The organism is Mycobacterium sp. 3519A (assembly GCF_900240945.1).
Taxonomy (GTDB): domain Bacteria; phylum Actinomycetota; class Actinomycetes; order Mycobacteriales; family Mycobacteriaceae; genus Mycobacterium.
On record NZ_OESG01000013.1, the window covers coordinates 1028653 to 1084439 of the forward strand.

Annotated in this window: 57 protein-coding genes; 33 read left to right on the forward strand and 24 right to left on the reverse strand. The window is 66.8% G+C overall.

From position 1 onward, the window contains the following. The first annotated feature begins 51 nt into the window (after positions 1-51). A complete protein-coding gene (mtrB, locus tag C1A30_RS12835; RefSeq protein WP_101948676.1) occupies positions 52-1698 on the forward strand; it encodes an MtrAB system histidine kinase MtrB in 1647 nt (548 codons plus the stop codon). Positions 1699-1706: 8 nt separating this feature from the next. After that, positions 1707-3452, forward strand: coding sequence for an MtrAB system accessory lipoprotein LpqB (gene lpqB / locus C1A30_RS12840; protein WP_235010058.1), 1746 nt, complete (start codon positions 1707-1709; stop codon positions 3450-3452). Here lpqB and C1A30_RS12845 read toward each other — a convergent pair. Then, positions 3449-3736 carry a hypothetical protein gene (locus tag C1A30_RS12845; protein ID WP_101948678.1) on the reverse strand — a complete coding sequence of 96 codons (288 nt, stop codon included), beginning with the start codon at positions 3734-3736 and terminating at the stop codon, positions 3449-3451. The genes lpqB and C1A30_RS12845 overlap by 4 nt on opposite strands. 153 nt (positions 3737-3889) lie before the next feature. Between C1A30_RS12845 and C1A30_RS12850 the strand changes: the two genes are divergently transcribed. Genes C1A30_RS12850 through C1A30_RS12860 form a run of 3 tightly spaced genes read left to right on the forward strand, consistent with a single transcriptional unit; the run spans position 3890 to position 5568 of the window. Further along, entirely contained in the window at positions 3890-4540 is a 651-nt protein-coding gene (locus C1A30_RS12850) for a hypothetical protein (RefSeq protein ID WP_101950164.1), read from the forward strand. Continuing rightward, positions 4533-5102 (forward strand): DUF6529 family protein, encoded by a 570-nt coding sequence (locus C1A30_RS12855; RefSeq protein WP_101948679.1) that lies wholly within the window; start codon positions 4533-4535, stop codon positions 5100-5102. Before C1A30_RS12850 ends, C1A30_RS12855 begins: the two co-directional genes overlap by 8 nt. A gap of 13 nt (positions 5103-5115) precedes the next feature. Then, a complete protein-coding gene (locus tag C1A30_RS12860; RefSeq protein ID WP_101948680.1) occupies positions 5116-5568 on the forward strand; it encodes a ubiquinol-cytochrome c reductase iron-sulfur subunit in 453 nt (150 codons plus the stop codon). 3 nt (positions 5569-5571) lie between these two features. Here C1A30_RS12860 and C1A30_RS12865 read toward each other — a convergent pair whose 3' ends face one another. From C1A30_RS12865 to C1A30_RS12875, 3 genes are read right to left on the reverse strand one after another with little or no spacing between them, the layout of a single operon-like run. Continuing rightward, a complete protein-coding gene (locus tag C1A30_RS12865) occupies positions 5572-6885 on the reverse strand; it encodes a DUF2252 domain-containing protein (protein ID WP_101948681.1) in 1314 nt (437 codons plus the stop codon). 40 nt (positions 6886-6925) lie between these two features. Continuing rightward, entirely contained in the window at positions 6926-9040 is a 2115-nt protein-coding gene (locus C1A30_RS12870) for a molybdopterin cofactor-binding domain-containing protein (RefSeq protein ID WP_101948682.1), read from the reverse strand. After that, positions 9037-9501: a (2Fe-2S)-binding protein gene (locus C1A30_RS12875; RefSeq protein ID WP_101948683.1), complete on the reverse strand. Its 465-nt coding sequence runs from the start codon at positions 9499-9501 to the stop codon at positions 9037-9039. Before C1A30_RS12875 ends, C1A30_RS12870 begins: the two co-directional genes overlap by 4 nt. Positions 9502-9679: 178 nt before the next feature. Between C1A30_RS12875 and C1A30_RS12880 the strand changes: the two genes are divergently transcribed. The 5 genes from C1A30_RS12880 to secA all read left to right on the forward strand — a co-directional run bounded on the left by C1A30_RS12880 (position 9680) and on the right by secA (position 15183). Continuing rightward, positions 9680-10048, forward strand: a complete 369-nt coding sequence (locus C1A30_RS12880; protein WP_101948684.1) for an STAS domain-containing protein — start codon at positions 9680-9682, stop codon at positions 10046-10048. Positions 10049-10057: 9 nt separating this feature from the next. After that, positions 10058-10525, forward strand: a complete 468-nt coding sequence (locus tag C1A30_RS12885; protein ID WP_235009858.1) for an ATP-binding protein — start codon at positions 10058-10060, stop codon at positions 10523-10525. A gap of 28 nt (positions 10526-10553) precedes the next feature. Further along, complete coding sequence (locus C1A30_RS12890; protein WP_101948685.1) at positions 10554-11183, forward strand: ComF family protein; 630 nt, start codon at positions 10554-10556, stop codon at positions 11181-11183. A gap of 340 nt (positions 11184-11523) precedes the next feature. Further along, the gene (gene hpf / locus C1A30_RS12895) at positions 11524-12162 is read left to right on the forward strand and encodes a ribosome hibernation-promoting factor, HPF/YfiA family (protein WP_200828346.1); all 639 of its coding nucleotides are present in this window, start codon (positions 11524-11526) and stop codon (positions 12160-12162) included. Positions 12163-12351: 189 nt separating this feature from the next. Further along, entirely contained in the window at positions 12352-15183 is a 2832-nt protein-coding gene (secA, locus tag C1A30_RS12900) for a preprotein translocase subunit SecA (RefSeq protein WP_101948687.1), read from the forward strand. On the opposite strand, the gene C1A30_RS12905 is transcribed toward secA, so the two are convergent. Then, positions 15180-15659: an Rv3235 family protein gene (locus C1A30_RS12905; RefSeq protein ID WP_101948688.1), complete on the reverse strand. Its 480-nt coding sequence runs from the start codon at positions 15657-15659 to the stop codon at positions 15180-15182. The two genes, secA and C1A30_RS12905, sit on opposite strands and share 4 nt — an antisense overlap. Positions 15660-15846: 187 nt before the next feature. Here C1A30_RS12905 and C1A30_RS12910 point away from each other — a divergent pair, with 187 nt between their 5' ends. The 4 genes from C1A30_RS12910 (at position 15847) to C1A30_RS12925 (ending at position 20336) form a co-directional block, all read left to right on the forward strand. Next, positions 15847-17256, forward strand: coding sequence for a wax ester/triacylglycerol synthase family O-acyltransferase (locus C1A30_RS12910; RefSeq protein ID WP_101948689.1), 1410 nt, complete (start codon positions 15847-15849; stop codon positions 17254-17256). Positions 17257-17302: 46 nt separating this feature from the next. Next, the gene (locus C1A30_RS12915) at positions 17303-17770 is read left to right on the forward strand and encodes a hypothetical protein (RefSeq protein ID WP_200828347.1); all 468 of its coding nucleotides are present in this window, start codon (positions 17303-17305) and stop codon (positions 17768-17770) included. A 98-nt stretch (positions 17771-17868) separates the two neighbouring features. Next, positions 17869-19041 carry a ferredoxin reductase gene (locus tag C1A30_RS12920; protein ID WP_200828249.1) on the forward strand — a complete coding sequence of 391 codons (1173 nt, stop codon included), beginning with the start codon at positions 17869-17871 and terminating at the stop codon, positions 19039-19041. Between the two features lie 68 nt (positions 19042-19109). Continuing rightward, complete coding sequence (locus tag C1A30_RS12925; protein WP_101948692.1) at positions 19110-20336, forward strand: fatty acid desaturase; 1227 nt, start codon at positions 19110-19112, stop codon at positions 20334-20336. Positions 20337-20391: 55 nt separating this feature from the next. Here the strand turns inward: C1A30_RS12925 and C1A30_RS12930 are convergent, their stop codons facing one another. Both C1A30_RS12930 and C1A30_RS12935 read right to left on the reverse strand, forming a co-directional pair. Then, the gene (locus C1A30_RS12930; RefSeq protein WP_101948693.1) at positions 20392-21036 is read right to left on the reverse strand and encodes a class I SAM-dependent methyltransferase; all 645 of its coding nucleotides are present in this window, start codon (positions 21034-21036) and stop codon (positions 20392-20394) included. A gap of 22 nt (positions 21037-21058) precedes the next feature. Continuing rightward, complete coding sequence (locus tag C1A30_RS12935; protein WP_101948694.1) at positions 21059-21907, reverse strand: aldo/keto reductase; 849 nt, start codon at positions 21905-21907, stop codon at positions 21059-21061. A 160-nt stretch (positions 21908-22067) separates the two neighbouring features. Here C1A30_RS12935 and C1A30_RS12940 point away from each other — a divergent pair, with 160 nt between their 5' ends. After that, positions 22068-22307 carry a hypothetical protein gene (locus C1A30_RS12940; RefSeq protein WP_101948695.1) on the forward strand — a complete coding sequence of 80 codons (240 nt, stop codon included), beginning with the start codon at positions 22068-22070 and terminating at the stop codon, positions 22305-22307. On the opposite strand, the gene C1A30_RS12945 is transcribed toward C1A30_RS12940, so the two are convergent. From C1A30_RS12945 to aroA, 3 genes are all read right to left on the reverse strand, one after another. Beyond that, on the reverse strand, positions 22295-23167 hold the full coding sequence (locus tag C1A30_RS12945; RefSeq protein ID WP_101950166.1) for an SAM-dependent methyltransferase: 873 nt from the start codon (positions 23165-23167) through the stop codon (positions 22295-22297). The two genes, C1A30_RS12940 and C1A30_RS12945, sit on opposite strands and share 13 nt — an antisense overlap. 130 nt (positions 23168-23297) lie before the next feature. Beyond that, positions 23298-24278: a ribosome small subunit-dependent GTPase A gene (gene rsgA, locus C1A30_RS12950; protein WP_101948696.1), complete on the reverse strand. Its 981-nt coding sequence runs from the start codon at positions 24276-24278 to the stop codon at positions 23298-23300. 7 nt (positions 24279-24285) lie between these two features. Continuing rightward, positions 24286-25581 (reverse strand): 3-phosphoshikimate 1-carboxyvinyltransferase, encoded by a 1296-nt coding sequence (gene aroA / locus C1A30_RS12955; RefSeq protein ID WP_101948697.1) that lies wholly within the window; start codon positions 25579-25581, stop codon positions 24286-24288. A gap of 45 nt (positions 25582-25626) precedes the next feature. On the opposite strand from aroA, the gene C1A30_RS12960 reads away from it, so the two are divergent. The 8 genes from C1A30_RS12960 to C1A30_RS12995 all read left to right on the forward strand — a co-directional run bounded on the left by C1A30_RS12960 (position 25627) and on the right by C1A30_RS12995 (position 32016). After that, positions 25627-26376, forward strand: coding sequence for an SOS response-associated peptidase (locus tag C1A30_RS12960; RefSeq protein WP_101948698.1), 750 nt, complete (start codon positions 25627-25629; stop codon positions 26374-26376). Positions 26377-26415: 39 nt separating this feature from the next. Continuing rightward, positions 26416-27000 carry a TetR/AcrR family transcriptional regulator gene (locus C1A30_RS12965; RefSeq protein ID WP_101948699.1) on the forward strand — a complete coding sequence of 195 codons (585 nt, stop codon included), beginning with the start codon at positions 26416-26418 and terminating at the stop codon, positions 26998-27000. Positions 27001-27005: 5 nt separating this feature from the next. After that, positions 27006-27830, forward strand: a complete 825-nt coding sequence (locus tag C1A30_RS12970; RefSeq protein ID WP_101948700.1) for an enoyl-CoA hydratase/isomerase family protein — start codon at positions 27006-27008, stop codon at positions 27828-27830. 89 nt (positions 27831-27919) lie between these two features. After that, positions 27920-28102 (forward strand): hypothetical protein, encoded by a 183-nt coding sequence (locus C1A30_RS12975; protein ID WP_101948701.1) that lies wholly within the window; start codon positions 27920-27922, stop codon positions 28100-28102. Continuing rightward, positions 28099-28965, forward strand: a complete 867-nt coding sequence (locus C1A30_RS12980) for an oxygenase MpaB family protein (RefSeq protein WP_369974155.1) — start codon at positions 28099-28101, stop codon at positions 28963-28965. Before C1A30_RS12975 ends, C1A30_RS12980 begins: the two co-directional genes overlap by 4 nt. Positions 28966-28969: 4 nt before the next feature. Beyond that, positions 28970-29212 (forward strand): hypothetical protein, encoded by a 243-nt coding sequence (locus C1A30_RS12985; protein ID WP_101948702.1) that lies wholly within the window; start codon positions 28970-28972, stop codon positions 29210-29212. Between the two features lie 99 nt (positions 29213-29311). Continuing rightward, positions 29312-30859, forward strand: coding sequence for an aldehyde dehydrogenase family protein (locus C1A30_RS12990; RefSeq protein ID WP_101950168.1), 1548 nt, complete (start codon positions 29312-29314; stop codon positions 30857-30859). Continuing rightward, entirely contained in the window at positions 30856-32016 is a 1161-nt protein-coding gene (locus C1A30_RS12995) for an NDMA-dependent alcohol dehydrogenase (protein ID WP_101948703.1), read from the forward strand. The genes C1A30_RS12990 and C1A30_RS12995 overlap by 4 nt, the downstream gene beginning before the upstream one ends. On the opposite strand, the gene C1A30_RS13000 is transcribed toward C1A30_RS12995, so the two are convergent. After that, positions 32013-32861, reverse strand: a complete 849-nt coding sequence (locus tag C1A30_RS13000) for an NAD(P)-dependent oxidoreductase (RefSeq protein ID WP_101948704.1) — start codon at positions 32859-32861, stop codon at positions 32013-32015. The genes C1A30_RS12995 and C1A30_RS13000 overlap by 4 nt on opposite strands. A gap of 94 nt (positions 32862-32955) precedes the next feature. Further along, entirely contained in the window at positions 32956-33444 is a 489-nt protein-coding gene (gene ybaK, locus C1A30_RS13005; protein ID WP_101950169.1) for a Cys-tRNA(Pro) deacylase, read from the reverse strand. A 198-nt stretch (positions 33445-33642) separates the two neighbouring features. Between ybaK and C1A30_RS13010 the strand changes: the two genes are divergently transcribed. Both C1A30_RS13010 and rsrA read left to right on the forward strand, forming a co-directional pair. Continuing rightward, on the forward strand, positions 33643-34305 hold the full coding sequence (locus C1A30_RS13010) for a sigma-70 family RNA polymerase sigma factor (protein WP_232004935.1): 663 nt from the start codon (positions 33643-33645) through the stop codon (positions 34303-34305). Further along, positions 34302-34607: a mycothiol system anti-sigma-R factor gene (gene rsrA, locus C1A30_RS13015; RefSeq protein ID WP_101948705.1), complete on the forward strand. Its 306-nt coding sequence runs from the start codon at positions 34302-34304 to the stop codon at positions 34605-34607. The genes C1A30_RS13010 and rsrA overlap by 4 nt, the downstream gene beginning before the upstream one ends. A 6-nt stretch (positions 34608-34613) precedes the next feature. Here the strand turns inward: rsrA and C1A30_RS36510 are convergent, their stop codons facing one another. After that, the gene (locus C1A30_RS36510) at positions 34614-34706 is read right to left on the reverse strand and encodes a 50S ribosomal protein bL37 (protein ID WP_003882799.1); all 93 of its coding nucleotides are present in this window, start codon (positions 34704-34706) and stop codon (positions 34614-34616) included. Positions 34707-34821: 115 nt separating this feature from the next. Here C1A30_RS36510 and C1A30_RS13025 point away from each other — a divergent pair, with 115 nt between their 5' ends. Together C1A30_RS13025 and C1A30_RS13030 are read left to right on the forward strand one after the other, a co-directional pair. After that, a complete protein-coding gene (locus tag C1A30_RS13025; RefSeq protein WP_006245864.1) occupies positions 34822-35037 on the forward strand; it encodes a biotin/lipoyl-binding carrier protein in 216 nt (71 codons plus the stop codon). A gap of 7 nt (positions 35038-35044) precedes the next feature. Beyond that, entirely contained in the window at positions 35045-36562 is a 1518-nt protein-coding gene (locus C1A30_RS13030) for a sensor histidine kinase (RefSeq protein WP_101948706.1), read from the forward strand. A gap of 126 nt (positions 36563-36688) precedes the next feature. On the opposite strand, the gene C1A30_RS13035 is transcribed toward C1A30_RS13030, so the two are convergent. Together C1A30_RS13035 and C1A30_RS13040 are read right to left on the reverse strand one after the other, a co-directional pair. Continuing rightward, complete coding sequence (locus C1A30_RS13035) at positions 36689-36943, reverse strand: WhiB family transcriptional regulator (RefSeq protein WP_101948707.1); 255 nt, start codon at positions 36941-36943, stop codon at positions 36689-36691. Positions 36944-37177: 234 nt separating this feature from the next. Next, positions 37178-38146 carry a diacylglycerol kinase family protein gene (locus tag C1A30_RS13040; RefSeq protein ID WP_101948708.1) on the reverse strand — a complete coding sequence of 323 codons (969 nt, stop codon included), beginning with the start codon at positions 38144-38146 and terminating at the stop codon, positions 37178-37180. Between the two features lie 38 nt (positions 38147-38184). Here C1A30_RS13040 and C1A30_RS13045 point away from each other — a divergent pair, with 38 nt between their 5' ends. Continuing rightward, a complete protein-coding gene (locus C1A30_RS13045; RefSeq protein ID WP_101948709.1) occupies positions 38185-38595 on the forward strand; it encodes a hypothetical protein in 411 nt (136 codons plus the stop codon). A gap of 20 nt (positions 38596-38615) precedes the next feature. Here the strand turns inward: C1A30_RS13045 and C1A30_RS13050 are convergent, their stop codons facing one another. After that, positions 38616-39830 (reverse strand): hypothetical protein, encoded by a 1215-nt coding sequence (locus C1A30_RS13050; protein ID WP_142392597.1) that lies wholly within the window; start codon positions 39828-39830, stop codon positions 38616-38618. A gap of 243 nt (positions 39831-40073) precedes the next feature. Between C1A30_RS13050 and C1A30_RS35785 the strand changes: the two genes are divergently transcribed. From C1A30_RS35785 to C1A30_RS13065, 3 genes are all read left to right on the forward strand, one after another. Next, positions 40074-42047 (forward strand): hypothetical protein, encoded by a 1974-nt coding sequence (locus C1A30_RS35785; protein WP_200828250.1) that lies wholly within the window; start codon positions 40074-40076, stop codon positions 42045-42047. A gap of 87 nt (positions 42048-42134) precedes the next feature. Further along, on the forward strand, positions 42135-42428 hold the full coding sequence (locus C1A30_RS13060; RefSeq protein WP_101948711.1) for a WXG100 family type VII secretion target: 294 nt from the start codon (positions 42135-42137) through the stop codon (positions 42426-42428). A 166-nt stretch (positions 42429-42594) separates the two neighbouring features. Then, complete coding sequence (locus tag C1A30_RS13065; protein WP_200828251.1) at positions 42595-46905, forward strand: FtsK/SpoIIIE domain-containing protein; 4311 nt, start codon at positions 42595-42597, stop codon at positions 46903-46905. A gap of 34 nt (positions 46906-46939) precedes the next feature. Here C1A30_RS13065 and C1A30_RS13070 read toward each other — a convergent pair whose 3' ends face one another. Continuing rightward, a complete protein-coding gene (locus C1A30_RS13070) occupies positions 46940-47563 on the reverse strand; it encodes a hypothetical protein (RefSeq protein ID WP_101948712.1) in 624 nt (207 codons plus the stop codon). Beyond that, positions 47560-47877, reverse strand: coding sequence for a hypothetical protein (locus C1A30_RS13075; RefSeq protein ID WP_101948713.1), 318 nt, complete (start codon positions 47875-47877; stop codon positions 47560-47562). The genes C1A30_RS13070 and C1A30_RS13075 overlap by 4 nt, the downstream gene beginning before the upstream one ends. A gap of 126 nt (positions 47878-48003) precedes the next feature. Between C1A30_RS13075 and C1A30_RS13080 the strand changes: the two genes are divergently transcribed. Beyond that, positions 48004-48783 (forward strand): hypothetical protein, encoded by a 780-nt coding sequence (locus tag C1A30_RS13080; protein WP_101950171.1) that lies wholly within the window; start codon positions 48004-48006, stop codon positions 48781-48783. Between the two features lie 19 nt (positions 48784-48802). Here C1A30_RS13080 and C1A30_RS13085 read toward each other — a convergent pair whose 3' ends face one another. From C1A30_RS13085 to C1A30_RS13095, 3 genes are read right to left on the reverse strand one after another with little or no spacing between them, the layout of a single operon-like run. After that, positions 48803-49282 carry a GNAT family N-acetyltransferase gene (locus C1A30_RS13085; RefSeq protein WP_101948714.1) on the reverse strand — a complete coding sequence of 160 codons (480 nt, stop codon included), beginning with the start codon at positions 49280-49282 and terminating at the stop codon, positions 48803-48805. Next, the gene (locus C1A30_RS13090) at positions 49279-50376 is read right to left on the reverse strand and encodes an isochorismate synthase MenF (protein WP_101948715.1); all 1098 of its coding nucleotides are present in this window, start codon (positions 50374-50376) and stop codon (positions 49279-49281) included. Before C1A30_RS13090 ends, C1A30_RS13085 begins: the two co-directional genes overlap by 4 nt. Beyond that, positions 50373-50984, reverse strand: coding sequence for an acid phosphatase (locus tag C1A30_RS13095; protein ID WP_101948716.1), 612 nt, complete (start codon positions 50982-50984; stop codon positions 50373-50375). Before C1A30_RS13095 ends, C1A30_RS13090 begins: the two co-directional genes overlap by 4 nt. Positions 50985-51034: 50 nt before the next feature. Between C1A30_RS13095 and C1A30_RS13100 the strand changes: the two genes are divergently transcribed. After that, on the forward strand, positions 51035-51838 hold the full coding sequence (locus tag C1A30_RS13100; RefSeq protein ID WP_200828252.1) for a ParA family protein: 804 nt from the start codon (positions 51035-51037) through the stop codon (positions 51836-51838). A gap of 82 nt (positions 51839-51920) precedes the next feature. Here C1A30_RS13100 and C1A30_RS13105 read toward each other — a convergent pair whose 3' ends face one another. From C1A30_RS13105 to C1A30_RS13115, 3 genes are all read right to left on the reverse strand, one after another. Further along, a complete protein-coding gene (locus C1A30_RS13105) occupies positions 51921-52913 on the reverse strand; it encodes an IS481 family transposase (protein WP_101946856.1) in 993 nt (330 codons plus the stop codon). A 106-nt stretch (positions 52914-53019) separates the two neighbouring features. Beyond that, entirely contained in the window at positions 53020-54231 is a 1212-nt protein-coding gene (locus C1A30_RS13110) for a PQQ-binding-like beta-propeller repeat protein (protein WP_101948717.1), read from the reverse strand. Between the two features lie 22 nt (positions 54232-54253). Then, positions 54254-55705, reverse strand: a complete 1452-nt coding sequence (locus tag C1A30_RS13115; protein ID WP_101948718.1) for a DEAD/DEAH box helicase — start codon at positions 55703-55705, stop codon at positions 54254-54256. Between the last annotated feature and the right edge of the window lie 82 nt (positions 55706-55787).

Genomic DNA, 55787 nt, shown 5'->3' on the forward strand with positions numbered 1-55787 from the left:
CGTGATCGGACGACTCGCCGTCGCTGTGACACCGACCGCTCGGCGGTCGCCGTGATCTTCAGCTCGCGGCGGCGCATCCACCGGCGTTCGGCACCACTTTTACGCGGATTCGCTGCGCTGAGTCGAGCGATGGGTCTGGCGTGGAAGCGCTCCCTGCAGTTGCGGGTGGTGGTGTTGACGCTGGGGCTGTCGCTCGCCGTCATTTTGGTGCTCGGCTTCGTGCTGACCAGTCAGATCACCGACCGCATCCTCGAGGTGAAGGTGCGCGCGGCCACCGAGGAGATCGAGCGCGCCCGCAACACCGTCAGCGGCATCGTCGGCGGTGAGGAAACCCGCTCGCTCGACAGCAGCCTGCAGTTGGCGCGCAACACCCTGATCGACCGCAAGGCCGACACCGGCGCCGGACTCGCCGGCGCCTTCGACGCCGTTCTCGTCGTCCCCGGCGACGGCCCCCGCGCCGCGACGGCGGCAGGGCCGGTGCAACAGGTGCCCAACGCGCTGCGCGACTTCGTCAAGGCCGGCCAGGTCAGCTACCAGTACGCGACCGTGCACACCGACGGGTTCTCCGGCCCGGCGTTGGTCATCGGCAGCCCGACGTCCTCGCCCGTCACGAATCTCGAGCTGTACCTGATCTTTCCGCTCAACAACGAGGAATCCACCATCGCCCTGGTGCGGGGCACCATGCTGACCGGTGGCGTGGTGCTGCTCGGCCTGCTGGCCGCGATCGCCCTACTGGTGGCGCGCCAGATCGTGCTGCCCGTGCGGTCGGCGTCGCGCATCGCCGAACGCTTCGCCGAAGGCCATCTCACCGAGCGCATGCCCGTGCGCGGCGAAGACGACATGGCGCGGCTGGCGGTGTCGTTCAACGACATGGCCGAGAGCCTGCACCGGCAGATCACCCAACTCGAAGAGTTCGGCAACCTGCAGCGCCGGTTCACCTCCGACGTCAGCCACGAGCTGCGCACCCCGCTGACGACGGTGCGGATGGCCGCCGACCTGATCTACGACCACAGCGAGGACCTCGACCCCGCGCTGCGCCGCTCGACCGAGCTGATGGTCAACGAGCTGGACCGGTTCGAGACGCTGCTCAACGACCTGCTGGAGATCTCGCGCCACGACGCAGGCGTCGCCGAACTGTCGGTGGAGTCGGTGGACCTGCGGTCGACGGTGCAGAGCGCGCTGGACAACGTCGGGCACCTCGCGGCCGACGCCGACATCGAACTGATCGTCGACATGCCCGCCGAAGGAGTGATCGCCGAGGTCGACCCGCGCCGGGTGGAACGCATCCTGCGCAACCTGATCGCCAACGCCATCGACCACGCCGAGCACAAACCGGTGCGGATCCGGATGGCCGCCGACGAGGACACCGTCGCGGTGACCGTCCGCGACTACGGCGTCGGGTTGCGGCCCGGCGAGGAGAAGCTGGTGTTCAGCCGGTTCTGGCGCTCGGACCCGTCGCGGGTGCGGCGCTCCGGCGGCACCGGCCTGGGCCTGGCGATCAGCATCGAGGACGCCCGCCTGCACCAGGGCAGGCTGGAGGCGTGGGGCGAACCCGGCAAGGGCGCCTGCTTCCGGCTCACCCTGCCGCTGGTCCGCGGGCACAAGGTGACCACAAGTCCGCTGCCCATGAAACCCATTGGGCGCGAACGGCCCCCGCGCCGGTCCCGCGACCGCGAACCCGCAACGGAGAACGTGTGAAACGGCTTCTGGCAGTCGTGTGGCTGCTGGCGGTCGTGCTCGCGGGTTGCGCCGGCGTGCCGAGTTCGTCTGCGCCGCAAGCCATCGGCACCGTGGACCGGCCCGCGCCACCCAGTCTGCCCAAACCGACGCCCGGCATGGATCCCGACGTCCTGCTGCGCGAGTTCCTCAAGGCGACAGCCGATCCCGCGAACCGGCACCTGGCCGCGCGGCAGTTCCTCACCGAATCCGCTTCCCGCGCATGGGACGACGCGGGTAGCGCGCTGCTGATCGACAACGTGGTCTTCGTCGAGACGCGTGGGCCGGATCGGGTGTCGGTCAGCATGCGCGCCGACATTTTGGGTTCACTGTCGGACGTCGGGGTCTTCGAGACGGGGGAGGGCGCCCTGCCCGACCCCGGTCCCATCGAACTGATCAAGACTCCTGGCGGGTGGCGCATCGACCGCCTGCCCAACGGCGTTTTCCTTGACTGGCAACAGTTTCAGTCCACCTACAAGCGCAACACGCTGTACTTCGCCGACCCGACCGGGCACACCGTCGTACCCGATCCCCGCTACGTCGCGGTGTCCGACGCCGATCAACTGGCCACCGAACTGGTCAGCAAGCTCATCGCGGGCCCGCGTCCGGAGATGACGAACACGGTGCGCAACCTGCTCGGTCCGCCGCTCAAGCTCCGCGGCCCGGTGACACGCGCCGACGGCGGCAAGACGGGCGTTGGCCGCGGCTACGGCGGCGCCCGCGTCGACCTGGAGAACCTGTCCACCACCGACCCGCACAGCAGGCAACTGCTTGCCGCACAGATCATTTGGACGCTGTCGCGGGCGGGGATCAACGGCCCGTACGTGATCAACGCCGACGGCGCCGCGCTCGACGATCGGTTCGCCGACGGCTGGAACACCTCCGATGTCGCGGCCACCGACCCCGGCGCGGCCGACGGCGCCGCCGCCGGTCTGCACGCGCTGGTGGGCGGAACGCTGATGTCGTTGGACGGTCAACGGGCGACCAGGGTCGCAGGTCAATTCGGCCAAATGCCGGGCCAGACCGCCGCCGCGGTGTCGCGCACCGGCCAGGAGGTCGCGTCGATCGTCACGCTGCGGCCCGGCGCCCCCGACATGGCCTCGTCGCTGTGGGTCGGACCGCTGAATGGCAATGCGACACAAGCGATGGAGGGGCGCACGCTGTCGCGGCCGAGTTGGGCGCTCGACGACGCGATCTGGGTGGTGGTCGACGGCATCAACGTGGTGCGCGCCATCCAGGACGCCTCGGGGCAGCCGGCCCGCATCCCGGTCGACTCCGGCGTCGTGTCGGCGCGCTACCCGGGTGCCATCACCGAACTCCAATTGTCCCGCGACGGCACCCGCGCAGCGATGGTCATCGAGGGCCAGGTCATCCTCGCCGGCGTCGAGCAGACCGCCGGTGGCGGTTACGCGCTGACTTATCCGCGGCGGCTGGGCTTCGGCCTCGGCAACACGGCCGTATCACTGTCCTGGCGTACCGGCGACGACATCGTCGTCAGCCGCACCGACCCGCAGCACCCGGTGTCCTACGTCAACCTCGACGGGGTGAACTCCGACGGCCCCAGCCGCAACCTGCTGATGCCGGTCACCACCGTCGCCGCGAACCCGTCCACGGTGTACGTCGCCGACGCGCGCGGGGTACTGCAGCTGTCCGGTTCGGCGGCCGACAACGACCCGGCGTGGACCGAGGTGCGGCCGTTGATGGTCGCCGACGCGCTACCCGTGCTGCCCGGCTAGTCGATGTGCGTCGGCGGGTCGGCGAACGCGAAATCCCACGCGGGTTGGCCGGGGCCCATCATGTCGCAGCGCTTGACCGGCACCAGATAGGAACTGGCGCCCCGCGGAACCACCTGCGGCACCGCCGTACACCGCTGCCAGGTGCCGTCGGGCTGCACGGGGCCATCGCACTTGCTGATGAACGGTCCTCCGTACACGCACCCGGCGGCGGCAGGCGGTGCCAGGACGATCATCGCGGCGGCCGTCAGGGCCGCGGCCGATCCTGCGGCGATGCAGCGCTTCATAGAGGTCTCCCGTCCCTGGCAACGAATGACGGTACCGCCTGTGGAGCCGGCATTCGGGGGGTTTGAAGTTCGCGCTGAACCTTCCCCCCGCATCGCCCGTTGTGCAGACAAAACCTCGTCAGGGGTGTTTTCCTCGATTCCCAGGAGGGGATGATGAAGATCCGCGGTCCGATACTGACCCTCGTCGCTGTCGCGGTGCTCGGGGTGGCCATCTTGCTGGTCAACATCTCCAAGGAAGAGCCGCCGCCGCCGGAGCAGCCGGCCGCGCAGACCACCACCGCTACCGTGGTCGCTGCGCCACCGTCACCGGCCACTCCGCCACCGCCCGCGTTCCCCGCCAAGGCTGATTACGTCGGGAAGGTACCCACCGCCAACGGGACCATCACCGTCGACATCACCGTCGACGGCGACAAGGCCATCGCCTATGCCTGCGACGGCAACACCGTCGAGTCGTGGCTGCGCGGCAGCGCGGTCAACGGCGCGGTCAGCCTGGTGAACAAGGACAAGACAAGCCGGCTCGACGGTCGCCTCCAGGGCGACGCCATCGTCGGCACGCTGTCCATCGGCGCGAAGAAGTGGGACTTCACCGCTCCGCTCGGGCGGCCGCCCGCCGGTCTCTACGTCTACGAGAACGCGGGTGTGCGCAACAGCTGGATCGTCGACGGCGACGGGAAGGTGACGGGTGTGCAGCGGCGCGAAGACGGTTCGACTGTGCCCGCGCCGACGTTGACCACCGAGGGCATCGCCGATATCGACGGCATCGAGGTCAGGGCGATCCGGGTCGAAGGAGACAGCGATGTATGACCCTGCCGCCACCCAGCGAATCAGTACCGCCAAGGGCGACGCCGCGGTGCTCGGTGCGGTCGCGCTCGGCGCACTCGTCGCGGTCGGTCTTGGTGTGTTCGGGAAACTGCATGAGCCGCAGTTCTTTTCGATCAGCGTCGCGGGATTCTCCAGCGGCACCGCGGTGAAGGCGTGGCTGGCGACCATCGCCGTGGCACTGGCGCTGTTCCAACTGGTGTCCGCGTTCGCGATGTACCGACTGATCCCGGGCGGCAAGGCGCCGGCATGGATGCGCCCCGCGCACGTGTGGTCGGGCCGACTGGCCGTGTTGGTCAGCGTCCCGGTCGCGGTGCACTGCCTGTACGCACTGGGCTTCGAGTCCTACGACAACCGGGTGTTGTTCCATTCGCTGTTCGGGTGCTTCTTCTACGGCGCGTTCGTGACGAAGATGGTGCTGCTCACCCGCAAAGGCCTTCGGGCATGGGTGATTCCGGTGGCGGGCGGACTGGTGTTTTTCGGCTTAGTCTACGTCTGGCTGACGTCGGCGCTCTGGTTCTTCGACACAAACGGCATCACGTTCTAACTGAAAGGAATCCATGAACATCTCCGAATTCCCCATCTCACGGCAGAAGGTTCTCCTCGGCGCAGGGCTGGGGTTGGTGACCGCCGTCGTCGCCGCGTGCAGTACCTACGGCAAAAAGGACGACGCGGCAAGCGAATCGAGCACCACCAGCGCCGCGCCGACCTCACCCGGTGGCGCAGAGCCCGCGGCCAAGGCCCTGGCCAAGACGGCCGACGTGCCTGTCGGTTCGGGTGTGATCGTCGGCGAGGTCGTGGTGACCCAACCCACCGCGGGGGTGTTCAAGGGGTTCTCGGCGAAGTGCACCCACAAGGGCTGCCTGGTCGACAAGGTGGCCGACGGCACCATCGATTGTCCTTGCCACGGCAGCAAATTCAACCTCGACGGCACGGTGGCCCACGGCCCGGCCGACAAGCCGCTGCAAGCCGAGAACGTCACCGTACAGGGCGATTCGATCGTCCTGGGGTGAGGTCTAGGTGGAGCTGACTCCGGGAATGCGGCCCTCCCGGAACGCTTCAACGAAGTGGCGGTGATCGTCGCGCACGGTGGGGGCGTACTCCATTCCGAACGTGACGACGTCGGCGACGAAAACCTCGATGTCGTCGCCGATCACGTCGACGATCGCGTCTTCGGTCTGGAAGTCGACCAGCGTCTGATCGCTGTCGGTGTCGCTGACGCAGTGCACCTTGGCCACCGCCTGCCCGAGTTGTTCGATGACTTCGGCGAGCTCATCGGGTTCGGTGAGCTCGCTGTAGTCCAAATCGGCTTCGTATGGCGATATTTCGCTGACCACGTAGCCCACGCCGTCGATGTCGGTGTAGCCGAGCAGCGGGTCGGCGTGCGCCTGCAGGGCACGCTGAGAGACGGCGGTGCGGTGGCCGTGGTGCTTGAAGTACCGGTGCACATCCGGGTCGTCGACCACCCGACTCGGTGCGGCCACGTTGCCCTGCTTCATCGACAGCACCACGTCGTTGTCCAGCGCCTGGTTGAAACCTTCGATCAACACCGTGTACGCGGGCAGGCCTGCGCTGCCGATGCCCATACCGGTCTTGCCGATCACGTCCTTGATGTCATAGGCGATGCCGTGGAAGCGCTTCGTCTCCGGAATGGTCTTCAGGTAGCGGTCGAACGCGTCGCTGACCTTCTCGCGTTCGGCGTCGTCGAGGTGTCGCACGCCGGGCAGGTCGCGGAACCGCCGATCCGATTCGTCGACGTGCGTCATCCGCTCGAGCAGCTGCGATCGGGTCGACAGCCGCGCCGCCTGCAGCGCCGCCAACACCGCGCCGCGGGCGGTCTGCAGGTTCAGTGAGAACGACGAATCGTCCTCGACGTCGACGAACCACCGCACCTGGTCGACGTATGCGCGCACGAATGTCTCGATCAGGCAGGCGATCTCCTCATCCGACAACGCCTTCTGCCAGCACATCAGTGCGACGCTGGCCGCGAATCGTTGCAGATCCCAAGTGAAATGCCCGACGAACGCCTCGTCGAAATCGTTGACGTCGAAAATCAACACACCGGAGCCGTCCATGTAGGTGCCGAAGTTCTCCGCATGCAGATCGCCCTGTATCCACACCCGCGCGGTCCGGTCGTCGGCCCACCGGTCGTCGCGATCGGCCAGGTCGGCGTAGAACACGCAGGCGCTGCCCCGGTAGAAAGCGAACGGATCGGCGGCCATCTTGCGGAACTTGGTCCGGAAGGCGTCAGGGTCGGCCTTCATCAGATCGGCGAATGCCTTCACCAGGCAGTCGACGATGAAGGACTCGCGCGCCTCGCTGTCGGCCATCCGATCGGATACCCGTCCGGACCGCCGGATATGCCGCCGCTCAGACCTCCGGCAGCGCGGCCACGATCTGCTCGGGTGTCAGCGGCAGCGAGCGCACCCGGACACCGAGCGCGTCGGCCACCGCGTTGGCGATCGCGGCCGCCGTCGGGCCCTGCGCGCATTCCCCGACACCGAGTGAGGGATGCCCCGCCCCGGGCAACAGGTCGACGTCGACCGCGGGCACCTCGGAGAACCGCAGGATCGGGTAGCTGTCCCAGGTGTCGCTGGTGACGGTGAACCGGTCGAACCGCACCCGTTCCTTCACCGTCCAACTGGTGGCCTGAACCGCACCGCCCTCGATCTGGTTCGCCGCGCCGTCCGGGTTGATCACCAGTCCGGCGTCGACGGCTATGGTCAAGCGGCGCACCCGGACTTCGGTGACGGCCTCGACCTCGGCGACCACCGCGCAGTAGGCGCTCGAGTTCTTGTATCGGGCATATCCGATGCCGTGCCCGACCGCGTCGCCGGCCTGCCACGACGCCCAATCCGACTGGTGGGCAACATGTTCGAGTACCGCCCTGGCCCTCGGGTCGGACAGGTGCGCCAGCCGGAACTCGATCGGGTCCCGTCCGGCGTCCGCGGCTAGTTCGTCCATGAACGACTCCGCGGCGAACACATTGAGGTGCGCACCCAGCGACCGCAACGCCGACGTCCGCAACGGCATCGCGGTCAGCAGGTTGTTCACCACCTGGTAAGCCGGAAAGGCGTAGCCGGGAACGGCATTGCGGGCCGCCCCGCCGCCGCGCTCCTGAGGAGGCTCGCCGCCCGATTTGATCACTTCGCCGCCCGCGCGGTGGCTCGCCGCCAGGAACGCCAGGTTGGGTGTCATGCCCGGCCTGCTGATGTAGCTGCCGCCCCAGATCTCGTGCCGCCAGGACAACACCGCACCATCCGCACCGCAGTCGGCCGAAAGTCGCACCACGCCAGCGGGACCCAACGGAGACCAACTCAGCTCGTCGGATCGTGACCACACCACCTGCACCGGCCTGCCGGGGACGGCCATTGCCAACAGGGCGGCGTCCATCGCCACGTCGTCGGCGCCGTTGTGGCCGTAGCAGCCCGAGCCGTCGACGTGCCGAACACTCAGTAGATCCGGTGGAATGCCAAGTGCCCGTGCAATTTCCCGCCGCAACACGTGGATGCCCTGACTGTGGGTCCAGATGTGCAGGCGATCGTCCTCGGCGAGCGCGACGGCGCAGGAGGGTCCGATCGAACCGTGCGCCAGATACGGCCGGTGGTAGTCCGCGGTGACCGAACGGACCACGCCTGTCGACGGTCGGTGCCCAGTGTCGGCGATGACGGTGGTCTCCGCGGGCGCGGAGGTCAAGAACGCGGGCAGGTCCTCTTCATCGGGCAGCGTCGACGGTTGGTCCCACGACGCATCCCCGCGCAGCAGATCCGCGGCCCGAAGCGCGGTCTCTTCGCGCTCGGCGACGACGGCCAGGAAGTCGCCGTCGCGGACCACGGCGAGTACGCCGGGCATGGCTTCGGTTGGGGCACAGTCGATCTCGCGCAGCGTCGCCCCGCGCGACGGGGGCCTGACCACCCTGCCGTACACCATCGAATCAAGCGTCAGATCGTGTACGTAACTCGATCTGCCCGCCAGTTTGCCTGGCAGATCGACCCGACCCACGCTGGCGCCGACGACTCGGTACGCCGATACGGGTTTCGGGGCGGCCGCACCGGTGGCGGCCCGATCCAGCAGGGTGTCGTCGGCCAGTTCCCAGTAGCTGGTGGCCGCGCCGTTTTCGGCGCAGATCTGCCCGTCGTCGATCGTGAGGTCGTCCTTGGGCACCGCGAGCTTGTCGGCGGCGACGCCGAGGTAGATGTCGCGCACCTCCGCGCACACCTGCCGCAGGGCGGCCCCCGACTGCTGGATGGACAGGCTGCCCGCGGTCAACCCCTCGTCGGGACCCGCGTCGGTGCTCGCAGGCGTCATCGCGATGCGGGCAACGTCGACGTCGAGTTCCTCGGCGGCCACCTGGGACAGCGCCGTCAACACGCCCTGGCCCAATTCGACCTTGCCGGAACGGATTTCGATCTCACCCTCGGACCCGATACGCAGCCAGTCGCCGAGCCGCGGGTTGGCGGCCAGCGTGACGGGCAGCGCGGTCACGACGCCCGCATCTCGGCGGCGGCGGCGAGCACCGCGCGCACCACCCGGTTGTGCGCCCCGCAGCGGCACAGGTTGTCGTCGAGCGCGGCGCGCACCTCGGCTTCTGCGGGATCGGGATTGGCCGCGAGCAGGGCTGCGGCGCTGACCACGATGCCGGACATGCAGTAGCCGCATTGCGCGGCCTGACCCTCGACGATGGCGCGGGCGACCGGATGCGGCGAGCCGTCGTCGCCCAACCCCTCCACGGTGGTGACCGCCTTCTCCGTCACCGCCCACAGCGGGGTGTCGCACGAGTACACCCGGTGCCCGTCGACCAGCACCATGCAGGCACCGCAGACGCCCAGCCCGCAGCCGAACCGGGTGCCCTTCAAACCGAGGTGGTTGCGCAGCACGTACAGCAAGGCGGTGTCGTCGTCTGCATCGACGTGTCGGGTGCGGCCGTTGACCTGAACTTCTGCCATGCCTCCAGCATCACCGCCGTTGCCCCCTGCGTGCCCTGAACCACTGCTGTGAATTCGCTGTCGGCGACGCGGGTGGGTGGGCCCCGGCGATGTCAACTAATCTGTTCCCCGGTTCAGACTGCAGCCTGTGTAAACGCACGACCCGTCGACGGACGGGCGCTTCGACGCTGGGTGAGGTATGGGCAAAGAGCAGTTGGGTGAAGAGTGGCTGGGCCGGGTGGCGATCGTCGCCATGTCGGGTGAGCTGGACATGGCGACCGCGCCGCAACTCGACGAGGCGGTGCAGGCCGCCCTCGCCAAGAAGCCGGCAGGTCTGATCGTCGACCTCCTCGGGCTGACCTTCCTCGCCTCGGCGGGAATGCAGCTGCTCATCGAGATCTGCGACCAGGTCACCCCGAGCATCCGGTTTGCCGTGGTCGCGGACGGTCCCGCCACCAGCAGGCCGATGAAGATCACCGGGGTCACCGATGTCGTCGACGTGTTCAGCACACGAGACGTAGCTCTCAACAGCTTTTCCGAATGTAATCGGCCGGATTCGGGTATCTGACCGAACACTGTGAGCGAATCAAGTAACGACCCGCGCCCCGACGGACAGGTGTTCGTCGGCAGCGGCACCGCCGACGTCGCAACCGCGTCGCAGCTGCGGCGCGAGTTCGCCGACTGGCTCGGGCAACGATTCGCCCTCGACGAGATCAAGCTCGGCGACGCGATCCTGGCGGTGTACGAGGCGCTGGCCAACGCCGCCGAGTTCGCCTATGTCGGCAGGCCCGCGCCGGGTGCCCTCTCGATCGAGGCCCGCCACGACAGCACCGCCAACCGGCTCGACGTCACCGTCCGGGATTTCGGGACCTGGCGCGAGACGGTGCACGCGGTGCCTGACAACACGCGAGGCCGCGGCATACCGCTCATGAAGGCCCTCGCCGACGAGGCGGAGATCGACCGGACCCCCACCGGCACCGTCGTCGTGCTGCGATTCGGTGACGTGCGGCCGGCCGAGGGGGAGACGTTCGCCGCGTCGGCGTGATGTCACAGCTGGCCGCGACACTGCGGACATGCTCGATCTCGTCCTGCCGCTCGAGTGCGGCGGCTGCGCGGCGCCCGCGGCGCGCTGGTGTCCCGCCTGCGCCCGCCAACTCGCTGTCAGCGCCGACCAACCGCACCTGATCACGCCGCGCGTCGATCCGGGCGTGCCCGTGTTCTCCCTCGGCCGCTACGCCGGGCCGCGCCGGGCCGCCATCGTCGCCGTCAAGGAACACGGTCGGGCCGACCTGATTCGCCCGCTCGCCGATGCCGTCGGGGCCGCGCTCGGCAACCTCGTCGGCTGGGGTCTGGTCGGCACGCCGCTCACCGTGGTGCCCGCACCGACCCGGCGGTCCGCCGCCCGCCGCAGAGGCGGCGACCCGGTCACGCGGATCGCGCGGGCAGCGACCGCGAACCACGCCGGACTGCGCGTCGTCGCGGCGCTGAGGATGCGGGGGCTGGTCCGGGACTCCGTCGGACTGTCCGGTGCCGACCGGCAACGCAATGTCGCGGGACGGGTGAAGCTGGTCGAGGCGGTCACGGGCGCGGTGCTGGTGGTCGACGACATCGTCACCACGGGCGCGACGGCGGGCGAATCGGTGCGCGTCCTGCACGCCGCGGGCGCCCACGTCGTCGGGGTGCTTGCGATCGCCAACGCCTGACGTCAGCGACGATTCGGCCACCGCGGCACGGCCCGAAAACAGCCCCATGTGAAGAACTGAAAACGGGTGCGCGAATTTACTGGCACTCCCGGGTGAACACGATTACCGTCGGCAACAACCACCCGTGAATGCCTCACGGCGGCGCTCTAAACGCAGCGCCTGTATCGCCATCAGCGGTAGGAGGTGAGTAGTCGACACCTTGCACCGGCGGGTGGCGCGGACATGCAGACCCCGCCGGCGCGTTTGTTAAACACAAGCCGGGCACGCTTTAGCGTGCGACTCCGTAGAGAGCGAGTTGTAAAGCATGTCAAGCCATTCCGTGGACTCCGACCGCACAACAATGGTGATCGAGGACGAGCGGCAAGAACCGACTCCGAACGCAGAGGTCGTCGTCAAGGGTCGCAACGTCGAGGTCCCCGACCACTTCCGCATCTACGTTTCCGAGAAACTGTCCCGACTCGAACGATTTGACCGCACCATCTACCTGTTCGACGTCGAGCTGGACCACGAGCGCAACCGGCGCCAGCGGAAGAACTGCCAGCACGTCGAGATCACCGCACGCGGACGCGGCCCGGTCGTCCGCGGCGAGGCGTGCGCCGACAGCTTCTACGCCGCCCTCGAGTCGGCGGTCTGCAAACTCGAAAGCCGGCTTCGCCGCAGCAAGGACCGCCGCAAGGTGCACTACGGGGACAAGACCCCGGTGTCGCTGGCGCAGGCCACGGCCGTCGATCCGGTGCCGCCGACACCGTCGACCGACGACACTCCGCAGACCGACGGAGCGGCCATCGAGGATCACGAGCCTGGGCGCATCGTGCGCGTCAAGGAACATCCGGCGACGCCGATGACCGTCGACGACGCGCTCTACGAGATGGAACTCGTCGGCCACGACTTCTTCCTGTTCCACGACAAGGAGAGCGACAAGCCCTGCGTGGTCTACCGCAGGCACGCGTACGACTACGGACTGATCAGGCTCGCATAGGAGGTGGCGGGCGAGTGCGCATCGCAGGCGACCGAAGGGCGCCGAGGCGCCGAGCTTGCCCAGAACCGACCGTCATCTAGACGCTTTCCAGCGGCTTCGACCAGCAATTTCGACGGGTCACCTACGATGGACCTCGTCTGATAAAGCCTGAGGTCCATCGAACCCATTGAGAAAAGCTGAGGAAATCGCGTGCTGGACAAGTTGCTCCGTCTCGGCGAAGGCCGCATGGTCAAGCGCCTCAAGGGGGTGGCTGACTACGTCAACACCCTGTCTGACGACGTGGAGAAGCTCACCGACGCTGAGTTGCGCGCCAAGACCGACGAATTCAAGAAGCGGGTAGCCGACGGTACCGATCTCGATGACCTTCTTCCCGAGGCGTTCGCGGTGGCCCGCGAGGCCGCCTGGCGGGTGCTCTCACAGCGGCACTTCGACGTCCAGGTGATGGGCGGCGCGGCGCTGCACTTCGGCAACGTCGCCGAGATGAAGACCGGTGAGGGCAAGACCCTGACCGCGGTGCTGCCGTCGTACCTCAACGCGCTGTCGGGTGAGGGTGTGCACGTCGTCACCGTCAATGACTATCTGGCTAAACGCGACGCCGAGTGGATGGGCCGCGTGCACCGGTTCCTCGGTCTCAACGTAGGTGTGATCCTGTCCGGCCTGAACCCCGACGAACGGCGCGCCGCGTACGCCGCCGACATCACCTACGGCACCAACAACGAATTCGGCTTCGACTACCTGCGCGACAACATGGCGCATTCGCTGGCCGACCTGGTGCAGCGCGGGCACAACTTCGCGATCGTCGACGAGGTCGACTCCATCCTGATCGACGAGGCCCGCACGCCGCTGATCATCTCCGGGCCCGCCGACGGCTCGTCGCACTGGTACACCGAGTTCGCCCGGATCGCCCCGCTGATGGAGAAGGACGTCCACTACGAGGTGGACCTGCGCAAGCGCACCATCGGCGTGCACGAGCTCGGCGTCGAGTTCGTCGAGGACCAGCTCGGCATCGAGAACCTCTACGAGGCGGCCAACTCGCCGCTGGTCAGCTACCTCAACAACGCGATCAAGGCCAAGGAGCTGTTCCAGCGCGACAAGGACTACATCGTCCGCGACGGCGAGGTGCTGATCGTCGACGAGTTCACCGGCCGCGTGCTGATCGGCCGCCGCTACAACGAGGGCATGCACCAGGCCATCGAGGCCAAAGAGCACGTCGAGATCAAGGCCGAGAACCAGACGCTGGCCACCATCACGCTGCAGAACTACTTCCGGCTCTACAAGAAGCTGTCCGGGATGACCGGCACCGCCCAGACCGAGGCGGCCGAGCTGCACGAGATCTACAAACTCGGTGTCGTGACGATCCCGACCAACAAGCCGATGGTCCGCGCCGATCAGTCCGATTTGATCTACAAGACCGAAGAGGCGAAGTACATGGCGGTCGTCGACGACGTCGCCGAGCGGTACGAGAAGGGTCAGCCGGTGCTGATCGGCACCACCAGCGTCGAGCGCTCCGAGTACCTGTCGCGCCAATTCCAGAAGCGGCGCATCCCGCACAACGTGCTCAACGCCAAGTACCACGAGCAGGAAGCCAACATCGTCGCCGAGGCGGGCCGATTGGGCGCCATCACCGTCGCCACCAACATGGCCGGCCGCGGTACCGACATCGTGCTCGGCGGCAACGTGGACTTCCTCGCCGACAAGGCGCTGCGCGAGCGGGGCCTCGACCCGGTCGAGACCCCTGACGAGTACGAGGCCGCGTGGCACGAGGTGCTGCCGAAGGTCAAGGCCGAGGCTGCCGAGGAAGCCGAGGATGTCCGCGCCGTCGGCGGCCTGTACGTGCTCGGCACCGAGCGCCACGAGTCGCGCCGCATCGACAACCAGTTGCGCGGCCGTTCCGGTCGCCAGGGCGATCCGGGCGAGTCGCGGTTCTACCTGTCGCTGGGCGACGAACTGATGCGGCGATTCAACGGCGAGACGTTGGAGGCGCTGCTCAACCGGCTGCAGCTGCCCGACGACGTGCCGATCGAAGCCAAGATGGTCACCCGCGCGATCAAGAGCGCGCAGACCCAGGTCGAGCAGCAGAACTTCGAGGTCCGCAAGAACGTCCTCAAGTACGACGAGGTGATGAACCAGCAGCGCAAGGTCATCTACGAGGAGCGTCGCCTGATCCTGGAGGGCGAGAACCTCGCCGAGCAGGCGCACCGGATGCTCGTCGACGTGATCACCGCCTACGTCGACGGCGCCACCGCCGAGGGCTACGCCGAGGACTGGGATCTGGAGAAGCTGTGGGACGCGCTCAAGACGCTGTACCCGGTCGGCATCGACCATCACGACCTGCTGGACTCCGACGCCGTCGGCGAGCCCGGTGAACTGACGCGCGACGAACTGCTCGACGCGTTGATCGCCGACGCCGAGCGCGCGTACGCCGAGCGGGAGAAGCAACTCGAGGAGATCGCCGGTGAGGGGGCGATGCGGCAGTTGGAGCGCAACGTGCTGCTCAACGTCCTCGACCGCAAATGGCGCGAGCACCTCTACGAGATGGACTACCTCAAGGAGGGCATCGGCCTGCGCGCGATGGCGCAGCGCGATCCGCTGGTCGAGTACCAGCGCGAGGGTTACGACATGTTCGTCGGCATGCTCGAGGGGCTCAAGGAAGAGTCGGTCGGCTTCTTGTTCAACGTCACCGTCGAGGCCGCGCCTGCGCCCAGTGTCGCGCCGGTTGCCGCGCCGTCCGGGCTCGCGCAGTTCGCCGCCGAGGCCGCAGCCAAGGCGCAGGACAGCCCCCAGGGTGGGCTGGCCACCAAGGAACGTGCGGAACCGGCTCCGGCGTTGCGCGCCAAGGGAATTGAGGACTCTGCGCCGCCGCTGACCTACAGCGGCCCGTCCGAGGACGGGTCGACGCAGGTGAAGCGCGACGGTAGCGGCGGACCCAAGCACGCCGCCCCGAGCGGCACCAGCAGGCGTGAGCGGCGCGAGGCCGCGCGTCAGCAGGCCAAGGCCGCCAAGGGAATGCGCAGGCGCTAACCGATCTGCAGGGCGACCACCCGCCAGCGGTCGTCGCGGCGCTCGATGCGTCCCGCGATGGCCCGCACCCGGTGGCCGCGGGTGTACGTCGCGAAGAGCTCACCGGTTCGCTCGTCGACCATCCGCACCCGGACCCGGCCGAGCGAGGCGGACGCGTTCTGCGGCATGCGCGTCAACGTGGTGAGGGTGTCGATCAACGCCGGCGCCACCACCCGGTGCAGTTGCGGGATGGGTCGGCGCCGGTCGACGACCTCCAGGATGCGGCGCAGCGCCGCATCGGCGAACGCCACCACCGCCGGCGGCGGCAACGGACTGCGGGGCAGCGGACGGACCGGTCGAAGGGTGCGCACGGTGCGGCGGTGCAGCGCGGCCGACGACGGCGGCGGGCACGCGGCGAGGCCGACCGGCGGTGGCTCGCAGTCGATGATCGGCGTCGTGAGCGACACCGGTGCGGACGGAACTCGGGATGCGGTCATGGATGCTCTCCAGCGGTCGTATGACGAGGACGGCATCTGCTGGAGAGTCGCAGACATAGTCATGATCGCACGGCTTCCCGACGTCCGGACTCACCGAATGCACCCGTGATGCAGACACACAGATCCGGCCGATAACCTGCACGGGGGCCAAGTGAGAAGGATGAACGTCTAGAGGGGGGCGCATCGGATGGTGACCAGGTTGTCGACGTCGGACGCGTCGTTCTATCACCTGGAAGACACCTCGACCCCGATGTATGTGGGCACGCTGTCGATCCTGCGCAAACCGCGCAGCGGGCTGAGCTACGAGACCCTGCTGGCCACCGTCGAGCAGCGGCTGCCCCAGATCCCGCGCTACCGCCAGAAGGTGCGTGAGGTCGCGCTCGGTCTGGCCAGGCCGGTGTGGATCGACGACAGGGACTTCGACATCACCTACCACATCCGGCGGTCGGCGCTGCCGTCGCCGGGCAGCGACGCGCAGCTGCACGAGCTGATCGCGCGGCTCGGCTCGCGGCCGTTGGACAAGTCCCGCCCGCTGTGGGAGATGTACTTGATCGAAGGCTTGGCGCGCAATCGAATTGCCATCTACACCAAGTCGCATCAAGCGTTGGTGAACGGCATGACCGCGCTGGAAATCGGGCATGTCATCGCCGACCGGACCCAGAAGCCGCCGGAGTTCGGCGAGGACATCTGGATTCCCGCGCGTGAGCCCAGCGACCGTCAACTGGTGCTCGGCGCCGTCGGCGAGTGGATCATGCGGCCTGCCGAACAGATGGCGGCGGTCCGCTCGGCGGTGACCGAGGTGGCGACCAACGCCGGTCAGCTGGTCGAGGTCGGCAAGCGGGTGGTCAACGTGGCGCGCACCGTCGCCCGCGGCACGGCGCCGAACAGCCCGTTGAACACCACGGTTTCGCGCAATCGGCGCTTCACGGTGGCCGCGCACCGACTCGACGACTACCGGATGGTGCGGGCGCGCTACGAGTGCGACGTCAACGACATCGTGCTCGCCGTCGTCGCGGGCGCCCTGCGGAACTGGCTGATGTCCCGCGGGGAACCGGTGACGTCGTCGACGACGGTGCGCGCGATGGCGCCGATGTCGGTGTACCCGGACGCCGAGATCGACTCCACCGGACCGGGGCAGGCGATCAGCGAGGTGACACCGTTTCTGGTCGACCTGCCGGTGGGGGAGGGCAACGCCGTGGTGCGGCTGTCGCAGGTGTCGCATGCCACCGAGTCACACCCGACCCACGCCAGCTTCGTCGACGCCAGGACCATCGTCACGCTGTCGGGTTTCGCGCCACCGACGTTGCACGCCATGGGTATTCGCGTCGCCACCACATTCTCCGCGCGCCAGTTCAACCTGCTGATCACCAATGTGCCCGGCGCGCAGAAGCAGATGTTCGTCGCGGGCACCAAACTGCTGGAAACCTATGCGGTGCCACCGTTGCTGAACAACCAGGTGCTGGCGATCGGCGTGACGTCCTACAACGGCATGCTCTATTTCGGCATCAACGCCGACCGCGACGCGATGAGCGATGTCGGTGTGTTTCCTTCGCTGCTGCGCGAATCCCTGGACGAACTGCTGGAAGCCGCGCAATAGCGGCTAACCTCCTTGGGTGCGTGTCTATGTCCCCGCGACTCTGGCCATGTTGCAGCAGCTGGTCGCCGATCGAGTGCTGCATGCCCGCAGCGGAACCGCTTTCGCGGTGACGCCGACGCTGCGCGAGGCCTACGCCGAGGGCGACGACGACGAACTGGCCGACGTGGCGCTGCGCGAAGCCGCGCTGGCGTCGCTGCGGCTGATGGCCGGCGAGGGCACGTCGAACCTGCCGCCGCGCCGGGCGGTGGTGGTCGCCGACGTCGACGGAGCGACGCCGCGCCCGGATCTCGACGACGCGGTGGTGCGGCTGGCCGGTCCGCTGGCCTATGACGACGTGATCGCCGCCTACGTCGACAACGCCGACGCCGAAGCCGCGGTGGTGCCCGCCATCGAGGCCGTCGACGCCGCCGACCTCGGCGATGAGGACGCCGAATTCACCGTCGGCGACGCCCAGGATCACGATCTCGCCTGGTACGCCCCGCAAGAGCTGCCCTTCCTGCTCGAGCTGCTCTGATGGTGCTCCCTTGGCTGAAGCGGAAAACCTACGGTACCGTAGGTTCTGTCTCCCGGAGTACGGGCAGCGCAATCCTGAAACTGGGGCAGGAGCTTTCCTTGGGCAAGAAATACAGCACGAGCAGGCCCGCAGCCGTTCTCGCAGACACCGTGCGGCCGACCGTCAAAGGCGCCGGTAAGCACCGCGGCTGGGGCGCCGCGCGCGCGATCGCCGAGCGGATCACCACCCCGCTGCTGCCCGACGACTACCTGAAGCTGGCCAACCCGTTGTGGTCGGCGCGGGAACTGCGCGGCAGGGTGCTCGAGGTCCGACGCGAGACCGTCGACTCCGCGACCCTGGTCATCAAGCCGGGGTGGGGTTTCTCGTTCGACTATCAGCCTGGCCAGTACATCGGCATCGGTGTGCTGGTCGAGGGGCGCTGGCGGTGGCGGTCCTATTCGTTGACCTCCAGTCCGGTGACCGGAGCCGCAGGGCCGGCGACATTGAGCCGCGAGGCGCGCGTCATCACCATCACGGTCAAGGCGATGCCCGAGGGGTTCATGTCGACGCATCTGGTCGGTGGGTTGGCGCCGGGCACCGTCGTCCGGTTGGCCGCGCCGCAGGGCAACTTCGTGATGCCCGACCCGGCGCCGGCCTCGGTGCTGTTCCTCACCGCCGGTTCCGGCATCACGCCGGTGATGTCGATGCTGCGCACGCTGGCCCGTCGCGACCAGATCACCGACGTGGTCCATTTGCATTCGGCGCCAACGGAATCCGACGTGATCTTCGCCGCCGAGCTGGCCGAGTTGGCGCGCAGCCACGACAGCTACCGGATTCGGTTGCGCTCGACACGCACCGAAGGGCGGCTGGATTTGTCCCGCCTCGACGACGAGGTGCCCGACTGGCGTGAGCGCCAGACCTGGGCCTGCGGGCCCGAGGGCATGCTGAACCAGGCAGAGGGCGTCTGGTCGGCGGCGGGCATCGCCGAGCGCCTGCATCTGGAGCGCTTCGCCGCATCGAAGGGTCAGGTGCAGGGCCGGGGCGGCACCGTCGAGTTCGCGCGTGCAGGCAAGACGATCACGGTCGACGCCGCCACCCCGCTGATGGACGCGGGCGAGCAGGCCGGGGTGCAGATGCCGTTCGGCTGCCGGATGGGCATCTGCCAGTCGTGTGTGGTGGGCCTTCTCGACGGCCATGTCCGCGATTTACGCACCGGCGTCGAGCACGAACCCGGTACCCGTATCCAGACGTGCATTTCCGCGGCGTCCGGCGATTGCGTACTCGACGTCTGAGCTTTACCGGCTGGTAACTTACGGATTCGTAGGTTACGGTAGCGTAGGTAGGAGAAGGGAGGCGGAACATGGCAATCACAGACGTACCGGCATTCGCACATCTGACCGAAGCCGATATCGACAATCTCGCGTTCGAACTGGACGCAATTCGCCAGGACATCGAGGACTCCCGAGGCGAGCGCGATGCGCGCTACATTCGCCGCACCATCGCCGCCCAGCGGGCCCTGGAGGTGGCGGGCCGGCTGATGCTGGCAGCGGGTTCGCGCCGCTCCGCGTGGTGGGCGGGCACGGTGACCCTCGGCGTGGCCAAGATCATCGAGAACATGGAGATCGGCCACAACGTCATGCATGGCCAATGGGATTGGATGAACGATCCCGAGATCCACTCCACCACATGGGAGTGGGACATGAGCGGTGCCGCCAAGCACTGGCGGTTCACTCACAACTTCATGCACCACAAGTACACCAACATCCTCGGCATGGACGACGACGTGGGCTACGGTCTGCTGCGCGTCACCCGTGACGACAAGTGGAAGCCGTTCAATCTCGGCAACTTGTTCTACAACACGATGCTCGCGGTCGGTTTCGAGTGGGGTGTGGGGCTGCAGCATCTGGAACTCGGCAGGATGTTCAAGGGCCGCGACGACCGCGACGCCACCATGGTGCGGCTGCGCGAGTTCTCGGCCAAGGCGGGTCGTCAGGTGGTCAAGGACTACGTCGCCTATCCGGCGCTGACCTCGTTGTCGCCCGGCGCGACCTACTCTTCGACGCTGAAGGCCAACGCGGTGGCCAACGTCATCCGCAACGTCTGGGCCAACGCGGTGATCTTCTGCGGCCATTTCCCTGACGGCGCAGAGAAATTCACCAAGACCGACATGGCCGGTGAGAGCAAGGGCGAGTGGTATCTGCGTCAGTTGCTCGGCAGCGCCAACTTCGAGAACGGTCCGGTGTTGCGCTTCATGAGCGGCAACCTGTGCCATCAGATCGAGCACCACCTGTATCCGGATCTGCCCAGCAACCGGCTGCACGAGGTCTCGATTCGGGTGCGCCAGGTGTTCGACAAGTACGACCTGCCGTACACCACGGGCTCGTTCCTGGTTCAGTACGGCAAGACGTGGCGCACCATCGCCAAGCTGTCGCTGCCGGACAAGTATCTGCGCGACACCGCCGACGATGCGCCGGAAACGCGCAGCGAGCGGATGTTCGCCGAACTCGAACCGACGCAGCGCAGTGGCCTGAAGTCAGCGATCGCCGCCGTGCGCGCCCGACGCCGCGCGAAGCGCCTCGCCGCGTAGACCCGGCCGAACGTGAAGGTATGTGCGACATTTCGCGAAAATGTCGCACACAACCTCACGTTCGCTGCGCGATGAGGTAGGCCTGCGGCGTCGATTCGAAGCCGTCGTCGTCGGGGTCACGCACCAGACCGGCGTACGGCGCGAGACCGGCCTCGTCGAGCAGCACGGCGACGGTGTCGGGCTGTCGGCGATAGAACGTCAACGACACCTGCGCGCCGAACATCTCCTTGAACGTGCGTGGTTGGTCGCCGACCTGAAAGGCGACCAGCGCCACCCCGCCGGGGCGTAGCACGCGGCAGAATTCGGCGAACACCGCGGGCAGCGACTCGTCGGGGATGTGGATCACCGAGTACCATGCGCACAGACCGTCGAACTGGCCGTCGTCGAAGTCGAGCTTGGTCATCGACCCGGCCTGAAAGCGCAACCCGGGATTGAGCCGTCGCGCTTGCGCAATCATCCTGGGGGACAAGTCGATACCGACGACGTCGAGCCCGAGGTCGGCGAACAGGCGCGACGTGGCACCGGTGCCGCAACCGACGTCGGCGATCAGCCCGTTGCTCTTGACCATCCCGGCGAACCCGGTGAGCATCGCGCGGTCGAGTGGCTTGTTGTGCAGGTGATCGTGAAACCGTTCGGCGTATTCGGATGCCGTGAGGTCATATCCTTCGCGGGTGCGGTCCAGGAAGCCTAGTTCGGTCACTGTCGCACTCTACTCGCAACGGCTACGTGTCGACGTTGTCGAACTGGTCGGGGTTGGGCCCGGTGCGGCCGGCCTCGCCTTTGTCCAGCGCCGACAGCGCGGCCATCTCGGCGTCGCCGAGTTCGAAGTCGAAAATGCCGAAGTTCTCTTTGATCCGTTGCGGCGTGACCGATTTGGGGAACACCACGTCGCCGCGCTGAATATGCCAGCGCAACACCACCTGCGCTGCCGACTTGCCGACCTCCGCTGCGATGCGTGTGACAGCCGGATCGTCAACCACGGTGCCGCGCGCGATGGGCGCCCACGCCTCGGTCACGATGCCGTGTTCGCGGTCGTAGTCGCGCACTTCGGCGTTCGCGAAATACGGGTGCACCTCGACCTGGTTGACCGCAGGCGTCGTCTCCGTCTCGCGGGCCAGTCGCTGCAGGTGTGACACCTGGAAGTTCGACACCCCGATGCTGCGGGCCCGGCCGTCGCTCTTGAACTTTTCGAGCGTGCGCCACGTCGAGACGAAGTCGCCGTCGTAGCGCGTCGGCAGCGGCCAGTGAATCAGGAACAAATCGACGTAGTCGAAGCCGAGCGCCGCGAGTGTGCCGTCGAAGGCGCGGCGCGCGTCGTCGGGTTTGTGGAAACCGTTGTTGAGCTTGCTGGTGACGAATACTTCGGCCCGGTCGATGCCTGACTCGCGGATGGCTTCTCCGACGCCCTTCTCGTTGCGGTACATCTGCGCGGTGTCGATGTGCCGGTAGCCGACATCGAGCGCTGTTCGCACCGCCGACGCCGCCTGGTCGGGGGCGATCTTGTAGGTGCCGAATCCGAGTTGCGGGATGCTCGCGCCGTCGTTGAGGGAAATCGTGGGTATCTGGCTCACGGTGTCGAGCCTAGTTCCCCCGATCGGGGGACGCCGAATTCCACCGCTGCGCAGGCCGATCACCGGACAGACCTCGGCCGCGGAACCGCGCATTCTTGATTCATCGCAGGAACACACCGGCCTGAGATCTGAAAAGCCAACTCACACAGGAGAATTCACAATGACCATCAACATTGCACGCGCCTTCGCCGTTTCCATCATCTCGGCGGGCGTCATCGGCGGTGCCGCCATCGGGCTGGCGGGCGCGGCCAGCGCAGCCACCACCACCCAGCCGACCGTCCCTGGCCACTTCTACAGCCCAGGGGTCAAGGCGCATCCCGCGCCGCAGGCCGCGCCTGGCTGGCACGGCCATCACGGCGTGTGGCGGATCCGGCACTTCGAGCCCGGCTACCGCCCGTGAGGCACTAGCTGCTTCACCGATGCGCAGTAATAGTTGCCCCCGAACGCGTTGCCGTCCGAAGGAACTGGCAAGCCGGCCTCGGCGAGCAAGTTCGACAAGGAGATCGCATCCGACCGCCAGCCCCTGGCGTCGAGGTACCCGGCGACGTCTTCACGATCGTCGGAGTAGCCGAGTGCGCCGAGTTCGATGTCCAATCCGTACTCCCGCCAACGCTTGGTGATCTCCTCCAGCGAGTCCCAGAACCGACTGCCGTCGCCCGCGCAGGATGTCGTCGCCACCTCCGAAGCCAGCCGACTGCCGTCGGCACTGAGTTCGGTGATGTTGTCCAGCAAGCGGTTTTGCGCCTCGGCGGGAAGGAAGGGCAACAGGCCTTCTGCGGTCCACGCCGACGGCTTCGTCGGATCGAAACCGGCCTCGCGCAACGCCGTCGGCCAGTCCCTGCGCAAGTCGATCGGGACGGTGCGCACGTCCGCCGTCGGCTTGGCACCGAGGTCGGCCAGCGTCGCGGCTTTGAAGGCCAATACCTCGGGCTGATCGATCTCGAACACCACGGTGCCCGAGGGCCAGGCGAATCGATATCCGCGTGCGTCCAGTCCCGAGGCGAGGATCACGACCTGACGGATGCCGGCGGCGGTCGCGTCGGCCAGGAAGCGGTCGAAGTACTGCGTGCGTGCGGCGAGCAGTTCGGTCATCTGCTGCATGCCCCAGAACGCGCCCGGCACATCGACGTCGACGGCGGCCAGCTCGCCGCTGGCCCAGCGGGTGAAGAAGTCGACCCCGACCGCGCGGACCAGTGGTTCGGCGAGCGGATCCTCGATGAGGTTGGCTCGGGTGGCGCGGGCCCTGCCCGCGGCGACCATGGTCGCGGTGGCGCCCACGCTCGTGGCCAGGTCCCAGGTGTCATCGTCTGTCCGTTCAGCACTCACTTAGCCGTTTTAACTCTTAGCCTAGGTAACGAGCAATGGGGCCAAGCGGACTCCCAGCGTTCTGTTAGCCCTCTCGCAACGCGGCGAGAAGGCGGCGCGCCGCGGCGGCGCGCCCCGCGGCCGGTCCGGTCAGCGTGTCCAGCGCGCACTCGGGGTCGGCGGGCGGTCCCATGTGCCCGCATCCGCGCGGGCAGTCCTTGATCGCCTCGGCCAGATCCGAGAATGCGAGCAGCACGTCATCGGGTTCGATGTGCGCCAGCCCGAACGACCGGATCCCCGGCGTGTCGATGACCCAGCCGCCGAAGCTCAGCGGAAGCGCGACCGACTGCGTCGAGGTGTGCCTGCCCTTGCCGACGTCGGTCACCTCACCGGTGGCCCTGTCCGCGTCGGGCACAAGGCGATTCACCAATGTCGACTTGCCGACACCGGAATGGCCGAGCAGCACCGTCACCTTGTCGGCGAGCAACGGCGCGACGGCGTCCAGCGGATCGTCGCGGCCGGCGGTGGTGATTGTCAGGTCGAGATCGGCGAACTGGGCGGCGAACGGTTCCGGCGGGGCCAGGTCGGTCTTGGTCAGGCACAGGATCGGCTCCAGACCGCCTGCATAGGCCGCGATCAGTGCGCGTTCGACGAGGCCGGTGCGCGGCGGGGGATCGGCCAACGCCACCACGATCAGCAGCTGATCGGCGTTGGCGACCACCACCCGCTCGGTCGGATCGGTGTCATCTGCGGTGCGCCGCAACACTGTTCGGCGGTCACCGCGACGGACGATGCGGGCCAGCGTGTCGGGCCTGCCGGACAGGTCGCCGACGATTCCGACGTCGTCGCCGACGACGATCGGGGTGCGGCCCAGTTCCCTGGCCCGCATCGCGGTGACCCGCCGGTCCGGGTCCCTGCCCAGCGCGCAGCCCCACCGGCCGCGGTCGACGGTGACCACCATGGCTTCCTGCGCGTCGGCATGGTCGGGGCGGGTCTTGGTTCGCGGCCGCGAGCCCCGGCCGGGCCGCACCCGGACATCGGACTCGTCGTACTCGCGAGGGCTCAAGAGCTACTCAATCCTCACGTCCGGCGGCCCCCTGCCCTTCGAGCATCTCAGCCCACAGTTGCGGGAACTCCGGCAGCGTCTTTGCCGTCGTGCCAACGTCTTCCACCTCGACACCGGGCACCCGCAGCCCCACGATGGCGCCTGCGGTGGCCATCCGGTGGTCGGCGTACGACAGCCACACGCCGCCGTGCAGCGGTCGCGCGGTGATGCGCAGCCCGTCCGGTGTCTCCTCGCACTGGCCGCCGAGACGGTTGATCTCGGCGGACAACGCCGCCAGCCGGTCGGTTTCGTGACCGCGCAGGTGAGCGACGCCCCGCAGCTGCGACACCGAACCGTCCGACGCCACCGCCGCCAGCGCGGCCACCGCCGGTGTCAACTCCCCGACGTCGTGCAGATCGACGTCGAAGCCACCGTAGTTCGGGCTGCCGTGCACCTCTAGATATGAATTGCCTTGGGTGACAACCGAACCCAGCTTCTCGAAGATCGCGAAGACGTCGGCTGCTGGCTGGATGCTGTCGTCAGGCCAGCCGGCCACCCGAACCGCGCCCCCGGTGACCACGGCCGCGGCCAAAAACGGCACCGAGTTCGACAGATCGGGTTCAATGGTCCACTGCCGCGCGGCAATTGGGCCCGGCGCGACATGCCAGCGGTTGGCCTCACCGTCGTCGACGGTCACCCCGGCTTCGCGCAGCATCGACACCGTCATCGCGATGTGTGGCGCGGACGGAACGGTTTCGCCGGTGTGGACGATCCTCAGGCCGTCGGTGAACGAGGCTCCTGACAGCAGCAGACCGGAGACGAACTGCGACGACGCCGAGGCGTCGATCTCCACCGTGCCGCCCGCCACCGAACCCGCGCCGCGCACCGAAAACGGCAGTTTGTCGCCGTCGACGTCGACGCCGAGGCCGCGCAGGGCGTCGAGCAGCGGGCCGATCGGGCGGCCCCTGGCCTGCTCGTCGCCGTCGAACAGCACCGTCTCGGTGCTCAGCGCCGCCACCGGCGGGACGAATCGCAGCACGGTGCCTGCCAGCCCGCAGTCGATCCGGGCGCCCGGTTGTGGCGTGAGGGCCCCGCGGATGGTCAACTCGGAGCCCGCACCGTCGACGGTGACGCCGAGCGTCTGCAGCGCCCCGATCATCAGGTCGGTGTCGCGGCTGCGCAGCGCATTGCTCAGCGTCGACGTCCCGTTCGGTGTCGCCAGGGCGGCCAGGATCAGCGCTCGATTGGTCAGCGACTTCGAACCGGGGATGGTCACGGTGGCATGCACGGGGGTAGTCGTCGTCGGTGCCTGCCAGTTGCTCACGTGCTACATCCTGCCCTGTCGGCTCCGCGTGCCACCATGGGATATATGTGTGGGCGATTCGCAGTGACCACCGATCCGGCGTTGTTGGCGCAGAAGATCCAGGCCATCGACGAGAGCACCGCCGCGCTGAAGGACAACTACAACGTCGCGCCGACCACCACCATCAGCACGGTGGTCAAACGGCACACCGAACCCGACGACGAATCGACGCGGCGGGTGCGGTCGATGCGCTGGGGCCTGGTGCCACCGTGGGCCAAGACGTCGGAGGACGGCGGTCCCGACACCAAGGGGCCGCTGCTGATCAACGCGCGGGCCGAGAAGGTGACCACCTCACCGGCGTTCCGCAACTCCGCGAAGAACAAGCGGTGTCTGGTGCCGATGGACGGCTGGTACGAGTGGCTTAAGAAAGGTGAGGCGAAGGGAGCCAAGACGCCGTTCTACATGTACGGCGGTGACGGCGAAATGCTGTTCATGGCCGGGTTGTGGTCGACGTGGCGGCCGAAGGACGCCCCGAAAGACGCGCCACCGCTGTTGAGTTGCACCATCATCACCACCGACGCCGCGGGTCCGCTGGCCGACATCCACGACCGCATGCCGCTGACCATCAGCCGCGACGACTGGGACCGCTGGCTGGATCCCGATGCGCCCATCGACGAGGGCCTACTGCGAGGCCACGGCGACCTCGACCGCATCGAGATCCGCGAGGTGTCGCGGTTGGTCAACAGCGTCCGCAACAACGGGCCTGAGCTGATCGAACCGGCCAAACCGGAGCCCGAGCAGGCGACGCTGCTGTAGCCCTACCGAGGATTTCTCTGTTCGATTAGAGTATTCCTCGTGCCACGGCCGAGTGGAACCGACGCTCGGGACCGGTTACTGCAGGTGGCGCGGCGCCGGTTCGCCGTCGACGGCGCGCTGGTGCCGACGTTGGACGAGGTCCGGCGCGAGGCTGAGGTGAGCGTCGGCGCGCTGTACCACCACTTTCCGGACAAGCCCTCGCTCGCGGCGGCGGTCTACGCACAGGTGATGACCGAGTACCAGGCCGGGTTCGTGGAGATGCTGCGCGGCCAGCACACCGCAGAAGGCGGCATCCGCGGCGGCGTCGCATATCACCTGCGGTGGGTCGGCGGTCACCGCGGCGAGGCCAAGCTGCTGCTGGGCGACCGACTGGACAGTGCGTCGCTGAGCGATGCGAATCGGGAGTTCTTCGGCGCTGTCCGCGACTGGTGGCAGCCGCATCACACCTATGGGGCGCTACGGCCGATGCGACCGGGGGTCACCGCCGCACTCTGGCTCGGCCCGGCCCAGGAGTTCAGCCGCTACTGGATAGCCGGCGACGACCAGGCGATGCCGCGCGGTGTCGTCGACATCTTCGCCACGGCCGCATGGACAGCGTTGCGCGCCAACGATATCGAGGAGTAGATCAGATGGAATCGATGTACCGCACCATCGTCGCAGGCGGCGACGATCCCGACGCGCCGGAGCGCGTCCACGTCGAGCATCGCGGGGACAGGGCGGTGGTCACGCTCGACGAGTCGCGTCGGCTCAATGTGCTGTCCGCCCCGCTGGTGCGGCAACTGCGACGGGCTCTCGAGGCGCTCGACGCCGACCACGAGGTCCGCTCCGTCGTACTCACCGGCGCGGATCCCGGCTTCAGCGCGGGCGGCGACCTGAAGATGATGCAGACCGCGATCGAATCGCTCGGCGAGCCCGAGGGAGTGGCCGACGTGTGGCGGTGGATCCGCCGCGAGTTCGGCGGGATCGCCCGGCTGATCGCGCGGTCGGACACGATCTTCATCGCCGCGCTCAACGGCCCGGCGGCGGGAGTCGGCCTGGCGTGGGCGCTGACCTGCGACCTCGTCGTCGCCAGCGACCGCGCGGTGATCGTGCCCGCGTTCGGAAGGCTCGGCCTGATCCCGGAGGTGGGCACCAGTTGGGCGCTCACCCGCAGGCTCGGTTATCAGGGTGCGCTGGCGTACTACCTGCGCGGCGATCACATCGACGCCGACACCGCATTGCGTCTCGGGCTGGTTCAACAGGTCGTCGAACACGACCGGTTACTGGCCGCCGCCGACGAATGGTGCTCGCGGATAGCCGATTTGCCGCCGCATGCGGTCGCGATGAGCAAACCGTTGCTGCGGGCCACCGCCGACGCCGACTGGAACGACGCGATCACGCTCGAGGAGTTCGCCGAACCGGCGTGCTTCACCACCGCCGCGTTCGCCCAGAGTGTGCGGGCGATGCTGAAGTAGGCACCGCCGTTCACATTCAGCGGTTTTGTCGGCTGAAACAACCGTGAATCGGTCCATCGCGTTCCGAATAGCCATTAACATAACCGCTCATGCTCAGCATGGTGCGACAGGTTTTGAGCTTCGAGATGACGATCGCGGAATGGATCGGCACCGCTGCGATGCTCGCGGCACCGTACCTGGCCGTCGGCGTGCTGTGGGCGCTGCTCGGCGGCGGTTGGCGGGCGGTGCTGTGGTGGCCGGTGCTGCTGGTCTCGGCGGTGTGCCTGGCATGATGCTCGCCGACTGCCGCATCGACATCCGTCGGCGCACCTCGCGCTGGGATCCGGACGCCGAAGTGAGCGTGGCCGAGGCCATGGACTTCTGGGCGTTCGCCGCCGGTGCCGCCAACGTGATCATGCAGTTGTCGTGGCCGCAGGTGGGCTACGGCGTCAGCGAGAGCAAGGTGGACTCCGGCAATCTGCTCAAGCACCCGTGGAAACGGGCCAGGACGACGTTCCAGTACCTGGCGGTCGCGATCCTTGGCCGCCCCGACGACCGCGCCGCGATCCGCGAAGCCGTCAACGGCGCCCACCGCCACGTCAAGTCCACCGCAGAAAGCCCGGTCCGCTACAACGCATTCGATCGCGAGTTGCAGATGTGGGTCGCCGCATGCCTTTTCGTCGGCCTGGAGGACACCTACCAACTGCTGCGCGGCCCGATGACCGCGGAACAGGCCGAGCAGTTCTACCGATCGGCGTGGACGCTTGGCACCACGTTGCAGGTCACCGAGGAGCAGTGGCCGCCGACGCGCGCAGACTTCGATTTGTATTGGGAACAGGCCTGCCGTCGCGTGCGCATCGACGACCATGTCGGTGCGTATCTGCGGGATCTGCTGGACCTGCGGATGATCAATCCCGTTCTCGCGCTGCCGTTTCGGCCCCTGCTCAAGTTCCTCACCGTGGGCTTTCTTGCGCCGGTGTTCCGCGACGCGATGGGTGCGCGGTGGAGCGGTTTCAAACAGCGGCAGTTCGAGTCGCTGTTTCTTCTGGTCGCCTTCGTCAACCGATTCCTTCCGGTGTTCGTCCGCCAGGGCGGCAGCTACCTGCTGCTGGCTGACGTCCGCAGGCGGGTGCGCAGCCACCGAGCATTGGTGTGAGCCCATGCTGCGCCGTTTGTTGAGCCGCAAGGTCAGCGTCGAGGCGATGATCGAGTTCGCGATGTGGATGGCCATTCCGTACGTCGTGATCGGGTTGGCGTTCGCGTTCTTCCGCGCCGAGCATGTGGCGCTGATCCAGACGCATTTGCAGACCCGGATTCCGGCGGGCGCCGACATCGGCGCCTACGGGTTGACGGCGCTGTTCTGGCCTGCCGGGCTGTTCGGCGTCGACGTCTGCGTGGTGTGACGGCAATCGAGTATGTGAATACTCGGCACGCACTGGCCCGGCGGTGGGATTCTGACTCACGGCGCAGACTCAGCAACGCGCATGAAATGGGGGCCCCGCATGACCGCAATCCATCCCGACGCTCGACAACAAACCATTGAGGTGCGCAATCCCGCCGACGGTGTGGCCGTCGGGTCGGTTCCGATCGATTCGGCCGAGACCGTCGCGGTCAAGGCTCGCGAACTGAGGATCTTCCAACCTGAATGGGAGGCGCTCGGACCACGGGGTCGTAAGACCTGGCTGTTGAAATTTCAAGATTGGGTGCTCGACAATGCCGAGTACCTGACCGATGTCGTGCAAGCGGAAACCGGCAAGGTGCGCGCGGACGCCTCGATCGAGGCTCCGTTGACCGCGGGACTGCTTCAGTACTGGGCGAGCAATGCCGAGGCCTTCCTGGCCGACCGCCATCCGAGGCCGCACAACGTCCTGATGATGACCAAGCGACTGACGACCGTATACCGGCCCTATCCGGTGGTGGGGTTGATCATCCCGTGGAACTTTCCATTCGCCAACGCGGCCATCGACGGCATCCCCGCATTGGCCGCGGGCGCCGCGGTGCTGCTCAAAACGTCGGAGGTGACCCCGCTGAGCGCCGTCGAATTCGTAAGGGGCTGGAGCGAAATCGGTGCACCGCCCGTGCTTTCGTTGACTACCGGATACGCCGAGACCGGTGCCGCGGTCATCGCCAACTCCGACTACGTGCATTTCACCGGTTCAACGGCGACCGGTCGCAAGGTGGCCGTCGCATGTGCGGAGCGGTTGATCCCGTACAGCCTCGAACTGGGCGGCAAGGATCCCGCGGTGGTGCTGGCCGACGCCGACATCGACCGGGCAGCGAACGGCATCGCCTGGGGTGGGATGACCAATTCCGGACAGGTCTGCGTATCCGTCGAACGGGTTTACGTCGAGGCGCCGATCTACGGGGAATTCGTCGCCAAGCTCACCGACAAGGTGAGCGAACTGCGGCAGGGCCAAGATGACGACAAGTACCGCTTCGACGTCGGAGCGATGGCCACCGTGGCGCAGCGAGACATCGTCGCGCGCCACGTCGACGAGGCGGTCGCGAGCGGTGCGCGGGTGACTACCGGCGGTAAGCCAACCGGTGTCGGTACATTCTTCGAGCCCACGGTGCTTGCCGATGCCGACAACTCGATGTCGTGCATGCGGGAGGAGACCTTCGGCCCGACTCTGCCCGTGGTGAAGGTCGCCGACGAGGAGGAGGCGATCCGGCTTGCCAACGACTCCAACTACGGGCTCTCGGCGACAGTGTGGACCAGCGATCTCGCGCGGGGCGAGCGGGTCGCCCGTCGGCTGGAAGTGGGCGCGGTCAACATCAACGACGCGCTGGCCAATGGATTCCAGTTCAGCGTGCCGATGCCCGGCTGGAAGGATTCGGGGATCGGCGCTCGCAATGGAGGTGCCCAAGGCATCCTGAAATATTGCCGGGCACAAGCCATCACGACGCCGCGGATGCCGACCCCGGCGCGGGAACCGCTCTGGTATCCGTATTCGCGACGGAAGTTCCGGTTCGCATTGGGCATGATGCGCGCGACCGCGGCCCGCGGGTTGCGACGGCTGGGCCTCAAGCCGCAGGGAGGTGCCCGATGAAGTGTCAGGGCGCGGTGATCCGCGGCGTCGGGCAGGACTGGGACGTCACCGAGATCACGCTCGACCCGCCGCGCGAGGGCGAGGTGCTGGTAAAGATGGCGGTCGCCGGGGTCTGCCATTCCGACGACCACTTCTCGACCGGCGACATGGTTCCCTCGCCGGATTTCGCCGCGATGATGGAAGCCATGGGGACGCCGAGCCTCGACTACTTCCCGTTGATCGGCGGTCATGAAGGGGCAGGCGTCGTCGCCGAGGTCGGTCCGGGCGTCCGATCCTTCAAGCCCGGCGATCGCGTCTCGTACTCGTTCATCGCCGCGTGCGGGAAGTGTCGATGGTGTGTATCGGGGATGACTTATCTGTGCGACAACGGCGCCGCCATGTTGACCAAGGAGTCGATCGACGGTGAGCGGCGGCGTCATGTCGGGGACGAGGATGCGACCGCCATGTGTCAGCTCGGCACGTTCGCCGAATATGCCGTCCTGGCAGAGGAATCGGTGATCAAGCTGGACGAGTCGATTCCGCTCGAGGCGGCATCGCTGGTGTCCTGTGGCGTGACCACGGGGTGGGGTTCGGGGACCACCGGCGTCGGCACGAAACCGGGGGACACCGTCGTCGTGGTCGGGACGGGCGGGGTTGGTATCAATGCCGTGCAAGGTGCTTGCGCCGCGGGTGCGAACGCCGTGATTGCGGTGGATCCGGTGGATTTCAAACGTGATTCGGCGAAGTTCTTCGGGGCGACGGACACCAGTCCGTCGATGGAGGAGGCGTTCGGACTGGTGCGGGAACTCACCCGTGGGGTGATGGCGGACCGCGTGGTGCTGACGCCGAGCGTGGTCACAGCAGACATGCTGGCCCCCGCGTTGGCGTTGACCAGCAAGGGCGGCACCTGCCTGATCACCGGGGTGCCGAAATTCGAATTGAGCATGGTGCCACTTGTGCTCGTCGACATGCTGCAGAGTTGCAAGACCCTCAAGGGGCTGATCTACGGCGGCATGAACCCGCGGGCCAGCATGCCGATGCTGTTGGACATGTACCGCAACGGGCACCTCAAGCTCGACGAACTGATCACCAAGCGGTACAAGCTCGATCAGATCAACGACGCCATCACCGATCTGCGCGAAGGGCGCAACATCCGGGGCGTCATCGAATTCGACTAAGGCCCCGTGTATCCCGGCGGGTTCGGGGAGTCGACCCAGAGGTCGACGCCCAGCTGCGAACCGGGTACGCAGTCGTAGACCGAGAGGTCGGTGACGCCTGAGTCCAGCAGCACGTCCTCGCATAGCAGCGCGTTGCCGGTGTACTCCCGAGCGGGCTTGTTGAGGATGACGTAGGCCGCGTCGGCGTACACGTCGGGTTTGCGCGCGCGGCCCATCGCCTCGTCACCGCCGAGCAGGTTCTGCACCGCGGCGGTGGCCACCAGCGTGCGCGGCCACAGCGTGTTCGACGCGATGCCGTCGTCGCGCAGTTCCTCGGCCATGGCCAACGCGCACAACGACATTCCGTATTTCGCCATCATGTACGCGGTCGGCTTGAGCCATTCGGGTTCCAGCCTGATCGGCGGCGACAGCGTCAGGATGTGCGGGTTGTCGCGGCCGATCATGTGCGGGATGCAGGCCTGCGAGACGGTGTACGTGCCGCGCACCTGGATGCCGTTCATCAGATCGAAGCGCTTGAGCGGCACCTCCTTGATCGAGCCGAGGTTGATCGCCGAGGCGTTGTTGACGCAGATGTCGATGCCGCCGAATTGTTCGACCGTCTGCGCCACCGCCGCCGCGACCGACTCCTCGTCGCGGATGTCGCCGACGATCGGCAACGCCTTCCCGCCGGCTTCCTCGAGTTCCTTGGCCGCGGTGTACACCGTGCCGGGCAGTTTCGGATGCGGTTCGGCGGTCTTGGCGATCAGCGCGATGTTGGCGCCGTCGGCGGCCGCCCGCTTGGCGATCGCCAAGCCGATGCCTCGGCTGGCGCCGGAGATGAACATGGTCTTCTGCGATAGCGACATGGGCTCACCCTAGAGCTTGGCCAAGGCGTCGAGTGTGGGGTTGTGTCACGCCTCCAGGCCTTGGAGCGTGTTGGTAACCCACGTTCGGCCGAAGTCAGGCGCCGATGTCGGCGGTCACCGCGTTGGTCAGCCGGATCAGGTCCTGCGGATGCACCGCCACGTCCCAGCCGCGCTTACCGGCGCTGCACAGCACCCGGTCCCAGTGCAGCGCCGAGGCATCGACCACCGTCGGCAACGGCTTGCGCTGGCCGAACGGGCTGATCCCGCCGATCACGTAGCCCGTCGAGCGCTCGGCGGCCGCCCGCTCGGCCATGGTCGCCTTCGGCACGCCGAGCGCTGCCGCCGCGGCTTTCAGCGACAACTTCGCAGGCACCGGGATCACCGCGACGGCCAGCCCCTTTGGCAGCGCGATGACCAACGTCTTGAACACCTGCTCCGGGCTGACGCCCTCGACCTGGGCGAGCTCGGCCACCGCCTCCTCGCCGAACGACTCGTTGCGAGGGTCGTGGTGGTACTGCAAAACCTCGTGTGGGACCTGCGCAGCCAACAAGGCCGCGATCGCCGGAGTCGCTGCACGTGCCACGCGCACAGCGTAGGCGGGAACAACTGCGCCTGGGCGTGCTGTTATTGGTAGCGATTCGGCCCGCAAACGGGCCATGTTGGTCATTGCCTCTAGGATCGAGGGAAGGGGTCTTTGGTGCCTGCCATATGCCTGGACCGTGCGGTCGACGTGCCGGGCTTGTTTGGTGGCGCCGCAACGGAAGGGACGGTGTTCCCCACAATGACCGACATCGACGGACAGGCGCCGGATACCGGGCCGGATACGTCGGCGCTCGACAAACCCGAGGAGACCGACGCCGAATTGACGGCGCGGTTCGAGCGTGACGCGATTCCGCTGCTCGACCAGCTCTACGGCGGTGCACTGCGCATGACGCGCAACCCTGCGGACGCCGAGGACCTGCTGCAGGAAACCATGGTGAAGGCCTACGCCGGGTTCCGCTCGTTCCGCGAGGGCACCAACCTGAAGGCGTGGCTGTACCGGATTCTGACCAACACCTACATCAACAGCTACCGCAAGAAGCAGCGGCAGCCGTCCGAGTATCCGACCGAGGAGATCACCGACTGGCAGCTGGCTGCCAACGCTGAGCACTCCTCGACCGGGCTGCGCTCGGCGGAGGTGGAGGCGCTGGAGGCGTTGCCGGACAGCGAGATCAAGGACGCCCTGCAGGCGCTGCCTGAGGAGTTCCGGATGGCCGTGTACTACGCAGACGTCGAAGGCTTCCCGTACAAGGAGATCGCCGAAATCATGGATACGCCGATCGGGACCGTGATGTCCCGGCTGCACCGGGGCAGGCGCCAGCTGCGCGAGCTGTTGGCCGACGTGGCGAGGGACCGCGGCTTCATCCGTGGCCAGCTCGACACGCCCGAGGAGGTGACGTCATGAGTGACCGCGACGCCGAGGACCGCTGGTCCCCGCCAATCGGCCCGGTAGACCCCGAGCACCCGGAGTGCGCCGCGGTGATCGCCGAGGTGTGGACCCTGCTCGACGGTGAGTGCACCGCCGAGACGCGCGACAAGCTCCGCCATCATCTCGAGGAGTGCCCCAGCTGCTTGCGCTATTACGGCGTCGAGGAGCGGGTGAAGACGTTGATCGCGAAGAAGTGCAGCGGAGAGAAGGCGCCTGATCGGTTGCGTGAGCGGCTGCGCATCGAGCTCAGCCGCACCACGATCATTCGGCGCGGCTAGAAACGGTTAGCGGACCGACTTCGAGCCGGCGTTGGGCCGCTTGCCGTGATTGGCCTTGGAATGCTTGCGGTCGCGCTTCTTGCGGCCACGCTTGGCCATAGTGGTTCCTCCGTCTGGTTGTGCTTTGCAGCCATTGTCTCATGACCTGCCGCAGCGCCCGAATCGTGCCGTTGTGGTTCGATAGAGCGGCATGGAGCAGCCGAAAGGGGTGAAGATGGCCGAGGATGTTCGCGCCGAGATCGTGGCCAGTGTGCTCGAGGTCGTGGTTCACGAGGGCGACCAGATCGGTGAGGGCGACACCCTGGTGCTGCTGGAGTCGATGAAGATGGAAATCCCGGTGCTGGCCGAGGTCGCCGGCACCGTCAGCAAGGTGAGCGTGTCCGTTGGTGATGTCATCCAGGCCGGAGACCTCATCGCCGTGATCAGCTGACTTTCCGATGTCCACCCTCGGTGATCTGCTCGCCGAGCACACGGTGCTGCCCGGCAGCGCCGTGGACCATCTGCACGCCGTGGTCGGGGAGTGGCAGCTGCTCGCTGACATGTCGTTCGCCGATTACCTGATGTGGGTGCGGCGCGACGACGGTCAGCTGGTGTGCGTCGCGCAGGTGCGGCCGAACACCGCGCCGACCGTGCTGCTTGCCGACGCCGTCGGCACGGTCAGCTCGGGCGACCAGCTGCCGTTGGTGACCGCTGCGTTTCATTCCGGCACGATCGGCCGCGAAAACGATGCGGGACAACAGGATTCGCCCAACTCCAACATCGCGGCCAGAATCGCCGCGGGGCTGAAGGTCGAAGCGGTTCCTGTGCGCTACAACAACGAAGTGGTGGCCGTCCTGACCCACCAGACGTCGTTGGGGGCGCGCAATGCCAGCCCGCTGGAGAGTGCCTACCTGGACTGCGCGGGCGACCTGCTGCTGATGCTGTCGGAGGGCACGTTTCCGAATGTCGGCGACTTGGCGATGTCTCGGTCCAGTCCCCGCGTCGGCGACGGGTTCATCCGTCTCGACGAAGCGGGCGTCGTGACCTTCGCCAGCCCGAACGCGATCTCGGCCTATCACCGGATGGGCCTCGCCGCCGAACTCGAGGGCCACAACCTGGTCGCGGTGACCCGGCCGCTGATCGGCGATCCGTTCGAGGCGCAGGAACTGGCCAACCACGTCCGTGACTCGCTCGCGGGCGGATCCAGCATGCGGATGGAGGTCGACGCCGGGGGAGCGGCCGTGCTGCTGCGCACGCTGCCATTGGTGGTGCACGGCAAGGCCGTTGGCGCGGCGGTGTTGATCCGCGACGTCACCGAGGTCAAGCGCCGCGACCGCGCGCTGCTGTCCAAGGACGCCACCATCCGCGAGATCCACCACCGGGTGAAGAACAACCTGCAGACCGTTGCGGCGCTGTTGCGGCTTCAGGCCCGGCGGACCAACAACGCCGAGGGCCGCGAGGCGCTGATCGAGTCCGTGCGCCGGGTGTCGTCCATCGCCCTTGTGCACGACGCGCTGTCGATGTCGGTCGACGAGGAGGTCAACCTCGACGAGGTGGTCGACCGGATCCTGCCGATCATGAATGACGTTGCGACAGTTGACACTCCGATACGAATCAACCGGGTTGGCGATCTCGGTGTGCTCGACGCCGATCGTGCCACCGCGTTGATCATGGTGATCACCGAACTGGTGCAGAACGCCATCGAGCATGCCTTCGACGCCACCAAGGCGCAGGGTTGCGTGACGATCCGCGCCGAGCGGTCAGCGCGGTGGCTGGACGTCGTCGTCCACGACGACGGGCGTGGCCTGCCGGACGGGTTCAGCCTGGAGAAGTCCGACCGGCTCGGACTGCAGATCGTGCGGACCCTGGTCTCGGCTGAACTCGACGGTTCGCTCGGCATGCACGACGTGCCGACCGGCGGCACCGATGTGGTGCTGCGCGTTCCCATCGGCCGCAAGCCGCGATTGGCTCAGTAACCGCACAGTTTGTGGGCTGACTTTGAAATTGAAGTTTGTGTGATCTATTTCGCATCAATTGCATTTGCACACAGTTACGGCCCCGACAAATTTTGCCGGGGCCGTATCCGAATTCTCAGGTGGCGATCAGACTCCGCTGCGAGCCTTCGTCCGCGCGTTGCGACGCTTCAGTGCGCGACGCTCGTCCTCGCTCATACCGCCCCACACGCCCGCGTCCTGGCCGGAATCCAACGCCCAGGTGAGGCACTCTGTGGTCACCGGGCAGCGATTACAGACGAGCTTCGCGTCTGCAATCTGCGCGATCGCTGGCCCGCTGTTCCCCACCGGGAAGAACAGTTCCGGGTCCTCGTCACGACAGACCGCCTTGTGGCGCCAATCCATAGTCCTAATCTCCTAACTGTGTGCGCAGCAGGGCGCACGAGCTTTTCTTCGGCTGTTAACGCGTGCACTCGAAATGTTTCTGCACTGTTGCTTCCGATGCTTTCACAGGCTGAACAGATGTCAATACTCGCGAGTTAACAAGTGGGTAATCTCACTCACGAGGGTCGTTCGCGGAGCCCTCACTCGTTTGTACTACACTAAACCAACCTGCGCCCTGAATCAGCGGAGCGAAAGCTATTTGCGCAGATCAGCGGGTACTTTTGCAGGCGGGGCAACCACGCCCAGCGCGTCCGGCACCGACGTGAACGTCATCGTCTCCCGCGGACCGAGGTAGTCCCCGTCGATCTGACACGCGACCGGCGTGTCGCTTGTCACCCGCACCCACGGCAGGTCGTCGTCACGTATCAAATGCCTCGCCTCTAACCGCGGTTTCTTGCTCATCATCTGACGCACCAGCCCCAGATTGGCCCAGACGTTCGCACTCGTGGTGGCGAACACCCCGAGACCGGTCTCGAACGTCGTCGTCGGGTTGGTCCACACCGGGCGGGTGTTCGCATACGTCCACGGGCTGGAGTTCGACACGAACGCGAAGTGCACCCCCGAGGCGGGCTCCCGGTCCGGCAGGTGCAGCGTCAGGGTCGGCTCCTTGCGGACGCTGGCGAGCACCTCACGGATCGCGACGCGGATGTAGCGCGACGCCGTCACCCTGCGACCCTTCTCGCGTTGGGCCTCGACAGCGGCCACCACGTCGCCGTCGACGCCCATGCCTGCGGTGAACACGCCCCAGCGTTCCCCGCAGTCCATCAACCCGATGCGCCGCCAGGATTTGCGCCTGCCGTGCGCCGACAGCAGGTCGATGAGTTGATTGGTCGCCTCGATCGGGTCGGGGCTGATGCCCAGCGCGCGGGCGAACACGTTCGCGGACCCGCCGGGCACCACCCCGACGGCAGGCGCGGGCCCGCCGGGTCCCGCCTCGCCGAGAATGCCGTTGACGATTTCGTTCACCGTGCCGTCGCCGCCGTGCACGATCAGCACGTCGACGCCGTCACGCGTCGCATCCCTGGCGATTTCGATGGCGTGGCCGCGGTGGTCGGTGTGCGCGACCGTCAGCTTCACGCGACTCTCCAACGCGTGGGCGAGCAGGTCGCGGCCCGCCGGCGTGGTCGACGTCGCGTTGGGGTTGACGATCAGCACGGCGCGCACGGGATCCGAGCCTAACGGGCCCCTATTACGCTCGACTCGTGATCGTGCCCTCGCCGTCAACCGTCCGCCAGGCCGCTGTCATCGTCTGGCTCGAGGGGGTCGTGCTGGTCGGCGTCGCGGTGGTGCTGGTCGTGCGTCACGTGGCGGGCGTCGAGGACGAACCGTGGCTGAGCGGATACGGCACCGCAAGCTGGTTCGTGATCATGGGCGGGGCTGTGCTCGCCGCCGGGTGGGCGTTGTGGACCGGACGGCGCTGGGGCCGCGGCATCGCGGTGTTCGCCCAGCTCCTGCTGCTGCCGGTGGCGTGGTACATGGGCGTTGGCTCACAACGATGGCTGTACGCCGTTCCGGTGGGGCTCGCCGCGCTGGCGACGCTCGCGCTGCTGTTCAGCCCGGCCACGCTGCAGTGGCTGGGCGCGCCTGAGGATTCGGTCGCCGACGATCACTGAGGAGGGCTGAGCCGTAGGTCTCAGGCCGGGACGGTGAGTTGCAAGCCCAGAGTTGGTATTTCGACAATCCCATCGGACCCGGCGCGCCAGCGCCAGTGCACCGCGGTGTCGACGTCGCCGCAGACGAGTCCCGTCCAGCCTGCGCCGCCAGGACCGCACAGCGCTGCCAGTTGCGCCGCCTCGGGCGTCGCCGGGACCCCCGTCATCACAACCAGCCCGCGCAGGGGCCGCCGCTTCGAGGCGGCGCGCACCGTGCCCCGCGCCGCTTGCGCTTTCACCGGCCGAGGCGCCGGTGGCTCGTCGACCTGCACCAGGCCGGCGGGTATGGCCGGCGGACCGGAGCCGTCGGCGCTACGCAGGATCATGACCGGAATGTTCGGCAGGCTGCGGGCGATCTCTGACAACAGATTCCCGACGACGTCGCGGGCCACCGTCCGGTCACCCGTTACCGCGAGCACTCCGTCAAGCCTGCTGATGTCGACGAACACAGGATGTCGTTCGGCATCGGTGCCGACCCGCACCAGACATGCGGCGGTGCGCGGTCCCGGCTCGCCGCTATGGTGGCCCACCACCGGCTTTCGCCAGCGTGTTGAGTCGATGTGCTGCCAGGGGGAACCGAGAGAATCGGACGCCGGAAGCCAGACCGTGGCCCCTGCGTTGTCGACACGCACCGCGTGTACCGGTGTTTCGGGCCGACGATTCGTGGCGGCCAAGGGGGCGATGATGTCGTACGCGCGGCGCAAGGTGTCGGAGTCGGCGGCGAATCGACGGGACAACCCCCGCCTGAGGTTCAGTCGCCGACGGCGTCTGACCGGTTCACCGAAGCGATACAGCTGGCGGGCGATGACGAGGCCCCAGCGCGCGAGTCGCCGCCGGTAGACGATCACCGCGGTGAGGACCGCGAGCAAGACTGCGCCGAGCACCGCCAAGGCCACGTCCAGGCGGAATGCCAGAGTTGACGACGGCGGTCCGCCGCTGACAGGCCGTCTGGTGTCGCGGGCCAGTCTTACGTCGGCGCCCGTGGCGTCGGAGGGTAACCGCAGGATCCAGCCCGGATGCAGCCGGTCCTGAGGCGTGCTCAAGACCCCACCGTCGGGTTGGCGCAGGCCGCGGTTGAGGGTGAAGATCTCGCCTGCGCGGGCCTGATTGTTCAGCGTGCTGCGTGCGATCGACTGCAATGTCGGCAGTCGGCCACCGGTCTGAGCGGGTGCGGCAACGACGAAGACTTTGATCACGCCATCGTCCGCGTGTGCTGGTGTGGCCGCGAACGCTGCGAGCAGGCAAAGAAGTACCGCGATGATCTGTGGTATGCGCCACAGTTGTTGCAGTGCAGTGCTTTTCGTACGGATACCTCTCACGCCTTACTCGACGGACTCGACTGCCAAACGGTTCAACGGGCACCTGAACCGTTTAGGCGATGTCCCCGTTGGGTGCATGTGGCGGTCCGCGACAGTGGGACCGGGAAGGGACGTGAAGCCATGGCGCGTCGGCACGCCAGCACAGCTGATTTCGAACTCGTCGGGATGGACGACGATCCGACCCCTGGTGATCCCGAACTGATTCAGGCTGTACTGCAACGCTATTCCGACATCGGTGATGCCGCCGAAAAAGCACTCAACGTTCTGAAGAAGGGCGGCAGCATCGATTCGGGACGCGGTTCGGCGATGGACGCGCTGAAGAAGAAGATCGGTGACGACCTGCCGGACAAGCTCGCCAAGACCGTGCAGTCGTATCACGATGCCGCCCAGGCCTACCGCGACTACATTCCGCGCCTGCAAGAAGCGCAGGATACCTTCGACCGCGCCGTGGATGAGGCCCAGGCTGCCGCGCCCGTGGCCAACCAGGCCCCACCCGCACCGGCAGCGGATGCCAGCGACGAAGACAAGTCCGCCGCAGCCAACGCCCAAGACGCGATCGATGAGGGAAAGAGTCAACTCTCAGCGGCCAAAAGTCTTGCGGAACAAGCCAAGACGATGCGTCAGACGGCGCAACGTGCATGCGCTGACGTGTTGGACCGCGCCGCCAAGGAGGCAATCCCCGAGCGCAACATCTTCCAGAAAATCGCCGATTTCTTCGAAGACTTCCCATTCGTCCAGATCCTGCTGGGTCTGCTCATCGCGATCGTTTCGGTGTTCTTCCCCGTTGCCGGGGCGCTGCTGGGCGGGGCGTTATTCCTGGTCAGCGAGTTACCCGCGATAGTCGGCGGCAACTTCAGTCTCGGTGATCTGCTCACCGGACTGATCGGGCTGGTGCCCGGCGGGGCGCTGCTGAAAGCCGGTGGCGGGCTTCTCAAAGCCGGTGTCGACGCGGCGGCCAAAACATTGGGCAAGGGCGCAAAGACCATTGACGGTCCGCTGTCGGGGATCGGATCTTCAGCAACGAAGACCAAAACCGTCGGAGGATTGTTGGACAACACCGCAACGCACACTGCCGCCTCGGTGGTCAAAGAAGTCGGCAAGAACGCCGGCGAGGAAACCGTCAACCAAGCGGTCAGCGGCCAAGGCTTCGACCCCACCGCCATCGTCACCGCCGGAGTGCTCGGCGCGGGAAGCGCCGGCATCAAAGGCATTGCCAAGAAATTCGCTCCGCCCAAAAACGGTGGCCTTGATCAAGGAACCACCGCACGATCATCGGGAGGGTCCGGTCAAGGCGAGGCCGGCCCGAGTTCCAGGGGGCTAGACGACCCGCAGACGCCCCCACCTGATCCGGCGAAAGCCTTCCCACCTCCGAATATCAAGCCCAAACCGGGGGGCGGTGCACTCGACTTTCAGGACAAGAATTTCCCGGACATCGACCTGGTACTGCACAAGACCGATCCTGACGGGTTCGACCCCGCCGTCTTCAAGGTGAAAGGCACCGACAACAAGGTCTTTTTCGACGTCGACGAAAACAAGTTCAAGAAGTTTGAGAACGGCCAGTTCACCGGCGAGGACGCGGATTTCACCCGCTTTCAGGGAGCGCTCCCGACCGATCACTTCTTGGTTCGTGGCTTCGAGGCCACGAATTTGCAGAAGGTGGAAACCGACGACGACTTCCGAGCGCTTCCTGCCAGTGAAACACCGGTACTCGTGAAGACCAGTCTCTTCGATGGCATTCCGGTTAGGAGCAACGTCGACCCGAAGCGGGTCGAGTCAATCAAAGGTGCCATCGGCGAAGGCAAGCCGCTGCCGCCGGTTGATTTGTCCGCAGGTGACCTCAGCATCAATGAGGGTAACCATCGCGTCACTGCCGCAAGGGAACTCGGATTGTCTTTCATTCCGACGCGGATTAATGCCCCGCTTCCGCTGCACGGTGAACCTCCGTCGCCGCCACCGGCGGCTCCGTCGCCGCCATTACCGGTCGCACCACCACCGACACCGGCAACACCGCTTCCTCCGCCGTCGCCACCGCCGGTGCCACCGGACTTCGCCACCACGAAAACACCTTTCGACTTCAACGAGGACCCCGACTGAATAACTAACCGTCGCAACGACTTCCACCTGAGAGGGTGGAGAGCCATCCGCGCCCGCGGATGACCCAACCACAAAGGAGAAACTCCAATGCCCGATTACAAGGTCAACTCGGACGAAACCGCGAGCACGTCACAGGCCCTGCTCAGCGACTTCAGTCAGCTCGAGGACAAGCTCAACGAAGTTCGCAACAAGATCACGAACCTACTGTCCAACGGGTACTCCACCCCGGCCGCACAACAGAAGTTCTCGCCGTTCTTCGAGGAGTTTGCCAAGGGATTCAAGCAGGTCAACCAGGGTCTGCAGGGCATCGGCCAGTACGTCAAGGCCGTCGGCGATGCGTACACGCAGACCGACGACGAACTCGGGAAAAACCTGAACTGACCATCAAACCTCCTCCCGCGCCACGAAAGTCGATGAGCCAATGCGATTGAATGTCAGCGTAAGCGACCCGCGCGACCGCGGAATCTCGACCACTGTCATTGTTGACACCGAACCCGCCGCCAGCGTGGGAAGTCTTGCCGCTGAACTTGTTCGGACCATCGGCTTGGTGGGGCCCAATGGCCGCCCGACACATGTGCCGAGCCTGTACATCGGACCGTACCGGCTCGATCCCGCGGCGACGCTGCAGACTGCCGGAGTTCGGGACGGCACCGACCTCGGACTCGGCGCTCCTCTTCCCTGGGAGCCCGAGCCCGAGGGACGGTCAGAAATCAGGGTGGTGTCGGGGCCCGGTGCGGGAACCGTCTTTCGTGTCATGCCAGGCGATTACGACATCGGCAGTGGCGAAGGGTGCCGGATCCGACTCGCACGCAGCGCCGGCGCTCCACCGCTCGGAGCCCGCGTCAGGTTACGGCTGGACGGTACCGGTGAGATCGTCGAAGCCGAAAACGCTTTACTGGACGGCAAACCCGTACAACCGCAGTCACCATGGAAGCCGGGCAACCAACTCGCGATCGGTGACACCTTGCTGGAACTGGCCGACCGTCAATCCGACCGGGCTCCGCTGACTCCCGCCACCGACGGCCTCGGCTTGGAGTTCAACCGGCCCCCGCGCTTTCTGCCGCCCGCGGCAGGCGGCAAGTTCCGGCTGCCGCAGCCGCCGGTCAAGCCGGCCAAGAGGGCGATCCCGTTGTTGCCAATTCTGCTGCTGCCGATCGCCACGTCGCTGGTCACCGTGTTCACCACCGGCAGGTTGAGCTTCATCGTCATCGCACTGCTCTCGCCGATCGTCGCGTTGATCACCCAGTTCGGCGGACGCAAGCAGACGATCCAAAAGTACGAGGAGGACAAGACGAACTTCGATGAGAAGGTCGCGCAGATCCAGGAGAACATCGACGCCGCGCTGCGAGACGAGCAGCGCAACTTGCGGCTGAGCTTGCCCGATCCGGCGTCTCTGCTCCAGATGGCAACGCTGCCGTCAGAGCGGTTGTGGGAGCGCCGCTTCTCCGACCACGACTTCCTGTCGGTGCGCGTCGGGACGACCGACCTTCCCTCGGCCACCAGCGTCGAGGACCCCGGCCAGGACGAGAACCGACGCACCATGGTGCCGTGGCTCAGTCAAGTGCCGATATCGGTGGACATCCGGCGGGCCGGGGTGGTGGGCATTGCCGGCGAGGACGCCAGCGGCATCGCAGCTTGGATCGCTGCCCAAGCGGCATGCCTGCACAGTCCCACCGATCTGCGGCTGGTCGTGTTGTCGGGCCCTGACGGCGAACAGGATTGGGCCTGGACCCGGTGGCTGCCTCACACGCAGGCACAAGGGGAGGACGGCTACGTGCTGCTCGGCAGCACCACCGACTCGCTGGCCCTACGCCTCGGCGAACTCGGCCAGATCGTCATGGCACGCATGGCCGCGGGTCCGGGGCTGGAACGCAGCGGTGCCGCCGGCTACCCCGACATCCTGGTGATTCTGGAGAAGTCGCGGCGCGCGCGCTCGCTGCCTGGGGTCATCGCGCTCCTTCGTGACGGGCCCGCAGTCGGTGTCCATGTCATCTGCATCGACCGCGAGGAGCGGTTGCTGCCCGAGGAGTGCCGTGCCGTCGTCGTCAGCGGAGCACCCACCAAAGCCATGTCGGCGTTGCGGACAGGCGACTCACCGGCATTGGAGCAGATCCGTACGGATCTACCGGATTTCGGGTGGTACGAACAGCTCGGACGGGCACTGGCCCCTCTGCGGGGCGTGGGGGACAGTGAGGAAAGCGCCCTACCCGGCGCCGTACGCCTGCTCGACGTGCTCGACATCGAACCGCCGACGCCGCAGGCCATTGTGGCGGGTTGGTCGCTCGGCGGGCGAAGCACCACGGCCGTTCTCGGCGCCGGCTTCGACGGTCCGTTTTCAGTCGACCTGGTGCGCGACGGACCCCACGCGCTCATCGCTGGCACGACCGGATCGGGAAAGTCTGAGTTGCTGCAGACGCTGGTGGCCACGCTCGCTGTGGTGAATCGACCAGACGAGATGACCTTCGTGCTGGTCGATTACAAGGGCGGCAGCGCCTTCGCCGAGTGCGCCGATCTGCCGCACACCGTCGGCCTGGTCACCGACCTCGACACTCAACTGGTGGAGCGAGCATTGATCTCCTTGGGAGCCGAGCTGCGCCGCCGGGAGACACAATTGGCGAAGGCCGGCGCCAAGGACGTTCTCGACTACCTCGACAAGCGTTCTCGCGGAGGTGATGTGCTGCCGCCGCTACCGCGACTGATGCTGGTGATCGACGAATTCGCCTCCATGGTGCGCGAACTGCCCGACTTCATCTCCGGGTTGGTGAACATCGCACAACGGGGGCGCTCGCTCGGTATTCATCTGGTGCTGGCCACGCAACGGCCAGGGGGCGCTGTCACACCGGATATCCGCGCCAACACGAACCTGCGGATTGCACTGCGCACCACCGACACCTCCGAGAGCCGAGACATCATCGATGCGCCGGATTCGGGCGATATCTCACCGGCCACCCCCGGCCGCGCTTTCGTTCGCCTCGGGCCCTCAGCGCTGTTGCCTTTTCAGTCCGCGAGAGTCGGCGGGCGCCGGCCGTCCGGTGACGTTGCGGGTGATGCTCCGGTGCCTATTGCCGCAGAGGTGGTGACGTGGAAGGACCTTGGCGGACCCCTGCCAACGCGACGTGCGGGTCGGGACGGCTCTGGTCTGGCCCAGACCGAGGCCATCACTGACCTCGCCGTGCTGACCACTGCCATCGCGCAAGCCTCTGAAATGGCTCAGATTCCACGTCAGCCCAGTCCGTGGCTTCCGCCACTACCGCAAGTGCTGCAATGGGTGCCACCGCCTGCACCTGCGGCAGTAGACACTCGCGAGGCTGCGCTCCCACCAGTGCAATACGGCATGGTCGATCTTCCCGCGCTGCAGAACCGCGCACCGTTGGTGTTCGACATTGACCGGGCCGGACATCTCCACATCGTCGGTTCGCCCCGCAGTGGACGGTCGCAGACACTGCGCACTTTGGCGGCGGCGCTCGCGATGGCACACGGAGCAGACGATGTGCACATATATGGAATCGACTGCGGCAACGGCGCACTCAATGTGCTCGCCGAGCTGCCACACTGCGGCGCGGTCGTCGACCGCAACCAAATCGAGCGTCTCGGGCGGCTACTGGACCGGCTCAACGGCGAACTGACCGCGCGCCAGAGCCTGTTCGGCAGCCGCGGCACCGCTGACTTGACCGAACTCCGTCGCGATCAGGCGCCTGGCGAGCGGCTACCGCACATCGTTGTGATGGTCGACCGCTTCGAGGTCTTCGACCGCGAATTCAGTTCCTACGACAACGGCAGCTACCTGGAGCGGTTGATCCGGTTACTGCGCGACGGCGCCGGCGTCGGCATTCACGCCGTGCTCGCCGGCGACCGCGCGCTGGCCAGCAGTCGGTTCTCCGGCACCACCGACGACAAACTTGTGTTGCGGCTCAACGACCGTCAGGACTATTCGTCCGTGGGTATTCCCACCAAGGCGGCGCCCTCGGACCCGTTGCCGGGCAGAGCAATTCGCACCCAAGATCTCAGCGAGGCGCAGATTGCGGTACTGGGCACAGACTTGAGCGGCACCGCTCAAGCGGACAGTGTGCTCGCACTGGCGCAGGAGTTGCAGAACCGCGAGGCAGCGGTTCCTGCGTCGCGACGTGCGCAGCCACTCGATGTCCTTCCCGACCGCATCGCCTATGCCGAAGCGATGGCGCTGCACCGCAACGAACCGATGCGGCCGCTGGTCGCGATCGGCGGCGACACGCTGACATCCCTCGGCCCTGACCTCGCCGACGTACCGACGTTCGTCATCGCCGGACCACCAAGGACGGGCCGCAGTACCGCGCTGCTGACGGCCGCGGAGTCCCTGTTGGGCGCCGGCTCCGGACTGGTTGTACTGGCACCGCGCCGATCTCCACTACGGAGCCTGGAAGGCAGACAAGGGGTTGCGGCGGTGATCACCGATCCGGAAATCTCCGTGCTCGACTTCCGTGCGGTGCTTTCAAACATCCCGGAGTCCACGGCGGTCATCATCGTCGACGACGCCGAGTTGCTGATGGGTGCCGAAATCGACTCGGACCTCGCGCTACTCGCGCGCGGCGCACAAGGTAACGGCTGGGCGGTGATGGCTGCGGGCAATGCGGAGTCGCTGTCGCTCAGCTTGGCAGGCTGGATGGGTCAGGTGAAACGGAACCGCACAGGCATGTTGCTGTCACCCCAGGGCCTCGGTGACGGGGAAGTCATCGGAATCAAGTTGACGCGCGGGGTGGTCGGCCAGGCTCCGCAGCCCGGCCGCGGGCTGCTGCATCTGGGTGACGGCTCGCTGATCTCGGTGCAGGTGCCGTTGTCCACCGTCGACGCGCCGGAAAGCACCGCGGCCACGTCGAATTGACCGACGCGGCCGCGGTGACCGAAGCGGTTTGTCCTCACCCGGTCAGATCGAGTTGGTTTCCGTCGGCGTCCAGGAACCGGAACGTGCTCGTGATCGCATCGAAGAGGTCGTACACCTCGTTCTTCAACGGCAAGTTGGGACTGGCCAATGTCACCACCAGGAAGTCGTTCGTGGCACCGGGGACCGGCATCATGGTGTGCATGGTCAGCAGTTTCACGTCGACATCAGACGTCAAGCGGGTGACCTCGGTTCCGGTGATGCGCGCGACCGCCCCCACCGCAGGCACCCGAACCGACGTGATCACACGGTCTTTCGGCGCGACGCCGGTTGCAGATGAGACACCCAACTGCGCCGACAGGACGGGCAGCGTCAGCTCCTGGCCCGTGGGTGTGGTGACGGCGAACACCATGCCGTAGGCCATGAAGAGCCCGTCACTGTAGAACGTCGCCGTTCCGGTCGCGAGCAGCGCACCCTGCTTGCGCGCCGCCCGGCTGACCTCTCGCCCCTGTCGGAACATGTCGTTGATCCGCAGCTTCTCCCGGGGGTCGCTGGTCATCGACAGGGCCTGCGCTCGTGTCCGCGCCAACTTCTCACCGCTGAGGTCGGCGTCCTCCCACAGATCGGGCACGTTGAGCAGAAACTGTTGCGCGGTACTCATTTGGCTGCCTTTGCGGCGTCGTCGAACCCGCCACCGTCGTCGAGATTGCTCGCCGCGTCCGCATCTGTCTTCTCAAACGAGTCGAGGATGTTGCCGATCGCGTCGCGTATGCCCTTCACTTCCTTTTTCAGCTGGGTCTTGCCGTCGTTCCACTTCTTTTCGAAGTTCCCTGCAGAACCTCGCGACAGCTCTCGGCCGAACGCCCCGTCGAAGTCGAACGTGTTGCGGTCAATGTCGATGTTGTCGCTGACGAAGCCCAGCATGTCCTGAGCTTCCTTGAGCTCGTTACCCGGAATGTTCACTTCGGATGCCATCGGCGGTCCTTTCTCATTGAGGGGACGACCTTTTCGTCCTCTCGTCATGACGACGGGAGTTCAAGCGGTGGGGTTCATCACGCCGCGGTGATGAACCCCACCGCGGCCTCGACCGTCGAATCGGACATGACAACGATTCCTACACAGCAACTCTCGACGTACCGGCGCAAGACGGCACCGCTCGTTGGCGCTTCATTGTTTCTGGTGTGCGCCGCAGTACTGTCCGGATGCGGCAAGACCGTGTCGATAGGAGACGGCGCCCAGGCATCGACATCCGCCGCGCCCACATCCGCGGCAGCTTCCGTCGATCCCGACGGTGCGGTGCAGGTCCTCGATGGAACCGCTGCGCAGAACGGCAAGTCCGGCAATGGCGGCACGGTGACAGGCAACGCCACCCAGCAGAATCCACCGGAGTGGGTACAGCTGTCGACGACAACGACACCCGGGCTTGCCGGTCCCAACGTGGTGAACATCAACGGTGCCACTTTGTATCGGTTCGACAAGGACACCAAGGGGTCCAACAAGTCGAACTGCAACGGGGACTGCGCGACCATGTGGCCACCGGTGACCATAGAGGAAGGTGCCAATGTCTACCTCGACGGCGTTGATCGTAAGCAGGTGGGGGCGTTCCGGCGCCAGGACGGCGACATTCAGCTGACCGTCGGTGGGTGGGCGCTATACCGGTATTCGGGCGACTCCAACGCCGGCGATCTCAAGGGCCAGGGCGTGGGCGGCACGTGGTTCGCCGTCGGACCGAAGGGGCAGAAGGTGATGGCGGCCTCGTCGATGTCGACGAAAGCATCCCAGCCGCAACAGTATCCACAGCAGCAGAAGCAGCCCCAGCAGTACCCGCAAAACCAAAAGGCAGCTCAAGGCTATCCGCAACAGCAATACCCGCATTACTGATGCCTGGTGGGGTCGGCGCTCACGAGTCGGCGAGTTCGGCGAGCGCCTGCCCTGACACTCGATAGGTGATCCACTCGTTCTGCGGCCGCCCGCCGACGGCGTCGTAGAGCGCGATCGCGTTGACGTTCCAGTCCAGCACCGCCCACGACAACCGGGTGTAGCCGTTGTCCACGCATTCCCTGGCCAGCGTCGACAGCAGCTTGCGGGCGAGTCCACGGCGGCGGAACTGCGGGCGCACGTAGAGGTCCTCGAGGTAGACGCCCGCGACGCCGTCCCAAGTGGAGAAGTTGAGGAACCACAGGGCGCCCGCCGCGGCTTGGCCGTCGACCTCGGCGATGTGACCGTAGACCGTCGGGCGATCGCCGAAAAGGGCTTCCGCCAACTGCTTTTCGGTGACGGTGCAGTCGGCGCTGGCGCGCTCGAACTCGGCCAGTTCGTGGATCATCGCGGTCAGTTCGGTCTCGTCGCCCGGCCGGACGCGCCGAATGGTCTCGCTCATGGCTGCACTCCCAGCGCCGACAGGATCGTGTTGAATTTCGTTGTGGTTTCCGCGACTTCGTCATCGGGGTCGGACTCGACGACGATCCCACCGCCGGAGTGCGCGTCGGCGGTGCGGCGGTCGGCGGACAGCTGCGCGCCCCGGATCGACACCACCCATCGGCCGTCGCCGCGCTGATCGCACCAACCCACCGCACCGGCGTAGAAGCCGCGGTCGCCTTCCAGTTCGTTGATCAGTTCGGCCGCGGCGCTCGCAGGCACGCCGCCGACCGCGGGTGTCGGGTGCAGCGCAATCGCCAAATCCAACGCGGTAGTTGACTTTTCGCGCAAGGTGCCGGTGATCGGGGTGTACAGGTGCCACACCGCCGCGGTCTTGCTCAGCTGCGGTTCCGGTGCGATCTGCAGATCGACGCACAACGGGTCCAGTGCCTCACGCATCGCCTCCACCACCAACCGGTGCTCGTGGCGGTCCTTGGCCGACGCGGCCAGGGCCGCGCCGCTGGCGTCGTCGGCGACCGGGTCGGCGAGCCGTGGCGCCGACCCGGCGAACGGGCGGCAGCTGACCTGGTCGCCGCGCCTGGCCACCAGCAACTCGGGGCTGGCGCCCACCAGGGCGGCACCGGAGTAGCCGCCGCCCGCGGCGGTCAGGTCGACGAGGTAGGCGTTGGCGGTCGGATCGTTGGCCACCAGCCGCGACACGATCGTGCGGGCGTCGAGCGGTCCCTCGGCGACCAACCGCAGCGCCCTGGCCAGCACCACCTTGTGCAGGCCGCTGCCGGGGTCCTGCAACCGGCGCAACGCGGCGCCGATGCGGGCCCGGTGCTCCTCGGGATCGGGCATGGTCTGGGCGATCCGCGTCGTCGGCAACTCGCGCACCGGCCAGTCCGGCAGCGTGTCGGAGAACTGCACCGTCTGCGGACGGATCAGCGCTGCGGGCTTCGTGACGTCAAAGGGCAACGCGCCCAAGATGATCGGCGCACTGTGTGATGCAAGGGCGGCGCGGGCGTCACCGAGTCGGGGGAAGGCGGTGTGCACGCCCTCGGCGACCACCACGCCGGTGCGCCCGGCGAGCACGAAGGCCGGTTCGCGGGTCACGTCGGAAGGCACGGGTGGCGGTGACCCGTGAGGCCCAACGCGCTGATCTGGCGCTCGCCGTGCTCGAAGCCGCACACCGCGATGGATGCGGCCACCATCGCGAACCTGATGCCTTCGGAGATGTCGAGTTCGACCCAGCGGGTCACCACAGCGCGGGAGAAGTGCCCATGCCCGACGAACAGCACGTCGCGCGACTCCATCTGCTTCAACGCGTAGCCGATCGCCTCATCGGCCCGGTCGCTCACCTGCTGCAGGCTTTCTCCGCCAGGGCAGCCGTGCGTCCACACCAGCCAGTCGGGCACCTGTTCGCGGATCTGCTGGGTGGTCAGCCCTTCGTAGTCGCCGTAATCCCACTCGGCCAGCAGGGGAGACACCTCGTCGACTTTCAAGCCGGCCAGTTCGGCGGTGTCGCGGGCGCGCTGCCGCGGGCTGGACACCACCAGCGGGTTGTGCAGAGTAAGAACCGAGAGCGCGTCGGCGGCCAGCTTGGCCTGCTCACGTCCGGTTTCGGTTAGTTCGAGTTCGGTCCGGCTGGTGTGCTGGCCGGACTTCGACCACTCGGTTTCGCCGTGACGGAGCAGAAACAGCCGGTGCTGCAGAAGGCTCACGCAGAAAGATTGTGCCGCACGACGGCTGCCGAGTGGGTACCCGTGCAACGATGAACACCGTGACGCGGGTACTTGCGGTCGCCAATCAAAAGGGTGGGGTCGCCAAAACGACGACGGTGGCGTCGCTGGGCGCAGCGATGGTGGAGAAGGGCAAACAGGTCCTGCTGGTGGACCTGGATCCCCAGGGGTGTCTGACGTTTTCGCTGGGCCAGGATCCCGACAAGCTGGCCGTGTCGGTCCACGAGGTGCTGTTGGGTGAGGTCGAACCCGACGCGGCGCTGGTCGACACGTCGGAAGGGATGACGCTGCTGCCTGCCAACATCGACCTGGCGGGCGCCGAGGCGATGCTGCTGATGCGAGCGGGCCGCGAGTACGCGCTCAAGCGGGCGCTGGCCAAGATCGGCGACCGCTACGACGTGGTGATCATCGACTGCCCACCGTCGCTGGGCGTGCTGACCCTCAACGGGTTGACCGCCGCCGACGACGTGATCGTGCCGCTGCAGTGCGAAACGCTGGCGCATCGCGGTGTCGGTCAGTTCCTGCGCACGATCACCGATGTACAGCAGATCACCAACTCCGACCTCAAGCTGTTGGGCGCGCTGCCGACGCTTTACGACTCGCGCACCACCCACAGCCGCGATGTGCTGCTCGACGTCGCCGACCGCTACGAGCTTCCGGTGTTGGCGCCGCCGATCCCGCGCACAGTGCGCTTCGCCGAAGCCAGCGCGTCGGGGTGCTCGGTGTTGGCGGGGCGCAAGAACAAGGGCGCACACGCCTACCGCGAGTTCGCCTCGGCGCTGCTGAAGCACTGGAAGAACGGCAAGGCGCTGGCCACGTTCACCCCGGAGCTCTGAGCGGGCCGTCGAGTGGCAAGTTGTGTCACGCTGCCTAGCGAGAAGCGTGCATCAGCTGGCCACTCGGCATGGCGGGCGTTGACTAACTGTACTGACCTGAGAGGTTAGGTACACGGCTGGCTGGTGGTTGACCCCCGAGTGCTGTGTGGCCGCGGTGGTGATTGTAGTTGTGCAGCCACCGTGGGTACTCCTGGCAGCGCTGTTCGTCGCTGGTGTACAACCGGGCGTAGGCCCACTCATCGGCGAGGGTCCGGTGGAATCGCTCCACCTTCCCGTTGGTCTGCGGCCGATACGGCCGTGTGCGGCGATGCTCGATGTCGTCGCCCAGCGCCTTGCGGAAGGCGTGTGACCGGTAGCAGGATCCGTTGTCGGTCAACACCTTTTGAACAATGATTCCTTGCTCGATGAACCATGCGTTGGCGCGTCCCCAGAACTCGGACGCGGTCTCCTTGCGTTCGTCGGCCAGCATCTCGGAGTAGGCCAGCCGCGAATGCGCGTCCAGAGCCGTGTGCAGGAAGTGGTAGCCCCGCACCGGATTGCGGTACTTACTGCGCCGTCCCGAACTCTTATCGGCTTGCGTGTTGTGCTTACCTGCCTGCCGGCCCAGCATGCGCCAACCGCCGCCGGCGGGGATCTTGCCCAGCTTCTTGACATCGACGTGCACGAGATCACCACATGCGGCCGATTCCATGCGCCGCACCACGCGCCCGGTCGCGCGGTCGAGCCAACGCAGTTTGGCAATGCCGTAACGGCGCAGCACGTTGTGCACCGTGGAGACGTTCAACCGCAGCAGGTAGGCGATCCGGGCCGGCCCCCACCGTCGGGTGACACGCACCCCGATGACGCGCCGCTCTGTCCGTACCGGCGTGCGATTGGGGCTGTGATGCGGCCGTGAGCTGCGGTCGGCCATCCCGGCCTCGCCCAGCTCGAGATAGCGATCCACCCACCGACAGACGGTGGTCACCGACACCTGGAAGCGTTCAGCCGCGCGACGACGCGACCACCCGTCATCGACGACGCATTGAGCCAGCCGCAGACGACCGGTTTCGGACAGAGGGGCATTACGGTGAACCACGAAGACCTCCGAGATCGGTGAGCGTTCCTAGACAGCTCGCACTCCACTCGGAGGTCTTCGTCTTGTCACCTCACCACGCCGTCACCAACGTCCGTGGTCAGTACAACTAACCCAGCGCGACGAGTTGATCGCCGCGCTGCTCGATGATCATCGAACCGGCGACCGCAGGCACCACCGGCGCCGTACCTGGCGGCCTGCCCACCGGGATGTGTTCGATGCCCGCGCCCGTTGCCGGGTCGAAGACGTCATAGCCGCCGGTGACGGGCACCAGCAACTTGCCCGCCATCATGGTCGCGGGCCCGAGCGGCTTGTTGGCGCCCGCCGAGCTGACGCTGTAGCGATAGCGAAGTCCGTTGGCGGAGAACACCATTACGGTGTCGCCCGTCCACCACGTGATCAGGTCGCCCGCCCGCGACATCACCGCGTCGGGCGACGGCGGCGTCGGCACCAGGGTGCTCGCGACGGTGGCGCCGGTCTCGTCGACGATGTTCACCGTCGGCTTCGGGACCGGGACGTAGACCGCTGTGGTGGTGTCCGACACCGCGACGACGCGAGCACCGGAGTTGTCGGCCACCCCTGGCTGCGGAACGTATTTCAAATCCGGCGTGTCCTCTTCGTCGGAGGGCCGCAGCAGCGTCAGCCGCAGGTCGGCCTGCTTCGGGCAGGCCTCCAGCACCGACACCGCCGTCGAACTCGACTGCGCATCCACCAGTCGGCACAGCGGGTACGTCGGCACGCTGGGCTTGATCCGCGCGTCGAGCTGGCCGTAGGACAGCATCCGCACCATGTCCGAGCGCCACAATTCCAGTCGGCTGTCCCCGGCAGAAAGCACGACGGTGCCGTCGGACGACAACCGCACCCGGGGATCGGCGTAGGCGCTGCGACTGGGCCCGCGCTCGCCGGTCTTGGCGTCGATCGTGCTGACCTGTCCGCAGCCGCGGACATCCGGATACACCGCGACGGCGTAGTTGTAAACGTAAGTGACACCGCACAATTCGAGGTCGCGAGCGTAGCTCCACCGCGTCTGTCCGGTGGCCGGATCCCGGCCGTCGACCTCGCGGCCGTCACCGGTGACGACATTGCCGCCGACCACCAACGGCATGGTGGTCTTCGGGCTCGCCGCCGTCCAGAGCTGACGCAACGTCTTCGGCACCGCTTTGGCGGTGGGCAGCACCGGCGCCGGCGTGGCGGCGGGCTTGCTGAGGGTGGCCCTGGCGTCGCTGGTCCACCAGATCAGGGCCGCGACGATGACGACCGCTGCCGCGATCGCCGCGGCCGCCACCATGTCGCCCCTGGTGCGGCGTTCGGGTTTGACCATCTCCGTCGGAGGTGACCCTTGGCTAGCCGGCGTTCGCGGCCGCGGTCTTGCGCGGGCGGCGGCGGCGACGCCGCTTGGCAGGCGATGCGCCGTCTGCGGCGGTGTCGTCCGAGGCAGGTTCGGGCTGCTCGGCCGCCGACGCGGGATGGCCGGTGGTCGGCTTGCCGCCACGGGTCCGCCGCCTAGTCCGGGTGCGGGCGGGGCGCTCGGCCTTCTCCGCGGGGGCGCGCTTGACCGACGCCTTGGGCGGATCTCCGACCGTGCTGCCTGCGTCGGTCGGAATGTCGAGTTCGGTGTAGAGATGCGGCGAGCTGGAGTACGTCTCGGCGGGATCCGGGCAACCCAGGCCCAGCGCCTTGTCGATCATCTCCCAACGGGCCAGCTCGTCCCAGTCCACCAGCGTGATCGCGACGCCGGTCTTGCCCGCGCGCCCGGTGCGGCCGATGCGGTGCACGTAGGCCTGCTCGTCCTCGGGGATCTGATAGTTGATGACGTGAGTGACGTCGTCGATGTCGATGCCGCGCGCGGCGACGTCGGTGGCGACCAACACATCGATGGCGCCGGTGCGGAATGCCTTGAGCGCCTTCTCGCGGGCACCCTGGCCCAGATCACCGTGCACGGCGCCGACCTTGAAGCCGCGCTCGGCCAGTTCGTCGGACACCTTCTGGGCGGTGCGCTTGGTACGGGTGAAGATCATGGTCGCGCCGCGACTCTTCGCCTGCAGCACCCGGCTGACCAGTTCCACCTTGTCCAGCGCGTGGGCGCGGTAGACGAACTGCTCGGTGGTGTCGTGGGTGGCCGCCGAATGCGGGGCCTCGGCCCGGATGTGCGTCGGCTGGTTCATGAAGGTGCGGGCCAGCGTGATGATCGGATCCGGCATCGTCGCCGAGAACAGCATCGCCTGCCGCTCGTCGGGGATCTGCTTGAGGATCCGCTCGATGTCGGGCAGGAAGCCGAGGTCGAGCATCTCGTCGGCCTCGTCGAGCACCAGCATCGACAGCCCGCCGAGCTGCAGGTGGCCCTGCTGCGCCAGGTCGAGTAGGCGACCGGGCGTACCGACGACCACGTCGACGCCCTTCTGCAGCGCCTCGATCTGCGGTTCGTAGGGCCTGCCACCGTAGATCGACGTCACGGTCAGCTTGCGATCGTCTGCGGTCAAATACTTGGCCGCCATCGCCAGGTCGCCGTAGACCTGCAGGCACAGTTCGCGGGTCGGCACCACGACCAGGGCGCGGGGGATGCCGGTCAGCGGGCGCTCGGAGTCGGTGGTGATGCGCTGCAACAGCGGCACACCGAAGGCAAGCGTCTTGCCCATACCGGTGCGCGCCTGACCGATCAGGTCGTCGCCTGCGAGGGCGAGCGGCAGTGTCAGTTCCTGAATGGCAAAGGGATGTTCCTTACCGTCTTCGGCCAATGCGCGCACTATTTCGTCGCGGACGCCGAGTTCGGCAAACTTCGGATTCAGATGAGTCATGCTTGGGGTAGGTAGCCTTTCTGGGTCGAACCTCGTATGACCTCGCGGATTCCACACGCGCGCACGAGTTCGACGGAGCTAC

What these genes read in the sequence shown, in the direction of transcription:
- C1A30_RS13060 (WP_101948711.1), top strand. Translation starts at nt 42,135, where the DNA reads ATGCCCGATTACAAGGTCAACTCGGACGAAACCGCGAGCACGTCACAG.
- C1A30_RS35785 (WP_200828250.1), top strand. Translation starts at nt 40,074, where the DNA reads ATGGCGCGTCGGCACGCCAGCACAGCTGATTTCGAACTCGTCGGGATG.
- C1A30_RS12990 (WP_101950168.1), top strand. Translation starts at nt 29,312, where the DNA reads ATGACCGCAATCCATCCCGACGCTCGACAACAAACCATTGAGGTGCGC.
- C1A30_RS12905 (WP_101948688.1), bottom strand. Translation starts at nt 15,659, where the DNA reads ATGACCGCATCCCGAGTTCCGTCCGCACCGGTGTCGCTCACGACGCCG.
- C1A30_RS12925 (WP_101948692.1), top strand. Translation starts at nt 19,110, where the DNA reads ATGGCAATCACAGACGTACCGGCATTCGCACATCTGACCGAAGCCGAT.
- C1A30_RS13110 (WP_101948717.1), bottom strand. Translation starts at nt 54,231, where the DNA reads ATGGTCAAACCCGAACGCCGCACCAGGGGCGACATGGTGGCGGCCGCG.
- C1A30_RS12860 (WP_101948680.1), top strand. Translation starts at nt 5,116, where the DNA reads ATGAACATCTCCGAATTCCCCATCTCACGGCAGAAGGTTCTCCTCGGC.
- C1A30_RS12940 (WP_101948695.1), top strand. Translation starts at nt 22,068, where the DNA reads ATGACCATCAACATTGCACGCGCCTTCGCCGTTTCCATCATCTCGGCG.
- C1A30_RS12945 (WP_101950166.1), bottom strand. Translation starts at nt 23,167, where the DNA reads ATGGTCGCCGCGGGCAGGGCCCGCGCCACCCGAGCCAACCTCATCGAG.
- C1A30_RS12975 (WP_101948701.1), top strand. Translation starts at nt 27,920, where the DNA reads ATGCTCAGCATGGTGCGACAGGTTTTGAGCTTCGAGATGACGATCGCG.
- C1A30_RS12985 (WP_101948702.1), top strand. Translation starts at nt 28,970, where the DNA reads ATGCTGCGCCGTTTGTTGAGCCGCAAGGTCAGCGTCGAGGCGATGATC.
- C1A30_RS12995 (WP_101948703.1), top strand. Translation starts at nt 30,856, where the DNA reads ATGAAGTGTCAGGGCGCGGTGATCCGCGGCGTCGGGCAGGACTGGGAC.
- C1A30_RS13035 (WP_101948707.1), bottom strand. Translation starts at nt 36,943, where the DNA reads ATGGATTGGCGCCACAAGGCGGTCTGTCGTGACGAGGACCCGGAACTG.
- rsrA (WP_101948705.1), top strand. Translation starts at nt 34,302, where the DNA reads ATGAGTGACCGCGACGCCGAGGACCGCTGGTCCCCGCCAATCGGCCCG.
- C1A30_RS12890 (WP_101948685.1), top strand. Translation starts at nt 10,554, where the DNA reads ATGCTCGATCTCGTCCTGCCGCTCGAGTGCGGCGGCTGCGCGGCGCCC.
- C1A30_RS13000 (WP_101948704.1), bottom strand. Translation starts at nt 32,861, where the DNA reads ATGTCGCTATCGCAGAAGACCATGTTCATCTCCGGCGCCAGCCGAGGC.
- C1A30_RS12970 (WP_101948700.1), top strand. Translation starts at nt 27,006, where the DNA reads ATGGAATCGATGTACCGCACCATCGTCGCAGGCGGCGACGATCCCGAC.
- C1A30_RS36510 (WP_003882799.1), bottom strand. Translation starts at nt 34,706, where the DNA reads ATGGCCAAGCGTGGCCGCAAGAAGCGCGACCGCAAGCATTCCAAGGCC.
- C1A30_RS12850 (WP_101950164.1), top strand. Translation starts at nt 3,890, where the DNA reads ATGAAGATCCGCGGTCCGATACTGACCCTCGTCGCTGTCGCGGTGCTC.
- C1A30_RS13100 (WP_200828252.1), top strand. Translation starts at nt 51,035, where the DNA reads ATGAACACCGTGACGCGGGTACTTGCGGTCGCCAATCAAAAGGGTGGG.
- C1A30_RS13075 (WP_101948713.1), bottom strand. Translation starts at nt 47,877, where the DNA reads ATGGCATCCGAAGTGAACATTCCGGGTAACGAGCTCAAGGAAGCTCAG.
- C1A30_RS13070 (WP_101948712.1), bottom strand. Translation starts at nt 47,563, where the DNA reads ATGAGTACCGCGCAACAGTTTCTGCTCAACGTGCCCGATCTGTGGGAG.
- C1A30_RS12880 (WP_101948684.1), top strand. Translation starts at nt 9,680, where the DNA reads ATGGGCAAAGAGCAGTTGGGTGAAGAGTGGCTGGGCCGGGTGGCGATC.
- C1A30_RS13080 (WP_101950171.1), top strand. Translation starts at nt 48,004, where the DNA reads ATGACAACGATTCCTACACAGCAACTCTCGACGTACCGGCGCAAGACG.
- C1A30_RS12865 (WP_101948681.1), bottom strand. Translation starts at nt 6,885, where the DNA reads ATGGCCGACAGCGAGGCGCGCGAGTCCTTCATCGTCGACTGCCTGGTG.
- C1A30_RS13030 (WP_101948706.1), top strand. Translation starts at nt 35,045, where the DNA reads ATGTCCACCCTCGGTGATCTGCTCGCCGAGCACACGGTGCTGCCCGGC.
- C1A30_RS13010 (WP_232004935.1), top strand. Translation starts at nt 33,643, where the DNA reads ATGACCGACATCGACGGACAGGCGCCGGATACCGGGCCGGATACGTCG.
- C1A30_RS12910 (WP_101948689.1), top strand. Translation starts at nt 15,847, where the DNA reads ATGGTGACCAGGTTGTCGACGTCGGACGCGTCGTTCTATCACCTGGAA.
- C1A30_RS12875 (WP_101948683.1), bottom strand. Translation starts at nt 9,501, where the DNA reads ATGGCAGAAGTTCAGGTCAACGGCCGCACCCGACACGTCGATGCAGAC.
- C1A30_RS13115 (WP_101948718.1), bottom strand. Translation starts at nt 55,705, where the DNA reads ATGACTCATCTGAATCCGAAGTTTGCCGAACTCGGCGTCCGCGACGAA.
- hpf (WP_200828346.1), top strand. Translation starts at nt 11,524, where the DNA reads ATGGTGATCGAGGACGAGCGGCAAGAACCGACTCCGAACGCAGAGGTC.
- C1A30_RS12915 (WP_200828347.1), top strand. Translation starts at nt 17,303, where the DNA reads ATGTTGCAGCAGCTGGTCGCCGATCGAGTGCTGCATGCCCGCAGCGGA.
- C1A30_RS12845 (WP_101948678.1), bottom strand. Translation starts at nt 3,736, where the DNA reads ATGAAGCGCTGCATCGCCGCAGGATCGGCCGCGGCCCTGACGGCCGCC.
- C1A30_RS12960 (WP_101948698.1), top strand. Translation starts at nt 25,627, where the DNA reads ATGTGTGGGCGATTCGCAGTGACCACCGATCCGGCGTTGTTGGCGCAG.
- C1A30_RS13085 (WP_101948714.1), bottom strand. Translation starts at nt 49,282, where the DNA reads ATGAGCGAGACCATTCGGCGCGTCCGGCCGGGCGACGAGACCGAACTG.
- C1A30_RS12980 (WP_369974155.1), top strand. Translation starts at nt 28,099, where the DNA reads ATGATGCTCGCCGACTGCCGCATCGACATCCGTCGGCGCACCTCGCGC.
- C1A30_RS12855 (WP_101948679.1), top strand. Translation starts at nt 4,533, where the DNA reads ATGTATGACCCTGCCGCCACCCAGCGAATCAGTACCGCCAAGGGCGAC.
- C1A30_RS13025 (WP_006245864.1), top strand. Translation starts at nt 34,822, where the DNA reads ATGGCCGAGGATGTTCGCGCCGAGATCGTGGCCAGTGTGCTCGAGGTC.